Below are 57,671 nucleotides of genomic sequence, written 5' to 3'. Positions count from 1 at the left end.
GCGCTTCAGAGTAAATTGCTGGTGGCGATTCGGGATAACGTGAAGGGCGCAAGCCAGAACGTGGCGGGTAGCCAGCTGTATCTCGATTCGATTACCAAAGAGTAATTTTGACAGTAATGCACGCATCACCCATGTGGCACTCTTTATCAGCGCTGAATTTTTCCCCCGTTGCACTCTGGCAGGGATATTGTTGAGAAAATGTCGATAAAGAGTGCAACAAGCAAAACTGTGATATTGCAGCTTGTAGCCAAAGCACTGAGAAATAACGGGTTTAAGGAACCGCAGTGAGTTGGCATATAAGCTGCATTATTTATTCCACAGGGTTTCACCCCACGGAAGGCTGATCAAAGTTATCAAAAAGGCGTCCGTTAGCGTTCAGGAAAACTGAGCGCTAACTGGACGCTTTTTTTTGTGCCTGCGGGCGGGCCAGAGAACTTCCGCTAAAATCACAGCATATCTATGAAAGGAATATTTCGAATGCGGACACTCTCGGGTTGGCAAAAAGGGGGCGCGCTGTGTTTCACACTGGGCGGATTACAGTATTTGCTGGCGGAGAAAATCAGCGCACTGGCGTGGCATGAGCCTGATTATTCTTATCGTCAGAACTACATCAGCGATTTAGGGATTGCATCCTGCGGGCCAACTGCGGATGGCCGCGCTATCTGTTCGCCGCTGCATATGCTGATGAACAGCGGTTTCGCGATTGAAGGACTTTTGTTCTTTATCGCCTGCGTGTTATTACGCCGGGTTTTTAATGAACAGGGGCAATCGCTGTTTCTGCTGTTTGGCCTGCTGCACGGGATGGGCGGCGTGATGATTGCGTTGTTCCACAGCGGTGGGGGGACTGGCGGGGTAACATTGCATCAGACCGGTGCGGTGATGGCGATAGGCGGCGGGAACCTGTGCCTGCTGTCGATTGCCTGGATGAAGCGTAACAGCGCCGGATGGCGTGGATTTTCGTGGCTTAGCCTGATGCTGGGCGTCGTCGGGCTGGTCAGCATGTTCATGATATCGCTGGACGTTTTGCCGGTGGGCATGATTGAAAGGATGTCGGTGTACACCATTACAGGCTGGCAGGTTGTGACGGGTTTCTGGCTGTTTATGAAAATTCAGGAATAAAAAAGCGCCCGCAGGCGCTTAGTCATAAAAATTGCTGAATCAGCGGCCGAACAAATCGCGGCGTTTTGGTTTCACGAACTGAGCCAGCAGAACCAGCACACCGATCACCATGAAGACGCTGAACACCACGACCAGCCACTGCGGCATGCCGAGGGACAGGAATTCCCACTGCTTCTCTGCGCAATCACCGGTAGCCACAAACATCCCCGGGAACCATTTATCCAGCGGCAGCCAGGTCGGGAAACGTGCGGCGAAATCGCAGGTCGCAAACGGAGAGGGATGAAGCTGGATCATGGTATGTTCCCATGACAGGCGGATCCCTTCGTAAGCGCTGTATAGCCAGATCAAAATACCGGCGTAACGCAACCAGGTCGATGGCGCGATCGCCCCCACCAGCCCTGCACCCAAAATACCCAGCAAGGCACAACGCTCATAAATGCACATTACGCATGGCTTAAGTAACATCACGTGTTGAAAATACAACGCAACCAGCTCAAGGATTAACGCAGTCAGTGCCATCAGAAGCCAGGCACCGCGTCCCTGTGAGCAGCGGTTAAGATATTGCAACATAGAAATTTTTCCCTGCAGTTAGCTACTGAGACGCAGTGTAAACCAATTGGACTGTGCTGCCAGCCTGTACAAATGAAATTTAAGTAAATATTTTCTTAAATCGGATAATTCGACTTTAAATTAGGAAATTTTCTAAAAGGCATCTCCAGCAGAAAATTTCCTCGGGTGTTAATCCTGCTATTCAGGGAAGGGCGATCCATCCCATATCCATATACCACTGAGTCATATCCGGCAGGAGAAACTGTACGCACAGCAGGCCGACCAGCGTCATCACCACGGTGTACGGCAGCGCCATCCACACCATCCGTCCATAGGAAAGACGGATCAGCGGCGCAAGCGCGGAGGTCAACAGGAACAGGAAGGCGGCCTGACCATTAGGGGTCGCGACCGAGGGCAAATTGGTACCGGTGTTGATCGCTACCGCCAGCAATTCAAACTGTTTGAGATCGATAGCGCCACTTTGCAGTGCTGCCTTAGCTTCGTTGATGTACACCGTCCCGACGAAAACGTTATCAGAAACCGCAGACAGCAATCCGTTGAATAAATAGAACAGCGACAGCTGATGCGAAGGCGCTGACTGAAGCACAAAGTGAATAATCGGGCTGAACAGGTGCTGTTCGATAATCACCGCCACGACGGCAAAGAACACGGTCAGCAAGGCAGTAAACGGCAGAGATTCCTGGAAAGCTTTACCAATAGCGTGCTCATCAGTTACACCGCAGAACGCCGTCGCAAAGATGATCACCGAAAGGCCAATCAGACCCACTTCAGCCAGATGTAACGCCAGCGCAACAATCAGCCACACGCCGATAACGGCCTGCACCGCCAGTTTGATGCGCTCCTGCCTTGTGCTGTTTTGACTGTTTTTCTGATCGAACTTTTTCAGTACTTCAAACACCGGCTGCGGCAGCTGTGCACCGTAGCCAAACCAGCGAAAACGCTCAACCAGCACACATACCAGAAAACCACATATAAAGACCGGCACGGTGACTGGCGACATACGGATGAAGAAGTCTGCGAACTGCCATCCGGCGCTTTTAGCGATGATAAGATTCTGCGGTTCTCCCACCATGGTCATCACGCCGCCCAGCGCCGTGCCGACGCCGGCGTGCATCATCAGGCTGCGCAGGAAGGCGCGGAACTGCTCGAGGATCGCCTGATGCTGCTGATTGCCGGTAAATGAGCTGTCATCGTTGATATCAGTGTCATCGTCACGGTTCGATGCCACGTTGTGGTAAATCGAATAGAAACCCACGGAGACGCTGATCACGACGGCAATGACCGTCAGTGCATCGAGGAAAGCCGAGAGAAATGCTGCGGCGAAGCAAAAAGCCAGCGAGAGAGCGATCTTATTACGCAGATTTAACAGAAGCTTGGTGAAAACGTACAGCAGCAACTGCTTCATGAAGTAGATACCGGCCACCATGAAAATCAGCAGCAGGATCACTTCCAGATTGGCGGAAATCTCCTCGCGGATACGCTCCGCGCTGGTCATGCCCATCATCACGGCTTCAATGGCCAGCAAACCACCCGGCTGTAGCGGGTAGCATTTCAGCGCCATGCCCAGCGTGAAAATGAATTCCACCACCAGCATCCAGCCTGCCAGAAAAGGGCTGACCAGAAAGAATACCAGCGGATTTATGACCAGAAACGCCAGAATGGTGATTTTGTACCAGTTGGGCGATTGCCCCAGAAAGTTTTTTACAAATGCGCGCGTGAACGTAGTTTCCATATTTCCCAAAGACTCCTGTTATTATCTTTTATATTTCAATTTGTTAAACGTATGAAGTTAATCTCATTATTGCCGTTACCAGATTATTGACCGCATTAAGTTGTTCATAAATTTGAAATTATGCCAACCCCGGCACAGTTTCAACATTAGCCTGCCTGCGTGCCCTGTAACACGGGATTTTCATCTGGTATGATGAGCGTAACTTTATCCCCAATAAATGCCCCAAACGGAACGACAAACACATGGTTATTAAGGCACAAAGTCCTGCCGGTTTTGCCGAAGAGTATATCATCGAAAGCATCTGGAACAGTCGGTTCCCGCCCGGTTCAATTCTACCGGCTGAAAGAGAACTTTCAGAACTCATTGGGGTAACCCGTACTACCTTACGTGAAGTATTACAGCGCCTTTCCCGCGACGGCTGGTTGACCATTCAGCACGGTAAACCGACGAAAGTGAACAACTTTTGGGAAACCTCCGGTTTAAATATTTTGGAAACGCTGGCTCGCCTTGATCACGACAGCGTACCGCAGCTGATCGACAATCTGCTTTCCGTACGTACTAATATCGCGACGATTTTCATCCGCAAAGCGATGCGTACCAATCCGGATGAAACGCAGAAAGTGCTCGCGACGGCCACTGAGGTGGAAGATAACGCTGAAGCCTTTATGCTGCTCGATTACGATATTTTCCGTGGTCTGGCTTTTGCCTCCGGCAACCCAATTTATGGGTTGATTATCAATGGCCTGCGCGGGTTGTATCAGCGCGTCGGGCGTTATTACTTCTCTAATCCGGAAGCCCGCAAACTGGCGATCGCGTTCTACAAAAAATTGTCAGATATCTGCCACGAAAAAAGTTATGAGCAGATTGTCGATTGTGTCCGCAATTATGGCCGTCAGAGCGGTGAGATTTGGCACAGCATGCAGGGCACCATGCCCGGTGATCTGACCGATCAGAAGAAATAAATCAGAGTGTGGAAATAAGGAAAGGGCGCTGAGCGCCCTTTTTTAATGATTATAATCCAGGGAATTACAAAGGTGCAGGGCGCGGCGGGCAGCGTTCCAGCAGTTCGACACTGCCGTCTTCATTGAGTTGCTCGATAAATACATCGAAGCCCCACAGACGGTGAACGTGCTTCATCACTTCCCGGCGGCTTTTATCCAACGGCGCGCGATCCTGCGGAATGTAGCGCAGCGTCAGTGAACGGTCACCGCGTAAATCTACGTTCCACACCTGAATGTTTGGTTCGTGATTGCTCAGATTGTACTGCGCCGACAGTTCCTGACGGATTGCCCGATAGCCTTCTTCATTGTGGATCGCGGCAATTTCCAGATAGTTATTGTGGTCGTCATCGAGCACGGTAAACAGGCGGAAATCGCGCATCACTTTCGGCGACAGGAACTGGCTGATGAAACTCTCATCTTTGAAATCACGCATCGCAAAATGCAGCGTGGTCAGCCAGTCCGAACCGGCGATGTCCGGGAACCAATAGTGATCTTCCTCGGTAGGTTCCTGACAGATACGCTTGATGTCCTGGAACATCGCAAAGCCCAGTGCATAGGGGTTGATTCCGCTGTAATACGGGCTGTTGTAAGGCGGCTGGAACACCACATTGGTGTGGCTGTGCAGGAATTCCAGAATAAAGCGGTCGGACACTTTCCCTTCGTCATACAGATGATTGAGGATGGTGTAGTGCCAGAACGTGGCCCAGCCTTCATTCATCACCTGGGTCTGTTTTTGCGGATAGAAATACTGGCTGATCTTACGCACGATGCGCAAAATCTCGCGCTGCCAGGGTTCCAGCAGCGGCGCATTTTTTTCCATGAAGTACAGCAGGTTTTCCTGCGGCTCGGAAGGGAAGCGGCGTGCCTGCTCGGGCGCATCGATGGCGTCTTTACGCGGCAAGGTTTTCCACAGCGTGTTCACCTGACTTTGCAGATATTCTTCACGGCTTTTCTGCCGCGCCAGCTCTTCCTGTAAAGAGATTTTCTGCGGACGTTTATAGCGATCGACGCCGTAATTCATCAGCGCATGGCAGGAATCGAGCAGCCGTTCCACTTCGTCAGTGCCGTAACGCTCCTCGCACTCGCTGATATAGCGTTTGGCGAACAACAGGTAATCGACAATCGAACTGGCGTCGGTCCAGCTTTTAAACAGGTAGTTATTTTTAAAGAAAGAGTTATGCCCGTAGCAGGCATGGGCCATCACCAGCGCCTGCATCGTGATGGTATTTTCTTCCATCAGATAGGCGATACACGGATTGGAGTTGATGACGATTTCATACGCCAGGCCTTGCTGGCCGTGTTTGTAGAGTTGTTCGGTTTCGATGAATTTCTTGCCGAACGACCAGTGCGTGTAGTTGATGGGCATACCGATACTGGAGTAGGCATCCATCATCTGTTCGGAGGTGATGATTTCGATTTGATGAGGATAAGTGTCCAGCCGGTAAGACTTCGCCACCCGGTCGATCTCTGTGAGATAGGTTTGCAACAAATCAAACGTCCAGTCCGGTCCATCGCTAAGACGTTTGTCCTCAGTATTTTTCTTTTGGGTCACTGTCGTCATAAGCCGCACCCTCATTCAGTTATGGACGCTACAGAGTGTTTGATTCACAACCTTTTCTTAAGATTTCGCACGTCCAGTAGTAATCGTAGCTCAATCTGATTTTGCTGCCTGATAAAGACCAGAAATCCGTTCCTGTCTCAATCTATATCCTCACGCCTGCGTGCTGTCAATTGCGCAGAGGCCGTAACAAAAAAGCCCTGCAACGCAGGGCCGGAGGCTTTCTGAAAAGAGCAGGGAATTTAGCTACGGATAAAGGCCAGCAGGTCTTGGTTAATTTCATCTTTATGCGTACTGCATAAGCCATGCGATGCGCCCGGATAGACTTTTTCCGTCCCATGAGGCAACAGTTTTAACGCCGCTTTACTGGAAGATACCGGCGGTACAATCTGATCGTCATCTCCATAAATCACCAGCGTCGGGAGGGTCATTTTCTTCAGGTCTTCACGCTGGTCGGTTTCAGAGAAGGCTTTCACGCAGTCATACAATGATTTGATCGACCCCTGCATGCCTTGCAGCCAGAAACTCTCTTTCAGGCCTTCAGACACTTTCGCTCCCGGTCGGTTGAAACCGTAGAACGCTTCCGGCAGATCGCGGAAGAACTGTGAACGGTCGTTCTTCACGCCGTCGCGAATGCCGTCAAATACCGAGAGTGGCAGGCCGTCCGGGTTGAAGTCGGTTTTGATCATAACCGGCGGCACCGCGCCAATCAGCACCGCTTTGGCGACGCGCGAGGTGCCGTGGCGGCCAATATAGCGGGCGACTTCGCCGCCGCCGGTAGAGTGCCCGACGTGAATCGCGTCCTTCAGATCAAGATGGGCAGTCAGTTCAGCCAGATCATCACCGTATTGGTCCATATTATTGCCGTCCCACGGTTGCGAGGAGCGGCCATGCCCGCGGCGGTCAGCAGCGATTACACGATAACCGTTGTTGGCCAGAAACAGCATCTGGTCTTCGAAGGCGTCCGACGTCAGTGGCCAGCCGTGGCTGAACACCACCGGCTGACCACTTCCCCAATCTTTATAAAACAGGTGCGTACCATCTTTAAGCTTCAGAAAGTTTGAATTATTCACACATCGTCCTCTTATGGCGGGATGGAAAGTGGTTAAACGGTAACCGGTAAAAGTGTAGGTGAATTTTTGAGTCATTGAGTGAAGTGTGATGCAGGTGGCATTTTTAAGGGGTTTATAAACGCCCGCAGACAGGATCTGCACAGTTTCTTCGAATGATGAGGGAATGTTACTGCGGCTTACGTTTGCAGTGATATGTTCCGCAAAATGGTTTGTATACAAGAATAAATGCCCATTATGAAACGCAACCTGACGACCATAAAGCCTGGTGACAGCAATGATGTCATTGCTATCAAAAAACCATAAATTTCTCTGTGCACAGGGATAATGTTGCGCGATATCGTTATTTATTTGTCCCTATTGAAAAAAAACCGGCAATGAACGATAAATAATTGTGAAATAACTCACGGTTATTAACGCCTGTGTTGGCGATTTTTGGCAGTCAGGTTAATTTCCTGTCATCAGAATATTATGCTTTGTTTGGGCGTGGAGTGGAGTCGATATGCGCGTAGTGATTTTAGGCAGTGGTGTGGTCGGTGTCGCCAGTGCATGGTATCTGGCCAAAGCGGGTCATCAGGTGACGGTTATCGATCGTCAGTCGGGCCCGGCTGAAGAAACCAGCGCGGGCAATGCGGGTCAGATCTCACCGGGCTACGCAGCACCCTGGGCGGCTCCCGGCGTTCCGGTCAAAGCGATTAAATGGATGTTTCAGAAACACGCACCGCTGGCCATCCGCCTCGACGGCACGCAGTTCCAGCTCAAATGGATGTGGCAGATGCTACGCAACTGCGACATGAACCATTATCAGACAAATAAAGGCCGCATGGTGCGTCTGGCGGAATACAGCCGTGATTGTATGAAAGCCTTGCGTGAAGATACCGGCATTCAGTACGAAGGGCGTCAGGGCGGCACGTTGCAGCTGTTCCGTACCGCGCAGCAGTTTGAGAGCGCCGCGAAGGATATCGCCGTGCTGGAAGACGCCGGTGTGCCGTATCAGCTGCTGGAGTCCAGCCAGCTGGCGACCGCCGAACCGGCGCTGGCGCAGGTCGCGCACAAACTGACCGGCGGCCTGCGTTTGCCGAATGATGAAACCGGCGACTGTCAGATGTTTACCCGCAAGCTGGCCGAAATGGCCCGGCAGGCGGGCGTGGTGTTCGAATTCAACCGCACGGTAGACAAGCTGCTGGTGGAAAACGGTGAGATCACAGGCGTCCGGTGTGGTGATGAAGTGAAGAAAGCGGATGCCTACGTGGTGGCGTTCGGTTCTTATTCCACCGCACTGCTGGCCGAACTGGTATCGATTCCGGTATATCCGCTGAAAGGTTACTCGCTGACTATTCCTATTACCGATCCGGCTTCTGCGCCGGTATCTACCGTACTCGATGAAACTTATAAAATAGCCATTACCCGCTTTGACGATCGCATTCGCGTGGGCGGCATGGCGGAAATCGTCGGCTTTAATCTTAAGCTGGCGCAGGCGCGTCGTGAAACGCTGGAGATGGTGGTGAGAGATCTTTATCCGAACGGCGGTAACGTGGAGCAGGCGACTTTCTGGACCGGCTTGCGCCCGATGACGCCGGACGGCACGCCGATCGTTGGCCGTACCCGTATCAAAAATCTGTTCCTCAATACCGGCCACGGCACGCTGGGCTGGACGATGGCCTGCGGTTCCGGGCAACTGCTGGCCGACATTATGTCCGGCGTGACTCCGGCGATCCCGTCCGACGATCTGTCGGTAGAGCGCTACAGCCCCGGTTTTATCGCTCATCCGTCAGGCCCGCATAAAATGCATCCGGTGGGCTGAAGTCGCTGTTAATTCCCGCCTGTGCCGCACGGTGCAGGCGCCACTTTATATACTGCCGGAGCTGGTATGCCTCGCCCGATTTCTGCCACGTTATCTCTCTCTGCGTTATCGCATAATCTGGACGTTATCCGCCGTTTTGCACCGAACAGCAAGGTCTGGGCGGTGGTGAAAGCCAATGGCTACGGCCACGGTATTTCGCGTATCTGGCAAAGTTTGTCCGGGGCGGACGGTTTTGCCCTGCTTGATTTTAAAGAAGCAATATTGCTACGTGACGCTGGCTGGCAGGGTCCTGTCCTGCTGCTGGAAGGTTTTTTCAGCGCCGAAGACTTAACGGCGGTTGATCGCTATCGGCTGACCACATCCGTACACAGTGACTGGCAAGTTGACGCGCTGGCTGAAGCTCAGCTCAGCCAGCCGGTGAATATCTATCTGAAAGTGAACAGCGGGATGAACCGTCTGGGTTTTGCCCCTGATCGCATCAAAGAAGTCTGGCAACAGCTGCGTGCGTTACAACAGGTGGGTGAAATCACCCTGATGAGCCACTTTGCCACCGCCGACAGCGCGGAAGGCGTGGATGCCCAGATGGCGGTGATTATGCGTGCGGGAGAGGGTATCAGCGGCCCGCGCTCTCTGGCGAACTCTGCCGCGACTTTGTGGCATCCACATACGCACCACGACTGGGTGAGGCCGGGCATTATTCTTTATGGCGCGTCGCCGAGCGGGCAGTGGCAGGACATTGCCAGTACCGACCTGCAACCGGTGATGACGCTCAGCAGTGAGCTTATCGGCATTCAGCATCTGAACCCGGGCGACCGCGTGGGCTATGGCGCGCGCTATACGGCATTGCAGCCTCAGCGCATCGGCGTGGTGGCGTGCGGTTATGCGGACGGGTATCCGCGCCATGCACCGTCCGGTACGCCGGTGTGGGTGGATGGCGTACGGACGGTGACGGTCGGGACGGTATCAATGGACATGCTGGCGGTAGACTTAACGCCGTGCCCGCAGGCGCAGATTGGAACGCCGGTTGAACTGTGGGGAAAAAATTTGCCGGTGGATGATGTGGCGGCGGCGTGCGGTACGCTGGGGTATGAGCTGCTGACTGCGCTCGCGCCCCGCGTACCGGTAACTACGGTGTAGAAATCTTACTTCTCAAGACGGGTCAGACGGCCCGTTGATTTTTTACTGGCGCGACGCGCCAGCATCGCCAGACATCCCCCCGCCAGCATCACCAGTGCCACGCTCAGCTTCGGCTGTAACGGCAGCGCCATCGCGATAAATCCGAGTAAAGCACCCCCTGCCATTTGCACCGAACCAACCAGCGCAGAGGCGACGCCTGCTTCACTGGAGAACGGCTCAAGCGCATAGCTGGTCGCGGGACCCATCAGAAACGCCAGGCCGGCACAGGCACTGGCGACAGGCAGCATGTACAACCAGGTTGCGGTTTGATCCGCCGGGGGGACCAGCGTGATCCCCGCAATTAATCCGGCACAGCCGATGAACATCAAAATGCCGCCCGTTTTTAAACATACCGGACGTCCCACTTTACGGATAATGCGGTTGGCAACAAAACTCACCGCCATGATCCAGAAGCCATTTGCGCCGAAGACGATGGAAAACTCCAGCGGCGTGAGTCCTGCGACATTCATCAGCACCGTCGGTGCCAGAGAGACATAGGTCAGCGCCATACCCATCGCACCGGCATTCACCAGCGCAAAAGTGATGAAGCGAGAGTCCGACAAAATACGGGCGTACTGACGAAACGGCAGACCGGTATTGGTTTGAGTATCCGCCGGGCGGGTTTCAGGCAGTTTGAATATGACCAGCAACAGAATCGCCACGGTATAACCGCTGAGTGCCCAGAACGGCGCACGCCAGCCGTAGTATTGGGCGATAAGGCCGCCGATCAGCGGCGCAAGTGCCGGAATGATATTGAGCGTGCCGTTAAGAAAACCGTAGGCGCGGGCGGCATCATTACCGCTCATGCGATCGCGCACGCCGCTGAAAATCACTACCGACGTACAGCACACCGCCAGCCCCTGAACCACGCGAGAAAGCAGGAACATCCAGGGCGCAACGGACGTGGCGGCAATGATTGCACCCGCCAGGTACACCACCACGCCGATAATGGCGATCGGGCGTCGACCGAATTTATCCACCAGGGGGCCGGCCACCAGCTGTCCCAGCCCCATCACCAGAATGAATAAGGAAATCGAGGACTGGATCACCGCCTCTGAGCTGTTAAGGCCGAGGGCGATCGCCGGGATGGCGGGCAGGTATAAATCAATACCCAGCGGGCCAAGCAATACCATGCTCAGCAACAGAAAAAGGAATTTTTGCATTGAAAACATCACTGTCAGTCATCCGAAAGGACGCTAAGGGTAATGATTTAGTTAATGAATGGGAAGGTACTTGTGACAATCAGGCGAGCAAAGGATGTGAACCAGCGTGGACAAGAACACGGACACTCAGTGAGTGTCCGAAAAGTCATTGTTCCGGAAGCGTTATTTTTTCTTCCAGAAATCGTCAAACACCGTGACCGGCGGCTGGCGTTTATGCTCCGTGCGCAGATACCAACCTTCGATAATTTTCGCGGACGCCTCGTCGATAGTCTTGCCTTCGAGATAATCATCGATCAGTTCGTAGGTCACGCCCAGCGCTACTTCATCTGGCAAGGCAGGGCGGTTTTCTTCTAAATCCGCCGTCGGCGCTTTGGTATATAAATGCTCCGGGCAACCGAGCTCTTTCAGCAAGGCTTTTCCCTGACGTTTGTTCAGACGGAAAATCGGGTTGATGTCCGTGCCGCCGTCGCCGTACTTGGTGAAGAACCCGGTGACCGCTTCCGCTGCATGATCGGTTCCGACCACCACACCTTTTTTCATGCCGGCGATGCTGTACTGCGCTTTCATGCGCTCGCGGGCTTTCTCGTTACCCTTGATGAAATCGCTCAGTTCTATACCAATTTCACGCAGTGTCGCTTCACTCGCCAGTACGGCATTTTTGATATTAACGGTCAGAACCTGATCCGGCTGGATAAAGGTAATCGCGTCCTGGCAATCGGATTCATCGGCCTGCACGCCATAGGGCAGGCGCACCGCGATGAACTGATAGCTTTCGTCAGCAGTTTGCGCACGTAATTCACTAATTGCCGTTTGGCAAAGTTTGCCGGTAAGAGTAGAATCCTGCCCGCCGCTGATGCCGAGTACCAGAGATTTAATAAAGGGATGGGCCAGCAGATAACTTTTGAGAAAATCGACGCTGACACGCACTTCCTGCGCGGCATCGATTTGCGGTTTAACGTGCAGAGCCTGAATAATCTCTTGTTGTAAAGCCATTGACCACTCCTCCTGAAGGCTGCCTTCGAGGAACCCGAGGCAAAAATAAGATGTTATCAGAACAAAACTACCCCGCATCGCTCAAAAGGACAAGATTGCGCAGCGCGTTCGGCGGAAATCTGTTCGCTGCCGGACCGTGGTTTCTCTGGCGAAGCCTGTCGGGGAACGGGTCATCAGGCCAGATGACGTCTCACCACGACGCTTTCATTACGATCCGGCGTTGAAATTAAAAATCAACGTCATAAACCGTAATGATTGCGTTTTTTTATTGCAGGAAGTTTTGCAAAAAATATCAGTGGTTAGGAACTGTCTAAAAAGGTCGCTTTATTAAGATCTCGTGGCCTGAGTGCGTTATATTTGTTGCGGTAAAAATTTGTATGTATGTGCCATCGAAACGGAGTTGCCAGGCTTGATTAACGGATCCTAATTAATGGCATTAATCGTGTAGTTCAATATCGTTATTTGCCTTAAGTCTTATTGGGGAAGCAAAATGTTTTTTCGGGTTGTACGTCATTTACCAGTGTGTGCCGTAGTCTGCGGTGCCTCGCTGTTCAGTATCTCAAGCCTTGCAGACACCACCATTTTCACCGCGTTGGATGACCCTGCTCAGGCCAAAAAGCCTTTCGTGGGCAATGTTCAGGCGGGTTACAGTGCACAAACCGGTAATACCAGCAACTCCACGCTGAATGCCGATACCACGATGACCTGGTTTGATACCAACACGGCTTATAGCCTGTGGGGTTCTGCGCGTAACACGTCCTCTTCCGGTGTACGTTCATCCGAGAAGTATCAGGCCGGTGCCCGTACCCGTTACAACATGGATAATGCAAACTATCTGTTTGGTCAGGCTAGCTGGCTGAGTGACCGTTACAACGGTTACCGCGCGCGCGATGTGGCCACTGTTGGTTACGGTCGTCAGATCTGGAGCGGTCCGGTTCATACACTGAATCTGGAAGCTGGTCCGGGTGTTCGTCACGATGAATTCCAGGCAGGCGGTAACACCACGCGTGCGCTGGCTTATGGCTCAGGTACTTACGGTTATCAGATTAGCGATACCGCGAAATTCACTCAGGGCGTTTCCGTGTTAGCGAATGATGAAACCACGCTGAACTCAGAAACCGCGCTGACCGTTGCGATCAACAGCCACTTCTCTTTGAAAGTCGCTTACGACGTTACGTACAACACCAAACCACCCGCCAGTGCGCCGGATAAAACCGATACCGTCACTTCTGTGAACCTGGTTTACGGCATGTAATTTCTCGTTAAGAGAATGGCAACGCGCTGTAAGAAATAAAAAAGCCGGCAGATGAATTTGCCGGCTTTTTATTTATCTCAATCTCACCCATTTTCAGTTTGCTTGTGAAAAAGCTCCCTGAACACCGGATAAATATCTTCCTGTTCACGAATGTGTTGCATAGCAAAATTACCGAACTTCTGCTGTAACACTTCGTATTCACGCCACAGTGTCTGGTGGGCGCGGCGGGTGATTTCGATATAACTGTAATAGCGTACCATCGGCAAGATCTTCTGCGCCAACAGCTGGTGGCAGAGAGGGGAGTCGTCAGCCCAGTTGTCGCCATCGGAGGCCTGCGCAGCGTAAATATTCCACTGCGCCGGGTCGTAACGTTCCTGAATGACTTCATCCATCAACTTCAGTGCGCTTGAGACGATGGTGCCGCCGGTTTCCTGCGAGTAGAAGAACTCCTGTTCGTCCACTTCTTTGGCTTGTGTATGGTGACGGATGTAGACCACATCAACATTTTTGTACGTCCGGCTCAGGAACAAATAGAGCAGAATATAAAAACGTTTGGCCATGTCCTTGGTTGCCTGATCCATCGAACCTGACACATCCATGAGACAGAACATTACCGCCTGGCTTGAAGGCTCGGCGCGACGTTCATAGTTGCGATAACGTAAATCAAAGGTATCGATGAACGGCGTTTTGGCGATTTTCGCCCGCAGCTCGGCGATCTCTTTGCGCAGCCGTTCTTCTTCCAGTAATTGCGCCGGTTCGCTGATTTCAACTTCAGAAAGCGTTGATTCCAGCTCTCGCAGCTCTCGTTTTTTACCCGCGGTCATCGCCGTCCGGCGTGCCAGCGAATTTTGCAAAGAGCGCACCACACTGATATTGGCCGGTACACCATTAGAAGTGTAGCCGGAGCGGTGAGTTTTGAATTCGGTCAGCTGTTTATGCTGATTTTTTTTCAGGTTAGGCAGCGCCAGATCCTCAAACAGCAGATCGAGATATTCGTCCTTGGAGATCTGGAAGGAGAACTCATCCTCGCCTTCACCGTCCTGACTGGCATCGCCCTGACCACTGCCGCCGCCACCGCCCCCTTGCGGTCGTTCGATGCGGTCATTCTGCACAAAGTGGTCATTGCCGGGGTGAACACGGTGGCGTAAGCCACCGCGACCCTGATGGAACATGGGTTCATTGATATCCGAATTGGGAATCGAGACGGACTCCCCGCTATCGACGTCGGTAACCGAACGCTTGTTGATGGCCTCGGCAATCGACTGTTTGATTTGCGACTTATAGCGGCGCAAAAATCGCTGGCGGTTCACCGCGCTTTTATTTTTGCCATTAAGTCGACGGTCAATAAAATACGTCATATTTCCCCCAAACGGCGTTGCCAACGATCCCCTGTTACGAGGATTTTCTCACGCGCAGATACCATTCACACAGCAGGCGAACCTGTTTGCGTGTATATCCTTTCTCCATCATTCTGTCGACAAAATCATCATGTTTCTTCTGTTCATCGGTCGACGTCTTGGCGTTAAACGAGATAACCGGCAGTAATTCTTCGGTATTGGAGAACATTTTTTTCTCAATAACCGTGCGCAGTTTTTCGTAACTGGTCCAGTTGGGGTTACGGCCGCTGTTGTTGGCGCGGGCTCGCAGCACGAAGTTGACGATTTCGTTTCGGAAATCTTTTGGATTGCTGATCCCGGCAGGTTTTTCGATTTTTTCCAGCTCGGCATTCAGCGATTCACGGTCGAACAGCTGGCCGGTGTCCGGATCACGATACTCCTGATCCTGGATCCAAAAATCAGCGTACGTGACATAACGGTCGAAAATGTTTTGTCCGTATTCTGAATAAGATTCCAGATAAGCGGTCTGGATCTCTTTGCCGATAAATTCAGCGTATTTCGGGATCAGATAGCCTTTCAGGTGCTCGAGATATTTTTCAGCGATGTCCTGTGGGAACTGCTCGCGCTCGATCTGCTGTTCCAGCACATAGAACAGATGAACCGGGTTGGCGGCGACTTCCACATGGTCGAAGTTGAACACGCGGGACAAAATCTTGAATGCAAAACGCGTCGAGAGCCCGTTCATGCCTTCATCCACGCCCGCATAATCGCGGTATTCCTGATAGGACTTGGCTTTAGGGTCGGTATCTTTCAGGCTTTCACCATCGTATACCCGCATTTTGGAATAGCTGCTGGAGTTCTCAGGCGTTTTCAGACGCGAGAGAATCGAGAAGCGGGCCAGTGTTTCCAGCGTTCCCGGTGCGCAAGGGGCATGGGAAAGCTCACTGTTGCTGAGCAGTTTGTCGTAGATTTTCATCTCTTCCGACACGCGCAGGCAGTAAGGCACTTTCACGATGTACACGCGGTCGAGGAAGGCTTCATTGTTTTTGTTGTTACGGAACGTCACCCACTCAGATTCGTTGGAGTGAGCCAGAATAATGCCATTGAACGGCAGGGCGGAGATCCCTTCAGTACCGTTATAGTTACCTTCCTGCGTGGCGGTCAGTAACGGGTGCAGCACTTTGATAGGCGCTTTGAACATCTCAACGAATTCCATCACACCCTGGTTTGCGCGGCAGAGTGCGCCGGAATAACCGTAGGCATCAGGATCGTTTTGCGCGTGGTTTTCCAGTTTACGGATATCCACTTTCCCGACCAGCGCGGAAATATCCTGATTGTTCTCATCACCCGGCTCGGTTTTAGCGATAGCGATTTGTTCGAGAATCGACGGCCAGACTTTCACGACTTTGAATTTCGTGATGTCGCCGCCAAACTCATGCAAGCGTTTCGCGGCCCACGGCGACATAATGGTGCCGAGGTAACGCGGAGGAATGTTGTATTCTTTTTCAAGAATGTGCGCATCTTCCTGCGGATTAAACAGGCAGAGCGGATGGTCGTTTACCGGGCTGCGGTCGCCGTTGGCACTCAGCACATAAATCGGTACACGTTGCATCAGGGATTTAAGCCGTTCGGCCAGTGACGATTTACCTCCACCCACCGGGCCGAGTAAATAAAGGATTTGTTTCTTTTCTTCCAGGCCCTGCGCGGCATGTTTCAGGTAGGAAACAATCTGCTCGATAGCCTCTTCCATACCGTAAAATTCTTCAAATGCAGGGTAGCGTGCAACAACACGGTTCGAGAATAAACGCGACATGCGTGGTTCAAGCGCGGTATCTACCATCACTGGTTCACCGATTGCCATCAACAGACGTTCCGCCGCATTGACATATGCACTGCGATCTTGCCGAGCAATGGTAAGAAATTCCTGCAGTGTGAACTCTTCGTCCTTGGCAGCCTCATAGCGCTGGCGATAGTGATCAAATATGTTCATACGATGCCCGTCCTTCGTTATTTTACCCTTTGTTCAGAGCGTCAGTGACGACGTCAAAACGTGGATAAAGCACAGGTAATTGAGAGCGTAAATCTACTTTTACACAATCGCTCCCGGAAGAAAGATCCCACCTGAATACAGCAACCCTTATGCCAACTTGCAGACCCCCTTTGATACCGACAGTTGCGACTGACTGAAAACTGTCTTAAATCGGTGGAGCGGGCAACCGGTTCAGGCTAAGTCTTTCATCTATTTATAAGCGTAGTTTGGCATTACAAAAATTTCCTCTCTGCTTCTGGCGTTTTTTAAGTCATATCAATGACTCACTTCTCACAAACGGTTGGAAAAGCCTTACAGGACGTACCCTCCGGCCAGAAAGTGTTTTCTTTAGTCATTTTTATTTCATATTTTGCAGATAAATTATGCGATCGCACCGGTTTTACCGACGATGCCTGTGTAAAGGAATCCTAAAAACTGTAAATGCTAAGCGCAACGTTTACTCTTCATTTACACTGACCAAGATTTTTTACTTAATGGAATTAAGACAATGAAAACTCCAGGCCTTAAAACACTGTCCATCGTTGGCGCAGCAGTACTTTTCAGTCAGGCAGCTGTAGCGGGTACTTGGTCCCTCGGGGCTTCTGCATTAGGCATCGTCAACCCGTACCGAGGTTATGACAACAAAATTTATCCAGTCCCGCTTGTCTCTTACGAGGGTGATGATTTTTATTTCAAATCACTGACTGCAGGTTACTACCTGTGGAAAGACGACAAAAATAAGTTCAGTTTGACTGCAACCTACATTCCATTTGTTTTCGATCCTGATGATTCTGATGATCATCAGATGAAAAATCTGAACAAACGTCGTGGCACCCTGATGAGTGGTCTGGCGTACTCACACAACGAAGACTGGGGTACGCTGCGTGCGACTTTTAGTGGCGATGTGCTCAATAACAGCAACGGTCTGGTCGCGGACGCCGCTTACCTTTATCCGATCCATCAGGATAACTGGGCACTGATTCCGGGCTTCGGTGTAATGTGGAACAGCAGCAATCAGAATGACTACTACTACGGTGTGAGCAAAGATGAATCTCGCCGCAGCGGCATGAGCAGCTATTCTGCTGATGACAGCTTCAACCCTTATGCGGAACTTTCTGCGCGCTACAACTTTACTAAAGACTGGCAGGCATTCTTCACTGGTCGCTATATACGTTTAGCGGATGAAGTGAAAGACAGCCCGATGGTGGATAAATCTTATACCGCCGTGGTTTGGACCGGTGTGACTTACACGTTCTAACAGGCAGGCACAGAGTGGGTGCATAAAATGCACAATAATGGGGCGTCTCGCCCCATTTGCACATCTGCAGGGCGGTGAGAAATATGCGGGAAGGGGGAAAGCCGTTTGACGCACCCCGATGGGTCGATCCGATTACATTTACCGCCGCAAAGATAATTAAAGGGGCCAAAAGGCCCCAAAAGGCCCCAAAAGGCCCCTTTGTCATGTCTGCATGATGCAAACTGATTGGTATACGCGTTTACTACTTACGCAGTGAGAACGTCACAGCCAGACACGCAGGTGCAGCATGCGAAGACGTATGTGTATGGGAAACTTGTGCGGTTTCTACACAGACCATAGTCTTATAGCCGTCATCCGGCATATCGGCCATGCTGACAGACAGTTGCGCGCCAGGGTTCCACGCCACCACGTCTGCATTATTCTCATGGGCTATCACCAGCGTACGTTTAAGCACTGGATCGATGATTTCGCTGGTCGCCTGCGGCTGGGTGTAAATGCGGTCAGTCTGACCGGAGAAGGTCAGATCTCCAGTTTCCTGCTTGGCTTTCGCGCCGTCGACTTTATCGATGAAGCTGCCGCCCAGGCCTTTAATGCTGACATCTGCGATATCTCCGATGTTGAAATAAGTGTGCAGGGCGCTGTTCGCCTCGAAGTCACCGGTGGATTTCAGTTCAATATGGCAGGTTTCACCCAACGTAAACCGTGCGGTCAGCGTGAAATCATGTGGCCAGAGTGCCAGTGTTTCTTCTGAACTTTTCAGCGTCAGCGTTAATACCACGCCCTGATCGTTTTCTTTGTGATCGGTCAGTTCCCACGGCATGTTACGTGCGAAACCATGCGAAGGTTTACCGGCAGGGCCAAACCACGGCCAGCAAATTGGGATACCGCCACGGATTGCCACGCCTTCTTTGAAGGCGCTGGCGCTGCTCATCCATAAAACAGGTTCCTCGCCTTCAGGCTGCCATGTCAACAGATGCGCGCCCTGTAAGGCAACGGCTGCACGAACTTTAGGATGAGAAACCACAATCACCGGGAGTTCATCTTTTTGACGCTGGCTGATGGTGGTTGAGATTTGGTTTACAACGGGTAGGGAAAAGAGTTGCTCGATCATTATCTGGTGTCCTGTTGATATTATATCGGGTAGATAAATAATTACGATGATAAGAACCAAGACTACAGATGAACCAAAGCTTTAAGATTGATCGCACTCATGTGCCTGATAAAAAAGTGCATCTGACAGAAAGCAAAAGGGCGACTCGCGTCGCCCTTTAATCAGTTCATCAACATTGCCAATTACTTGGAAACGTGAGAAATCAGATCCAATACTTTGTTAGAGTAGCCAGTTTCGTTGTCGTACCAGGAAACCAGTTTCACAAAGTTGTCGTTCAGAGCGATACCTGCTTTAGCATCAAATACTGAAGTCAGTTTTTCGCCGTTGAAGTCGGTAGATACGATGTCGTCTTCGGTGTAACCCAGAACGCCTTTCAGATCGCCTGCTTCAGAAGCTGCTTTGATTACTGCGCAGATTTCTTTGTAGGTTGCTGGTTTTTCCAGACGTGCAGTCAGGTCAACAACGGAAACGTTAGGGGTAGGAACGCGGAACGCCATACCAGTCAGTTTACCGTTCAGAGCTGGGATTACTTTACCCACTGCTTTAGCAGCACCGGTAGAAGAAGGGATGATGTTCTGGGATGCGCCGCGGCCGCCGCGCCAGTCTTTGTGAGACGGGCCATCGACAGTTTTCTGAGTAGCGGTAGTTGCATGAACAGTGGTCATCAGCGCTTCAACGATACCGAAGTTGTCGTTGATCACTTTTGCCAGTGGTGCCAGGCAGTTAGTGGTGCAAGAAGCGTTAGAAACGATTTCCTGGCCAGCGTATTCTTTATGGTTCACGCCCATAACGAACATAGGGGTGTCATCTTTAGATGGACCAGTCAGAACAACTTTCTTAGCGCCAGCAGTGATGTGCTTACGTGCAGTCGCGTCGTCCAGGAACAGGCCAGTTGCTTCAGCAACAACATCAACGTTAACTTCATTCCATTTCAGGTTAGCTGGATCACGCTCAGCGGTAACACGGATGGTTTTGCCGTTAACAACCAGGTGACCGTCTTTCACTTCTACGGTACCGTTGAAACGACCATGAGTTGAGTCGTACTTCAGCATGTATGCCATGTATTCTGCGTCTAACAGATCGTTGATTGCTACGATCTCGATGTCAGAACGTTCTTGAGCAGCACGGAAAACAATGCGACCGATACGGCCAAAACCGTTGATACCTACTTTGATAGTCATATATTCCACCAGCTATTTTTTTAGTGAATAAAAGGTTGGTTGTAAAATTACAAAAACCTTGCTGAGCGTCAAGCGGAATCGTGTCAATTATTGCTGTAAGTCAAAGGGACGACCTACTTTTGTTCGCTAATTGCACGTTCCGTTTTTTTAATCGGCTCACAACCACATGGGGGCGAAAAACAGAATATAAAGAGTCGGAACATCAGGAGTGTGATCGCCATCACAAGTTGGAGCTGGCTAACGCTGATGCCCTACAGTTTAGGACAAAACAGACAGATTCGTTGTTAATTTTTTGTTATTATAAACTGTTATTTTAGTTGATTTTTCTATTCGTCAGAGAACGAAAATTATGAGCAATGAACCTGAATCGTCTTCCTCACTCGAACAACTTACTGAAATTCAACGTCATGTGACGCAGGGGCACGGTACTGAACCTCCGTACACGGGCAAACTGTTGCATAACAGACGTGAAGGTATTTACCACTGCCTGGTTTGCAACGCGCGCTTGTTCTACTCAGATACCAAATACGATTCCGGATGCGGCTGGCCCAGCTTCTATCAGCCAGTTCATCATGATGCGATCAAATACCTGACGGATAACACCCATGGCATGGCGCGTGTGGAAATTCGTTGTTCTAATTGCGAAGCGCATTTAGGTCACGTTTTTCCGGATGGTCCGCAGCCAACCGGTGAGCGTTATTGCGTGAATTCCGCTTCGATGAGTTTTATCGATGGCGAAAATGGCAATAAAACTGCAGGCTAAATGCAGCAGCTGTAGTGCGTAATTTTACCGACAAAATCGATTCAGCAATTATTCAAAACACCTTGAATAATTGCTGCGAGCAAGGGGTAGCAGATGGAAATTAACCAACTCATTGATGTGATGACGCCGGAAATCTATGCGCGTCTGGCACTGGCAGTAGAACTGGGCAAATGGCCCGACGGCGTTGCACTGACCCCGGAACAAAAAGAACATAGCCTGCAGGCGGTGATGTTGTACCAGTCGCGTCATAACGTTGATGCTCAACATATGAGCATTGGCACCGACGGACAAATCGTCACCAAAAGTAAGCAGGAACTGAAGCAGCAGTTTGTGCAAGAGACACTGATCCGGCTAAGACCGGAGTGATCTTGGGTTTTCGTTACCTATGAAAAAGGCGCTCAATAGCGCCTTTTTTAACATTAAAAATCAGTGATGACTTACCCCAACACTGCTGCTGAGGTACTCACTTTCGCGCCCGCCAGTTGCATCGCCTTAATGGCTTCATCACTGTCCTGCGGTGCCAGATTCACGCCACGACAGCCGTCGGTGAGCAGGGTAACTTTATATCCCTGCGCCAGCGCGTCGAGTACGGTGAATTTCACACAGTAATCCGTGGCGAGACCCATGACGTAGAGATGGGTGATCTTAGCGGCTTTCAGCCAGTCATTGAGCATGGTCGCGGCAAGATGCCCGTTGTCATAAAACGCGCTGTAGCTGTCGATATCCATATTCGTGCCTTTTTGCACCACGAAATCCAGACGTTTTATTTCCAACGCCGGATGAAACTCGGCGCCGGGTTCATTCTGCACGCAGTGCACCGGCCACCAGACCTGCTGCAGTCCGTTCAGCTCGCCGACGGTCCAGGCTTCGGTATGGGAATTTGCCGCAAAGCTGCGATGTTTGGCGGGGTGCCAGTCCTGTGACGCCACGACGGCGACATCCTTTTTCTTACACCACGCCATCATTTGATTGGCGATCGTAATCGTGGCATCACCCTCAGCCACGGCTAGCGCGCCGCCCTGACAAAAATCATTTTGCAGATCGACCAGCAACAATGCAGATTTCATATTGACCCTTATTCGGTGAGCTCGCCGCGCAGGTTTTTCTGCATCAGTTCGCGGATTTCTTCCGGCGTGTGCGACTGGCTAAGCAGATAATGCAGCTTTGTCAGCGCCGCCTCGACGGTCATATCAAAACCGCTGATCACGCCGGAATGCGCCAGCGCGTTGCCGGTGGCATATCCGCCCATGTTCACGCGCCCCGAAATACATTGCGTGAGGTTTACCACCACAATGCCACGCTCAGACGCGTCTTTCAGCACTTTCAGCAAATCCCCTTTTTGCGGCGCATTGCCGACGCCGTAAGAGCGCAGGATCAGCGCTTTCACCGGCTGCATCAGGAAGTTCTGTACTACTTCGGCGGAAATCCCCGGATAAATCGTCACCACGCCAATCGGCTGTGGCGTGATGTTATGCACGATGAGTCTGGCGGCAGGGTCGACAGTCAATGACGGCGTGGAAAGGCGGCGGATGTGGATCCCGGCTTCCAGCAGCGGCGTCAGGTTCGGCGAGGCGAATGCATCGAAACCGTCGGCATGCGCTTTGGTGCTGCGGTTGCCGCGATAAAGACGATTGTTGAAGAACAGGGTGACTTCGTTAACCGGATGGTTGGCCGCGATGTACAGCGAATTAAGCAGGTTAATTTGGCCGTCGGAACGCAAAGCCTCAAGGGGGATTTGTGACCCTGTCACTATTACCGGCTTACTCAGGTTTTCCAGCATGAAAGACAGCGCGGAAGCAGTGAACGCCATAGTGTCGGTGCCGTGCAGGATGACAAAACCGTCGTAATCTTCGTAATGCGCCTGGATATCGTCGGCGATGTGCTGCCAGTCTTCCGGAGTCATGTCGGAGGAATCCATCAGCGGTGCGTATTCCTGAATGGTGAATTCTGGCATTTCCGGGCGATGGAATTCAGGCATCAGCGCAAGCTGGCGCTGCAGGTGGCCGGAAACCGGAATGTAACCTTGTTCGGAACGCTGCATACCGATGGTGCCGCCGGTGTAGGCCACGTAAATAGATTTTTTAGTCATCGAAGATGTTCTTATTCAGAAAGATGAAAGCCACTGCGCTGAGTATAAAGATTTCGCCGCCGGTGTCCCACCATAAAAAAGCCCGGAGGCTCTCTGCGAGGCTCCGGGCTGGCTGTTAGCGGTTTAAATGAACGTTATTTCACATCACCACAGGTCAGGCAAAGCGCATAACGGTTTTGCGGATCGTTCATGTTATTGAACAGGTCTGCCTGAGATTTCAATTCCATCGCCATTTTACTCACCGGCGCAGGCAGATAAGCCTGAACCACGGCGGGCAGCATGGCGTGAACGGAGGCGCTCACCTGCGAGAACACCAAATCGCTCAGGCTCGGTTCGCTGACGTACCAGTTAAGCTGCCATTTTGGCAGTTTCGCCAGTTCAGCGGCTTTTTTCACTGCGTCATCGAAATCACCCAGCTCATCCACCAGTCCGTTGGCTTTGGCGTCAGAACCAATCCACACATGACCCTGTGCGATCTGGTCTATCTGCTCAGGCGTTTTGTGGCGCGAATCTGCCACGAGGCCGAGGAAGGTTTTATACCCGTTCTCGATGTTCAGTTGCATCATCTGCGAGAACTCAGGCGGCAACGCTTTGGTAGACGCAATATCCGCCAGTGGGGAAGTCGCCACGCCATCAGTGTGCACACCGGCGTAATCCAGCGTGTTCTGATAAGTGTTGATTACCCCAAAGATACCGATGGAACCGGTGAGGGTGCTCGGGCTGGCGATGATGTAGTTCGCTGGCGTGGATATCCAGTAACCGCCTGATGCCGCCATGCCACCCATGGAAACCACTACCGGTTTACCGGCGGCTTTCGCGGCGGCAAGTTCAGAGCGGATCACTTCGGAGGCACTCACGCTGCCGCCAGGGCTGTTGACGCGGAACACAATCGCTTTCACTTTCGGATCCAGACGGGCATCGCGAATTTGCTGTGCGGTGGTATCGCCGCCAACCGCGCCCGGCTGTTCTTCACCGTCGTTGATCGCACCGGTCGCGAAGATCACCGCGATTTGCGGATCGTTATTGTCCGGTTTTGGTTTTGGCGAATAATCGTAGATGCTGGTGTAATTAAAGTCTTTGGTGGTTTTATTCCAGCCAAATGCTTTCACCATGTCGTTTTCCGCCTCGGTGCGGGACGCCAGCGAATCCACCAGTTTGGCTTTCAGCGCGTACTGCGCCATATCGCCACCGGTGGCCTGCATACCAGCCAGAACGCCTGCTGCACCAGGGAACAGCTGTTCTGGCGTGATCTGACGGTTGGCGGAAACGGTGTTCAGATAGTTGGTCCACAATCCGCCGACCCAGCGGCTGTCTGCTTCACGGGCGGCCGGGGACATATCGTCACGAATCAACGGTTCTACGGCGGATTTGTACGTCCCGACGCGGAAGATATTGGTGGTGACTTTCAGCTTATCCAGCAACGTTTTGTAGTAAAGATTATTGGTGGCAAAACCGTGCAGATCGACCGCGCCCTGCGGTGACAGATAGATCTTGTTAGCGTAGCTGGCCAGATAGTATTGCGCCTGGTCGTAGCTGTCATCGATAGCGTAAATCGGTTTGCCCGCATCACGGAATTCACGCAGCGCCTTGCCGATGTATTGCATCGAGGCCTGATCGGTGCCGGTGAAGTCCGTCAGCTGCAACACCATACCGGTGATGTTTTTGTCGTCTTTCGCGGCACGGATAGTATCGACCAGATCAAACAGGGCGTTTTCCTGCAGGCGGCTGCTCGAGGTGCCCAGCAGTTCACGTCCCCACTGGCGGACTTTATTATTGACCGAAGGCTTATCGACCACGGAACCGCTAAGGTCAACCAGCAACGCGCCTTTGGTCGCATCAACAGGTTTATCCTGCACTGCATACCAGATGCCAACACCGGCCAAAATAATCACTATAAGAAATACGTTGAGAATAAATTCTCGGACGAAATTAAGAAGACGCCAGGTCCACTTAAAAAAACCGGCGATAATTCGCCACAATGTGCGCATGGTCTCTCCAACAAGACGGGAAAAGTATCGCTATCCTAATGACCCGCCGGAAAAAAGTCAGCTTTAAATCATTTCAGAATTTGGCGGTGCGTCATTCTCTTAAAGCCCAAAGGCAGTTGGAAAATGGCGGGGCGCCTATGTTAACGTAAGGTTAATAGCAATTATTCTCAGTTCTGCTCAGGAGATTTCAATGGATGCTTTAGATTTATTACTTAACCGCCGTTCTGCTTCCCGTCTGGCCGCGCCTGCGCCGACCGGGCAGGCGTTGCAAAATATCATCAATGCCGGGATGCGCGCGCCGGATCACGGCGCCTTACAGCCATGGCGTTTTGTGATCGCAGAAAGCGACGGTCTGGTAAGGTTCAGCGAACTGCTGCGCGCGGCCGCCATTAAAGACGGTGCCGATGAAAAGGCTGTCGAAAAAGCCACGCAGGCACCGCTTCGCGCTCCGCAAATAATCACGGTGATCGCCGCCTGCAAAGAGAGCGCGAAAGTCCCGCAGTGGGAACAGCTGCTGTCCGCCGGTTGTGCGGTGCAGGCAATGCAGATGGCGGCGCTGGCGCAGGGATTCAATGGTATCTGGCGCAGCGGCGCGTGGACCGATCATCCTGACGTGCGCAAAGCGTTTAAATGCGGTGAGAACGACAAAATTGTCGGTTTCCTGTACCTCGGCACGCCGCAGCTGAAAGCCAGCCTGCAAATTATCCCGGTCGACAGCACGCCGTTCGTTTCTCATTTTTAAAAGTAAAAGCTCACGCAATCACCGGTTTTCTTCAGCGCTTTCTGATTAAACCGGTTTTTTGCTGCCTTAATGAGCGACCGCGTTCCCAGATGTCTCTCTCCGTCTTACTAATTCTGCCGGCAGCGGCTAACATAGCCACCATCTTTATGATGAGGACGTAGTGAATGAAGGATGGGACGATGAGAATGGAAGTGGCGATCACACTGAACGGCGCTGCGCCGCTGACGGGTGCAGTGTAATGCGCCTGTTCATTGCCGAAAAACCCAGCCTTGCCCGCGCGATTGCGGACGTACTGCCGAAACCTCATCGTCGCGGCGACGGTTATATTGCCTGTGGCAACGATCAGGTGGTCACCTGGTGCGTCGGCCACTTACTCGAACAGGCTCAGCCGGACGCCTACGACAGTCGCTATGCGCGCTGGTCGCTGGCGGATCTGCCGATTATCCCCGAAAAATGGCAGCTCCAGCCGCGTTCCTCAGTCGCCAAACAGCTTAACGTCATCAAACGCCTATTGCAGGAAGCTTCGCAGGTGGTTCACGCCGGTGACCCGGATCGCGAAGGGCAACTGCTGGTGGATGAGGTGCTGGATTATCTTGAACTCACGCCGGAAAAACGCCACGCAACTCAGCGCTGCCTGATTAACGATCTCAACCCGCAGGCGGTGGAACGGGCGATCGATCGTCTGCGTGATAACCGCGATTTCATTCCCCTGTGCGTCTCCGCCTTAGCCCGCGCCCGCGCCGACTGGCTGTACGGTATCAACATGACCCGCGCTTACACCATTCTTGGCCGCAACGCCGGTTACAACGGCGTGCTGTCCGTTGGTCGCGTGCAGACGCCGGTGCTCGGGCTGGTGGTGCGTCGTGACGAAGACATTGAAAACTTCGTGCCGAAAGATTTCTTTGAAGTGAAAGCGCACATCGTGACGCCTGCCGATGAGCGTTTTGTGGCGCTGTGGCAGCCGAGCGAATACTGCGAACCTTATCAGGACGAAGAAGGGCGTTTGCTGCACCGTCCGCTGGCCGATCACGTGGTGGCGCGCATCGGCGGCCAGCCGGCGATGGTCACCGGTTATAATGACAAGCGCGAAAATGACATTGCGCCGCTGCCGTTTTCACTTTCCACCTTACAGATCGAAGGTTCTAAAGCCTTTGGCCTGAGCGCGCAGCAGATTCTGGATATTTGCCAGAAACTGTACGAAACGCACAAATTGATTACGTATCCGCGCTCTGACAGCCGATACCTTCCTGAAGAGCACTTTGCCGGACGTCATGCCGTACTTAACGCCATCGGCATCCATCAGCCGGATCTGATGCCGCAGCCGGTGATGGACACGGATATTCGTAACCGCTGCTGGGACGATAAAAAGGTCGATGCCCACCACGCGATCATCCCGACTGCACGCAGCAGCAAGGTGAATCTGACCGACAACGAACAAAAGATTTATGGCCTGGTGGCGCGTCAGTATCTGATGCAGTTCTGCCCTGATGCCGTCTATCGTAAATGTGTTATCGATCTGGATATCGCCGGTGGCAAGTTTATCGCCAAGGCGCGTTTTCTGGCCGAAGCGGGCTGGCGCACGCTGCTCGGCAGCAAAGAGCGTGATGAAGAGAACGAAGGAACACCGCTGCCGGTGGTGGCCAAGGGCGATGAATTACTCTGTGAGCGCGGTGAAGTGGTGGAGCGTCAGACGCAGCCCCCGCGGCCTTTCACCGATGCGACACTGCTGTCTGCCATGACCGGGATTGCGCGATTTGTGCAGGATAAAGCGCTGAAGAAAATCCTGCGCGCCACCGACGGGCTGGGTACGGAAGCAACGCGCGCCGGGATTATCGAGCTGCTGTTCCGTCGTGAATTTTTGTATAAGAAAGGGCGCTATATTCATTCCAGTGATACCGGCCGGGCGCTTATTCACTCGCTGCCGGACATCGCCGGGCGGCCGGACATGACCGCCGACTGGGAATCAACCCTGACGCGCATCAGCGAAAAGAACTGCCGTTATCAGGATTTTATGCAACCGCTGGTCGCGACGTTGCAGAATCTCATTATGCAGGCCAAAACCAACCGGGTGTCTTCGGCGTTCCGCAGTCTGCCTTCCAAACCAGCGGGCGCGGCGGCGAAAGGCAAAAGCGCCCCTAAACGCCGCAAAGCGAGCACCAAAGGGAAGGAAGCAAACAGTGATGAATAACCTTAAAAAAATGCTGATGGTTTTACTGGCGGGCTCTGCGTTGCTGGCGACACCGGCGATGGCGAACCGCACCGGTTTCAATAACGGCGCAGATGTCGTGGTGCCGCTGCCGCCCCAAATCTGGGATAACAGCGGCAATAATAACAACAGTGCGCCAACCTGCCACAACTGCTGCGTTTATAATAACCAGACCTACAGCGAAGGCGCGGTCGTCACTGCCGACAGCATAGTATTGCAATGCGTGCGCGATCCCAACGTGGTCGGCACCAACGAACTGAAGTGGCAAGTGCTGAAAAAGTAGGTTCGGCACGCAGATAAAAAAAGGCGCGGTACTGAAATCAGTCCGCGCCTTTTTTATTCGATTTATCCGTCAGCCTGAAAATCGTTTCAGATAGGCGTCGATAAGCGGAATATCTGCCGGTGCCAGTTCAAACGACGTCACGTCGGCAGGCGATACCCAGCGAACCTCAGAGTGACACTGTAACGTAATGACTCCGGTGAAGCCGCTGACGCGCCACCCGTGCAGATGGATCAGACGTTGAGGTTGTTGCAGTTCGCTGGTGGCGACGAAATCTTCCACCGTCGCCGTAATCCCCATCTCTTCCTGTAACTCCCGCACCAGCGCGGCCTGCTGGCTTTCACCGGTTTCCACTTTTCCGCCGGGAAACTCCCACAAACCGGCCTGGTCGCTGGAAGCGTCCCGTCGCGCAAGCAGCAATTTCCCGTCCCGCTCAATCAGTGCCGCCACCACATCGACCGTTTTCACTGGCATTATTTCAGGTCAAACGTCGCCCAGATTGGCGCGTGGTCAGAGGGTTTTTCCATACCACGGATATCGTAATCGATACCGGTTTCGATGCAGCGTGACGCCAGTGATGTGCTCGCCATGATCAGATCGATACGCAGACCACGGTTTTCATCAAATCCGCGGGAACGGTAGTCGAACCATGAATATTTATCCGTGGTGTCCGGATTTGCCGCGCGGAAAGTGTCGATTAATCCCCAGCCTTTCAGGCGTTCCATCCACTCGCGCTCTTCCGGCAGGAAGGAGCATTTTCCGGTGCGCAGCCAGCGTTTGCGGCTATCTTCGCCAATACCGATGTCGAGATCGGTCGGGCTAATATTTACATCACCCATGACCACAACCGGATTATTCACCGACAGGCTGGTGTTCAGATAATCCTGTAAATCGCGGTAGAACTTTTCCTTGGCCGGGAATTTGGTCGGATGGTCACGGCTTTCGCCCTGAGGGAAGTAACCGTTGATGACGGTCAGAATGCCCTGTGGCGTGTCAATATCGGTCATGATGATGCGGCGCTGAGACTCTTCGTCATCGCCTGGGAAACCACGGCGTACAGCGACCGGTTCCTGCTTCGTCAGCATGGCAACGCCGTAATGGCCTTTCTGTCCGTGGTAGAAAACGTGGTAACCGTACTGGCTCACATCTTCCAGAGGGAACATATCGTCATGAACTTTGGTTTCCTGTAAACCAATGACGTCAGGCTGGTGCTGTTCGATGATTGCCGCGAGCTGATGCGGGCGGGCGCGCAATCCGTTGATATTAAAGGAGACAAACTTCATAGTCGGGAACCATTTGGCGATGAAATCAGAAGGGCGATAGTAGCAGATAAAGGCACGGATGGCGAAACCGGCACATTGCTGAAAAACACAGCAGGTGCAATTTAAACGGCAAAAGGCGTACCCAAACTTTGTGACAATCCGGATTGAGTTGTACAATTATTTTGTCAACTTTTCGTGACAGTCTCTTCTTACGCTGTACACGAAAGAGTATTATGCCACTCAGCGATTTCCGCACCGGCAAATAAAGGTTAACACTGATGCGTCTGGAAGTTTTTTGCGAAGACCGCCTGGGTCTCACCCGTGAACTCCTCGATTTACTGGTTTTACGCAGTATTGATTTGCGCGGTATCGAGATTGCCTCGATTGGCCGCATTTATCTGAACTTTTCCCAACTGGATTTTGATACTTTTCGCGCCCTGATGGCGGAGATCCGCCGCATCGACGGCGTGACTGACGTCCGCACCGTGCCGTTTATGCCTTCTGAGCGTGAGCATCGCGCGCTGCGAGCTTTGCTGGTTTCCATGCCGGAACCGGTATTTTCCATTGATATGAAAGGCAAAATCGAGCAGGCCAATCCGGCGGCGATGGCGCTGTTCGAACTCGATGAAGAAAAAATCCATACCTACAACGCTGCAAACCTGATCCCCGGTTACAACGTCACGCGCTGGCTGGAAAATGAAAGTACGCAGCCGCACAGCGAACGCGTAGTGATCCGCAGTCAGGATTTCCTGATGGACCTGACGCCGATCCACATGGATGACGAAGAACAAACCGGTGTGATGGCCGGTGCCGTGATCATGCTCAAGTCCGCTGCGCGCATGGGGCGTCAGTTGCAGGATCTTACCGTCAATGACGACAGCGAATTCAACCATATAGTCGCGGTAAGCGGCAAAATGCGTCAGGTCCTGGATCAGGCGCGCAAGCTGGCGATGCTGGATGCTCCGCTGCTGATTGTCGGCGATACCGGCACCGGTAAAGATTTGCTGGCGCATGCCTGCCATCTGCGCAGCGCGCGCGGCAAAAAACCGTTCCTCGGTCTGAACTGTGCGTCACTCCCGGATGACGTGGTAGAAAGCGAGCTGTTCGGCTATGCCGCCGGTGCTTATCCGAACGCGATTGAGGGCAAAAAAGGCTTTTTCGAACAGGCCAATGGCGGCTCGGTGCTGCTCGATGAAATCGGTGAAATGTCACCGAGAATGCAGATCAAGCTGCTGCGCTTTCTTAACGACGGAACATTCCGCCGCGTAGGTGAAGAGCATGAGGTGAAGGTCGACGTGCGCGTGATGTGCGCCACGCAAAAGAATCTGGTGGAGCTGGTGCAGCGCGGTGAATTCCGTGAAGATCTTTACTACCGTCTGAACGTACTCAGTTTGACGCTGCCGCCGCTGCGCGACAGGCCGGCTGACGTCATGCCGCTCACCGAGTTGTTTGTGGCGCGTTTCTCTGACGAGCAGGGGATGCCGCGCCCGAAACTCTCTGCGCAACTGGCCAATTATCTGACGCATTACGGCTGGCCGGGCAACGTCCGTCAGTTGAAAAACGCCATTTATCGTGCGCTTACGCAGCTCGAAGGCGGTGAACTGCGCCCGCAGGATATCGTCTTACCGGACTTTGATGCCGAAGTGACGATTGGCGAAGAAGCACTGAACGGTTCGCTCGACGACATCAGCAAGCGCTTCGAACGCTCGGTGCTGACCCGTCTTTATCGTACTTATCCAAGTACGCGAAAACTGGCAAAACGTCTGGGCGTCTCGCACACAGCGATTGCCAATAAACTGCGCGAATACGGTTTAAGCAGTCGTCGTGGTGAAACGGCAGAAGGTGAAGAGTAATTCTTTACCTTCCGGTCGCAGCCAATAAAAAAGCAACGGACTGAGCCGTTGCTTTTTTTATCTGAAAATCTTTTACATCAAGAGATTACTTCAGAACAGCCAGCGCAGACTCATAGTCCGGTTCGGTGGTGATTTCATTCACCAGCTCGCTGTACAGCACGTTGTCCTGACCATCCAGAACAACCACTGCGCGCGCAGTCAGACCAGACAGCGGGCCTTCAGCGATGGCAACGCCGTACTCGGATTTGAAGTCGCCGCCGCGCAGGGTGGAAAGCGTGACCACGTGGGTCAGGCCTTCCGCGCCGCAGAAGCGGGACTGGGCAAACGGCAAGTCAGCGGAAATACACAGCACCACGGTGTTGTCGATTTCGCCAGCCAGCTGGTTGAATTTACGCACGGATGCGGCGCAAACACCGGTATCGATGCTTGGGAAAATGTTTAGGACTTTACGCTTGCCCACGAAGCTGCTCAGGCTGACATCAGAAAGGTCTTTGGCGACCAGTGTGAAAGGCTTGGCGACGTCGCCTTTTTGTGGGATTTTGCCAGCAACGGTTACCGGGTTGCTCTGAAAGTGTACGGTCTGGGTCATGATGTTTTCCTATTTCCATTGGAGTCAAACGGCTTTCAGTTTAGGGTAACAATTGTAGGTTGGATATAGATTATTTGCTAAATAGTTGTATACATTGAATGTATGCCGTCGGGCATTGATCAATTTAGGGAGCCGCTATGAGAAGTGTTCGCTTTTATCCGGAAGCCTGGCCGCTGCACACGGCCTTTGTTATCTCTCGCGGCAGCCGCACCGAAGCAAGGGTGGTGGCGGTAGAAATAGAGGAAAATGGCGTCCGCGGGGTAGGTGAATGTACGCCGTATCCGCGTTATGACGAAAGTGAAGCCTCGGTGATGGCGCAAATCGCCAGCGTGGTCACTGCTATCGAACGAGGCGCGAGTCGCGAACAATTGCAACATTTGCTGCCCGCCGGTGCTGCCCGCAATGCGCTGGATTCCGCACTGTGGAATCTCGAAACCCAAACCAGCGGCCTGAATTTGTGGCAGCTCACCGGCATCGAACCTCTGGCATCGATCAGCATGGCGCAAACTATCAGCATCGGTACGCCTGAAGAGATGGCCGAAGCGGCGCTTGGGTTACAGCAAAAAGGCGCGACGCTGCTGAAGATCAAACTCGATGACCGGCTGATCGCCGAACGGCTGGTAGCAATTCGTGCCGCCGTGCCGAATGCGTCATTGATTGTTGATGCCAACGAAGCCTGGCAAAGCGACGGTCTGGCAGAGCGCTGTCAGCTGCTGGCGGATCTCGACATCCTGATGCTTGAACAGCCGCTGCCCGCCGGGCAAGATTCGGCGCTGGAGAACTTTATCCACCCGCTGCCGATCTGCGCCGATGAAAGCTGCCATACGGTGGAGGGTTTGCCTGCGCTTCAGGGGCGTTATGAGATGGTGAACATCAAACTGGATAAAACCGGCGGACTGACTGGCGCACTGCGACTGGCGCAGGAGGCACGTGAGCTGGGTTTCGGCATTATGCTGGGTTGCATGTTATGCACCTCGCGGGCGGTTCGCGCTGCCTTGCCGCTGACCGCCGGAGCAAAGTTTATCGATCTCGACGGTCCTACGTGGCTGGCACAGGACGTCGAACCGCCGATGAAGTTCCACTGCGGTGGGATCGACGTGGCCGGTTCGGTCTGATTTTACGGCGAATGTCGCAGTTTTGTGCGCGGAGGCAACACTGAAGCGAATTCTTATAGGGTATGAATTGAAGAAATGATACAACTCCTTCATTGCTCATAGTTTTTATGAATGTCTGGAGAAATTTATGCCGCAGGGAAAATCGTTTCCGCTTCTCTCATACTCCGTCTGTGCTGCACTGGTTGCACTGAGCCTCGGTCAGACCAACGCCGCACAAGTGCCTGCCGGTACTGTGCTTGCCGCCAAACAGGAAATCGTCCGCCATATCAAGGACGAGCCTGCCTCACTGGACCCGATAAAAGTCATCGGCCTGCCTGAAGCGCAGGTCGCGCGTGATTTGTTCGAAGGGCTGGTCAATCAGGACGCACAGGGTAAAAGCATTCCGGGTGTCGCTGAAAGCTGGCAGAACCAGAACAATCAGGTATTTCTCTTCACACTGCGCAAAGATGCCAAATGGTCGAATGGCGATCCGGTGACTGCGCAGGATTTTGTCTACAGCTGGCAGCGTCTGGTGGATCCTAAAGGGTTATCAAGCGGTGCGTGGTTCGCCGGACTTGCCGGGATCCAGAACGCTGATGCGATCATTGCCGGGAAAATGCCGGTGGATAAACTGGGCGTCACCGCCGTCAGCCCGACGCAGCTGCGTGTCACGCTCGACAAACCGGTGCCGTTTTTTGTCAGCCTGCTGGCCAACTTCAGTCTTTTCCCGGTGCATAAAGCCACGGTGGAAAAATACGGTGAAGACTGGACCAAGCCCGGCAATCTGGTCGGCAACGGGGCGTACGTGCTTAAAGAGCGCGTGGTGAATGAAAAACTGGTGCTGGAGCCGAATCCGCATTATTGGGACCATGCCCACACGGTGCTGACCAAAGTGACGTTCGTGCCGATTAACAAAGAGTCCAACGCCACTAAACGCTATCTGGCGGATGACATCGATATCACCGAGTCTTTCCCGAAAGATCAGTATAAAAAGCTCATGCACGATATTCCGGGGCAGGTCTACACGCCGTATCAACTCGGCACCTATTACTACGCGTTTAACACCCGCCGTGCGCCGACAGACGATGCCCGCGTGCGTCTGGCACTGTCGATGAGTATCGACCGGGCAGTAATTGCCGATAAAGTGCTGGGCACCGGTGAAAAACCAGCATGGCATTTTACGCCTGACGTGACCAACGGCTGGAAGCCGGCTAAAAGTGAAATGCAGCAATATTCTCAGGATGAACTGAATGCACAGGCGAAAGGCCTCTTGGCGGCAGCCGGTTATGGCCCGTCTAAACCGCTGCATCTGACGTTGTTGTACAACACGTCCGAAAGCCACCAAAAGATTGCCATCGCGGTGGCTTCGATGTGGAAAAAGAACCTGGGCGCGGACGTTAAGCTGGTCAATCAGGAGTGGAAAACCTATATCGACAGCCGTAACACTGGCAATTTCGACGTGATCCGCGCCTCGTGGGTGGGTGATTACAATGAAGCTTCGACATTCCTGTCGCTGCTGACGTCCACGCATAACAGTAATATCAGTAAATTCAGCAATGCCGATTATGATAAAGCCATCGCCGACGCCAGCCGTGAAACTAACGACGCACGCCGCAACGATGACTACAACAAAGCCGAGCAAATCATCGCCGAACAGGCACCGATCGCGCCAATTTATCAGTACACCAACGGACGACTGATCAAACCGTGGGTGAAAGGCTATCCGATTGAAAATCCTGAAGACGTGGCTTATAGCCAGGAAATGTACATTATTAAGCACTAATTTCTGACTTTCCAAAAAGATAAAAAAGCGCCGCTGATTCAAGGGCGCTTTTTATTTTTGCGAAGCCGTATAACATGATCACACCCTTGTACAATTTACTGCTGACTTTGGTTTTTGAACTTCAAAGGCTTAACGCTAAACTGAGAAGAATGAACGAATTAAAAAGCGAGGAACGTTGTGGACGTCATTAAGGGAAAAGAACTACAGGTAGCCGACGCCGTTTATGCCTTCCAGCTGGACGGTCAGGGCGGCGTCACTGACATCAGCACGCAGTGCGTCGCGACGGACGAAAAACCTTGCTGGCTGCATCTGGATTACACTCGAGCGGAAAGCGAAAACTGGATAACCAACACGCCTGTCTTACCGGACACCGTGCGCGAGGCACTGGCCGGTGACAGCGTGCGACCGAAAGTCATCCGCATGGGCGAAGGCACGCTGATCACGTTGCGCAGCATCAATCTCAACGCCGATTCACGCCCGGATCAGCTGGTCACCATCCGCGTTTATCTCACCGATAAAATGATCGTCTCCACACGCCATCGCAAAGTGTTCTCAATGGAAGAGATGATTAACGACATGCAGCAGGGCAGCGGGCCGAAGAATACCGGCAGCTGGCTGGTGGAAATGTGCGATGCGCTGACCGACCACACCAGCGATTTCATCGAAGATTTGCACGATAAAATCATTGATATCGAAGACGACCTGATGGAACAACAGGTGCCGGAACGCGGTCAGATGGCACTGCTGCGTAAACAGCTGATCGTCCTGCGCCGGTATATGGCGCCGCAGCGCGACGTGTTCTCGCGTCTTTCCAGTGAGCGTTTGTCATGGATGAACGATGATGAGCGTCGTCTGATGCAGGAAATCTCGGACCGCTTAGGGCGCGGACTGGACGATTTGGACGGCAGCATTGCCCGCACAGCGGTGCTCTCGGATGAGATCAGCTCACTGATGGCCGATTCCCTCAACCGCCGCACCTACACCATGTCGATGCTGGCCATGGTCTTCCTGCCGACAACGTTTCTGACTGGCCTGTTCGGTGTCAATCTCGGCGGTATTCCGGGTAATTCATCACATTTGGGGTTTGGGATTTTCTGTGTGTCGCTGGTGGTGCTGGTGGGCGGCGTCGCATGGTGGCTGAAGAAAAGCCGCTGGCTGTAGGGCGGAAAGCTGCCGAAAAAAACAAAAAAAAGCCGGTCAGAAGACCGGCGTCGTTCGAATCAAAAAGTGCTATGCATTAATTCTAAAAATTTGGAAATAAGACAATATGGAGCACAACGCCCATCGCTTGACGTTGCATTCACCTGCGGAATGGATAGTGCACCGATTCAGCGCTGCTAATGTTGATTTGGCTCAATCTTTTTGAGGTTTCTGTGCTGTCAGCCCGGTCTGTGTGGATTTGTGCCACGCGGATCTCAAAACTTACGATCAGGAGTCTGTTTTGCACACCGGAGAAATGATTCATCAGGCGTATGAAAATACGACCGAAAGGACGCTGAATTTATGGAAAGCTCAGGGAGAAACCGGTGCAGTCAGAACCGAACCCTTCTATCATCCGACCAGACTGGCCATCACCAGCGGTAATCGCGCAGGGGCCGTAATGACCGGCCTGTTGTCTGATTTAACCACCGCTGCACAGGGCGATAAACGGGCGGATGTCGCCCCGCCAGACGGCATGCATTTTACGTTTTTTGCGATCACTCAGGCGCTCTATGAACGGTCGGAAGACGCCGAAGGTCTCGCCGGGCTGGTGAGTATTTTCGAACAGCACTGTGCCGAACATGTGATGAAAATCAGCGATTTAAAACTTGTCGCGCTGCCCAATCAACTGCTACTGGCCGGTATTCCCGACAGTGAAAGTTTGCGCGTCAGGCAGTCTCTGGTGGAGCATCTGCTGGCAACAAAATGGGCGGGAAAAATTAAAGATCGCTACCCCAACGCTGCCATTCCGCAAATTTTCTGGCACAGCACGCTGCTGCGTTACAGCGCTGAGTTTATGCCTGAACCGCTGCGGGCATTCTTTCGCGAAAATCAGCATAAGAATTTTGGCTCAATCAGCCTGCCGGTAAAACTGGTGATGACCAACTACAACTGGACCGACACAATTTTTCTTTCCTGAAAAGCAAAAGCCCGCATGAGCGGGCTTTCAAATCTTCACGGCTGTTTCGCGAGATGTTATTTAATTTCCAGCACGTTCAGGCGCTCCACCGGGGCGACGGCTTCATCGTCTTCCGGCTGCCAGCCGACCGGTTGCATAGGAATATCTTCACGATCGAACGCCAGATCCCCGCCGTCAACGACTTCGCCACCGTGCTGGATCCCTTTAAAATCGAAGAGATTCATATCATTGAGGTGTGAAGGCACCACATTTTGCATCGCACTGAACATGGTTTCGATACGGCCCGGATATTTTTTGTCCCAGTCTTTCAGCATGTCGCCGATCACCTGACGTTGCAGGTTTGGCTGTGAACCGCACAGGTTACAAGGGATGATCGGGTATTCGCGTGCAATCGCAAAACGCTCGATATCTTTTTCACGGCAGTACGCCAGTGGCCGGATGACGATGTGTTTACCGTCGTCACTCATCAGTTTAGGTGGCATACCTTTCAGCTTGCCGCCGTAGAACATGTTGAGGAAGAGGGTTTGCAGGATGTCATCGCGGTGATGGCCGAGTGCAATCTTAGTACAGCCCAGTTCCGTCGCGGTGCGGTACAAAATCCCACGGCGCAGACGAGAGCACAGGGAGCAGGTGGTTTTGCCTTCCGGAATCTTATCTTTCACGATAGCGTAAGTATCTTCGGTCACTATCTGGTATTCCACACCGAGTTCTTCCAGATACGCGGGCAGAATATGCGCCGGGAAACCGGGTTGCTTCTGGTCAAGATTAACGGCAATCAGTGAGAAGTTCACCGGTGCACTTTTTTGCAAATTGCGCAAAATTTCCAGCATGGTGTAACTGTCTTTGCCGCCTGACAGGCACACCATAATGCGGTCACCTTCTTCGATCATGCCGAAGTCAGCAATGGCTTTACCGACGTCACGACGCAGGCGTTTCTGGAGCTTGTCGATGTTATATTTTTCTTTTTGAATTGGACTTGTCACAAATTTCTCTTTCGCAAAATCGCGGCGCACAGGCCGCCAGTGTCTATGCGCAGTAGGGTACGGATTTTGCCGCCTGCTGTCAGGTAGATTTTGTGAAAATCAGGGGTTTTTTGTGCGCATAAAACCGCCAAAAAACTTCCATTTGTCTGAATCTCTCCTGAATGTGAAATTTCTGACTATAGTTAATAGACTCATTGTTAAGTAAAAACCCCAATTCAGGAGGGAAGATATGAAAAGGAAAAACCTTATTGCCGCGTCGCTGGCTGCCGTCTCCATACTTTTTGTTGCAGGCTGCGCATCGAATCAGGCAATAAAAACGACGGACGGAAAAACCATCGTAACGGACGGTAAACCTCAGGTCGATGACGATACCGGTCTGGTGTCGTACAAAAATGCTGAGACTGGTAAAACAGAGCAGATTAACCGCGATCAGGTTAAAAACATGAGCGAGTTGGATAACTAATTTATCCAATCAACGTGACAAAGGAGAGAACGATGAACAGGAAATTGATTCTGCCACTAGCCGCATTAATCAGTGTCGCAGCGTTGTCAGGCTGCACCCGTACCAGCTATGCCATTCAGACTAATGATGCGCGAACCATCATCAGCGACGGTAAACCAAAAGAAGCCGAAACTGGCCTGTTGGAATATACCGATGCTAACGGTGTGAAACAGCAAATCAGTAAAACTGAAGTTAAGCAGGTGACGGAGCTTCCAAACTAATATCGCTTTTTGTCTGTTTTTTCCGACATCTCAACCCGCTGACAAGCGGGTTTTTTTATGGACTTGCACCGCAGATCTGACCCGCGTCCCGCTGAAACAGCCTGGCCAGTGGTAAATAAAAATGCAGAACTTCGCACCGCAAAGCTCTGCATCGTTTTCTCACCCCCGCAATTACCTCTGCGACGTCACGATTTTCGCTTTATCCGCCGTCGCGGCTTTTTTTGCATTGGCAGCGGACATGCCTTTCTCCGCACTGTGATGTAAGAACCAGCCAAAGATCAGAATCGCCAGCGCGCACAGCAGGAACAGGAATCGTCCCCACAACGGGTTCGGTACCAGCACCATCAGCAGTAAACCGGCACCCATGTACATCGAAATACGTCCGATTTTATCGCGTTGCAGCCGGTCGAACTCATCCTGCTCGTTATCGGCATATACCGGTGTTTCCATATCGATGAAGAACTGTTTGCGCTGCGCTTCGCGTGCGGTATTGGCTTCGCGGTAAAACAGGCGGGTCAGACAGAAGAATCCGCCGGTGAATACCATGTGCGCGAAAATGTTCCACATGATCGCCACGTCCAGCAATTCACGCGCAGTCAGCGTGATACCGAGAAGACGGGCGACGTCCGGCGCGGTAAACACGTTGGCAACCACATACGACACGCACAGCCCGAACAGCACGGTGGCCCAGCCCGCCCAGTCCGGCGTTTTCCGGATAAATACGCCAAGGAACAGGGGCACGACAATCGGCGCCTGCATCAGCGTGCCGACTTTCATCATCAGATCAAAAAGGCTGACGGTCTGCATCGTGTGCATGTACTGCGCGACCAGGATCACCAGCACACCGTTCACCACGCAGGCTATCTGCCCGACGCGCAGCTGATACTTGTCGCTGCGCGCGCCGTTACGGTTGACGATCGGCGTCCAGAAGCTGCGCACAAAAATCCCAGAGTTACGGTTCAGGGCGCAATCCATGGAGGACATCGTTGCGGCAAACAGTCCGGCCATCAGCAGGCCAACGGTGCCGAGTGGCATGGCGCGTTCTGCAAAAATCAGATACACCGCATCGGTCGCGTTTTTCCCCAACTCAGGGTGTGCGGTGGCGGCGTCCGGATACAGAACGGCGACCGCCCAAGGCGGGATGAACCAAATCAGAGTACCGACAAACATCAGCACCAGCGCGAACAACGCCGCTTTTTTGGCATTGAAACTGTCTTTGGCATTCAGAAAACGATAGGAATCCTGAAGATTATTGATGCTTTGCACGTTCTTGATGAAGAAGAACAGGAAGCAGGCCACCAGCAGTGAGATGTAATGCGGCCCGACGTCCGGCCCGGTAAAGAAGCCTGACGGGAACTCGGTCACCAGTTTGACCGGTCCGCCGACCTTAAACAGCGCCACCACCGCGCAGGCAATCGAAATAATCGCCACCACCAGCGTTTGCACAAAATCACTCGCTACCACGCCCCATGCGCCGCTCAGTAAAGAAATCACCAGCACCACCACGCCGGTTACCCACAGCGTGAGCGTGATGTCGTGCTTGAACACCGCGCTGGCAAATACCGCCAGACTGTTCAGCCACACACCGGCGCTCAGAATACTGAGCGGAATAATCATCCAGGTGAAAAACTGTTCGTTACCTTTGCCAAAGCGGTGGTTGATGGCCTCGGTGGCCGTATCGACCCGCAGCTGGCGAAAACGCGTGGCGAACCACCACCAGGCAATGAGATAGCCGAACACGTTACCCGCGAACACGCTGACCACGTTGAAACCGTAGCGGTAGGCCTGCCCGGCGGCGCCGGTGAAAGTCCAGGCGCTGAACTGGATCATGAACGCGGTTGCGCCAACCATCCACCAGAGCATTCGCCCGCCGCCGCGAAAATAGTGGCTCGAGGAGCCGGACGCCATCTTTTTGAAGGCATAACTGATAGCAATCATTAAGACGAAGTAACCGATCATGACCAGAACATTGATATCCATTGTCGTTACTCTCTCATTTGTAGGTGAGGTATTTTTGGTTATGTATTGAGCAAGAGTAGAAGAGACTAATGGAATTAAAAGTCCGACAAATAAGAAATGCTTAGTTTGTTATCGATTTGTGAAGTCGGTCACTTGCTGGGCTATTTGTGGCTTTTTCAGCCAATTCTGACTGGCGCTTATGAGCGTTCGTTGCTTTATTAGTAGTACTAAAGCGAACGAAACCGTTGTAACCGGAGAACGCATGACGTTATTTAAGTGCCGTACCGTTGAGGTGAAACAGCTAGCTGCAGCGTTAATTATGATGTTTGGCAGCGCGGGAGCATTCGCCGCTGAACCGGCATTTCTCAATACCGCCCAAATGGAAGTGGTGCGCCAGCAACTGCACAACAATACGGCTGCACCGCAGACCTCAGACGCATACCGTCATCTGCTGGCGGCCGCGGATTCAGCGCTAAACAAGCCCAATCTCAGCGTGACCGACAAAGGTATGACGCCACCCAGCGGTTCGAAACACGACTATCTCAGCCTGAGCGCGTACTGGTGGCCGGACGACAGCAAACCCGATGGTCTGCCGTGGATCCGCAAGGACGGGCGCGTCAATCCGGCCAGTAAAAACGATCAAAACGACGGCGTAAGGCTGGCGGATTTTACCGCGCGGGTGCAGAACCTGACGCTGGCCTGGTATTTCTCCGGTGAACAGAAATACGCCGATAAAGCCGCCAGCCTGCTGCGTGCCTGGTTCACCACCCCGGAAACGCGCATGAATCCGAATCTGAATTTTGCGCAGGGTGTGCCGGGAATTTCGCCCGGTCGCAACGCCGGTGTGCTGGATGGCCGCTATTTCTCCACGCGCATTGTGGATTCACTGGTGTTACTGCGCGGAAATCCTGCGTGGAGCGACAACGACGAACAGCAACTCCACGCGTGGATGACCGACTATCTGCACTGGCTTCAGGGCAGCAAAATCGCGAAGAAAGAAGGGCGCACCGAGAACAATCACGGCAACTGGTACGTGACGCAGGTGTCAGGCATCGCGTGGTATCTCGGCGATAAAGCCGTGATCCGCGATATGGCCACGCTGATGAAAAGTAAGCTCGACGTGCAGCTTAAGCCCGATGGCACGCAGCCTGCCGAACTGGCGCGCACCCGTTCTTTCCATTACAGCTATTTCAATTTGCAGGCGGTCAGCATGATGGCGGTGCTGGCGCAGAAAAACGGTATCGATCTTTGGCACTACAAAACGCCGCAGGGCGGCAGTCTGCTGACCTCGCTGGATTTCATGGCGCGGTTCACCGATCCGACCGTGGCGTGGCCGTATAAAACCATCGACCAGATCCGCGTTCGTCCGCTGCCACTGCTGTCCTGGGCAGATAATTCTACCGGCCAGCCGCGCTATCAGCAGAAGATCCGTAGTGCGACCTTCACAGTGCCGCCTGCGGATAAAAGTAAAAAAATGGCCGGTGGCTATCACGAAGACGTAACACGCGGCGCGGTGATGGAAGCCGAACGGGAAACCTGGCTGCTTTCGCTACCGTCATTTGCCACGGGTTACGTTGCACCGCAGGAGAGTGGAAAATGAGTCACTGGCAGCCGTTACTGATATCCGTTGCCGACGCTGAAAAACTGCGCGGGCAGATGGATGCTGATTCCCTGCTGGGTGCGGCGCTGCGCGAGCAAATTCTCTCGCTGGAACGTTATATGGCGCAACCGCAGAGCATTCCCGGTCACGGTGAAGCGGGGGGCCCCGAGCATACACGGCACAAGCAAAACTACCTTTATATCAATCTGGCAGGGCGGTTGTTCCTCATTACTGGCGAGGCGCGCTACCGCGATTTCGCGCTGGCGTTGCTGACCGGTTATGCCGACATTTTTCCTTCGCTCGGCAGCGCTGTCAGCAAAGACAGCAATGCGCCGGGACGGCTTTTCCATCAGACGCTGAATGAAAATATGTTTTGGCTGTACGCCGTCGAAGGCTACCACTGCCTGATCCCATCGCTCAGTCAGGAAACCTGCACGCACATTGAAAACAATCTGTTTCGCGTGATGGCGGATGATGCGCTTAACCGCCACAGCAAGGATTTCGATATTGTGCACAACCACGGCATCTGGTCGGTGGCGGCGGCAGCTATCAGCGGTTATGTGCTCGGCGATTTATCACTGGTCGAAAAAGCGCTCTATGGCATGAAGGGCGACAGCGAAAGCGGCGGATTTTATGCCCAACTCAGCCAGCTGTTTTCACCGGACGGTTACTACATCGAAGGGCCGTATTATCACCGCTTTGCGCTGCGGCCTTTACTGTTGCTGAGTGAGGCGATTGAACGCCGTCAGCCGGAATTACAGATTTATCAGTTCCGTGATCAGATCATCCGTAAAACCTGCGAAGCGCTGATGCAGACCGCTTTCCCCGACGGAACCTGGCCTGCGCTCAACGACTCCTCCAAAACCATTAATATCCGCGATGACGGCGCAGTTATCGCCGCCAGCGTTTGCTATCACCGCTATCTGCATAACCCGCAGTGGGTCGCCGTCGCCCGGCAACAACGGACCGTTTGGGTCAGCCCGGCGGCGCTGGCATTATCCGCAGCATTGCAAAGCACGCCGCCGCAACTCTGCAGTTGGGGAAGCGTCGAATTGCGCGACGGGCCGGAGGGCGCGCAGGGCGGTCTCGGAATATTGCGCAGCACAGATCAGGACATGGCGCTGATGTGGTACGGCCAGCACGGTAGCATTCCGCGCCTGCACTCGGCGCTCAATCACGGGCATTTCGACGGCCTGCACCTCAGCTTGTTCAACCGTGGCCGTGAGTTTTTACGCGATTACGGGTTTGGCCGCTGGGTGAATGTCGAACCCAAGTTCGGCGGGCGCTACATTCCCGAAAACAACAGCTACTGCAAACAGACCGTCGCGCACAACACCGTGGTGGTGGATAAACAAAGTCAGCACGGCGGGCAAAGTCTTGAAGCCGAAAAACGCTGGGGCGAACGCCATTTCTTCGTCACAGACAGTCCGGTCGGACAGGGAATGAGCGCACGACTGAATGACTATTATCCCGGCGTGGCGCAGCAGCGCAGCGTGCTGATGCTGGATTTACCGGAGCTTGGCTCGCCGCTTATCGTCGATGTGTTCCGCCTGACCAGCCAGCAGCCGCATTGTTACGATTATTGCCTGCATCACCTCGGTCAGTTAGTGCGCAGCGACGTGGTGCTTGATGTCGCGAAAGTACTGAAACCGCTGGGCGACAATCACGGGTATCAGCATCTTTGGGGCTGCGCACGCGGCACGGTGGCGGCGGGAGACTCGGCGTTATTCAGCTGGCTAGACGGTGAGGGTTACCGGACACTGATCAGCGCCTTTCCTGATGGCGGCGAACTGATCGTGGCCCGCACCGGCGCCAGCGATCCGCATTTCAACCTTCGCAATGAACCGGCGCTGATACTGCGTACTCACGGTTCTAATGCCATTTTTGCCAGCGTGTTTGAAACACACGGTTATTTCGATGAAGCCACCGAAACTTCACTCGATGCGCGTGGCGACGTCACAAGCGTCAGCGTGGTCAGCCACGATGATCAGCAAACTGAAATTAACATTCTCTTCACGGAAAACCGGACGCTGAACGTCCGCATCAATAACCGCGCCGCGCCGACAGCGGAAAACGCTTTCAGCGTGGCGTGGCAATCCGTTTCACCTCTGAACATCCCTGAAAAATGAAGGAGCACGCATGTTTAACGATCTGAAAGGCCAGCGAGTTTTGATTACCGGTTCAACGAAAGGCATCGGTCTGGCGGCAGCAAAAGCTTTCGCGGCGGCAGGCGCGAAAGTAGGCATTAATGGTCACCGTCACGATGCCAGCCTCGAACAACTGGCGGCGGAAATCGCCAAAAACGGCGGTGAAGTCGCGTACTTTGGCGCGGACGTCACGAAATCTGCCGAATGCGAGGCGTTGGTAGCGAACTTCGTTGAACGCTTTGGCGGTATCGACGTGCTGATCAACAACGCGGGTGGTCTCGGCGGACGTCAGGGGCTGGAAAACATTGACGACGAATTTTACGATCATGTGATGGATCTCAACGCCCGTTCGGCGCTGATGGTCACCAAATTCGCCATCCCGCATCTGCGTCATTCTGCCAGACAGAGCGGCAAAACGACGTCGGTTATCAGCACCGGCTCCATCGCCGGACGTGAAGGCGGCGGGCCGGGCGCGAGTTTGTACGCGGCCTCGAAGGCGTGGCTGCACAACGTACACCGCAACTGGGTGAAGGAATTCACCAAAGACAATATCCGCTTCAACGTAGTTTCACCGGGCACCATCGACACCGTTTTCCACGCCGATAAAAGCCCGGAAGTGCGCGAGAAAATCGCCGGCAGCATCGCCATGGGCCGCTTCGGTACCAGCGAAGAGCTGGCACCGAGCTTCTTGTTTTTCGCCTCCCATGCGTGCAGCGGCTATATCACCGGTCAGATATTGGACGTTAACGGCGGCCAGATGGCGCCATAGCGCACAGTTCGTGAGTTTCCTCGCGGCGGACGCATGCAGCGTTTCGCCGCCTGAACTATGCTGTCGGCAATCTGCACATAAAAAGGGAATAGCATGACGATGCAGTTTGAAACCGCCGCTGGTATGACGCGCGGCCTTAATACTCATATTGCCCGTGATATCGCCCGTAAAATTCTCTCCGGCGAACTGGCCTGCGGTGCCATTTTGCCGAGTGAAATCGAGCTCGGCGAGCAGTTTGGCGTCAGCCGCACGGCCTTACGCGAAGCGCTGAAACTGCTCACGTCGAAAGGTCTGCTGGAATCCCGCCCGAAAATCGGCACGCGCGTAAAAGAGCGTCCGCAATGGAATATGCTCGATCCGCAACTGCTGGAGTGGATGCAGGGCATGGAAGCGACCGAAGAGATTTATCATCAGTTTCTTGAATTTCGCAAAGCCATCGAACCGCACGCCACTGCGCTTGCTGCCGTCAACGCCAGCAAAGAACAGCGGATCGAGCTCTCGCGGATCTATCGCCAGATGTGTCACGTCGCGGAAAATTTCGACGCGCAGGCGTGGGTAGACATCGACACCCAGTTTCACAGGATGATTTTCATCTCCTCCGGCAATTGCTTTTACGTCCCGTTCGGCAATGTGCTGACCACCATTTTCAAATGGTTTTTCGAATTTTCCTCAAAGGAAGGTGGAATGTGTCTGAACGAACATAAAAGGATTTACGAAGCGATCATGGCGGGGGACGAGGGGGAAGCTTATTCAGCATCATTGAGTTTGATGAAGGGGCATAAGCATCGGCTTGGATCAGGGGGGTAATTCAACTTCAAGTTGAATTCAAATTCAAGGTCAAGGTCAAGGTCAACACCGTGGGTTGCCACCCACACCGGCCCAAAGGACGCGTAAACGCGCGCCCTCTGGACTCCCGGGTTTTTTAAAACATGTGCCATGCATCCTGGCTCTGTTTCAGATATTACCGCTATTGCCGCAAAATCCCGCCGCTGCGCGATGCCCTTCGCTCGGGTTACAACCCGCGCAAAAAGACGCGCGGTTTTCCACCTCTCGCTACGGCGCGATTTTTGAACGCGGCCAGACACTTTTTAGGTCACAACCTCACCGACTCAGGACGAAAAAAGAAAATAAAAAAATAGAAAAATAGAAAATAGAAAATGACTTGGTCTTGTCTTTGAAAATGGTGAGATGGCGCGATCAAAAAATCCTGCTGAACGGAGCGGGCTGGAGACCCTAGGCTCCAGCACCGAGAGAAGGTACCGCGCAGCGGCAGGGTTTTGCGCCACCCTCATTAGCCGCAGAACAGGTCCATCATTCCCGCGATAGCGCTTTTTAAAATAAACGCAGGATTGTTAAGGGGCGCGTTTACGCCCCTTAACCCGGTGTGGGCCGGCGCCCACGACTTTGACCTTGACGTTGATTTAAAAGCTGACCTTAGTCAGCACTTTTCCCCGCCAGCATGGCCAAAAACTCATACTTCTGCTTCAGCTCTTTCTCTGCCGCCGCATACAACGCGGTGGCGACTTCCGGCTGCTGGGCGTTGAGCCTGCGGAAACGCTGTTCGTTGTTGAGCGTATCCGTCAGCCCTGCGCCCGGCGGACGGGAGTCCAGCGCCAGTGCCGGTTTACCTTCCTCCACGCGACGCGGATCAAACCGGTACAGCGGCCAGAATCCGGTAGTGGTCAGCTGTTTCATCTGATCATGGCTGAGCGCAAGGTCATAGCCGTGCTCCTCGCACGGGCTGTACGCGATAATCAGCGACGGCCCCGGATAGGCTTCGGCTTCCTGTATGGCTTTCACCGTCTGGTTCAGCTGCGCGCCAAGCGAAATCTGTGCAACGTACACATGCCCATACATCATCATGCTGACGCCCAGATCTTTGCGCGATTTGCGCTTGCCCTGTTCGGCGAATTTCGTGACCGCGCCGAGCGGGGTGGCTTTCGACTGCTGACCACCGGTGTTGGAATAACACTGGGTATCAAGCACCAGCACGTTGACGTTTTCAGTCAGGCTGAGGACGTGATCCAGACCGCCGAAGCCGATGTCGTAAGCCCAGCCGTCACCGCCAATCAGCCAGATGGATTTATCCACTAAGTGATCGGCGTCGGTCGCCAGCTGACGGGCGTCAGGGGTATCGATATCCGCCAGAATTTTACGCAGCGCGGTGACATGTTCACGTTTTACTTCCGGCGCGACGGTGTCGTCACGCAGGCCACCCAGCAATTCAGCCGGAATATGTTCTTCCAGTGATGCCACCAGACGCAGTACGCGGCGACGGTGCTGATCGACCGTCAGGCGAAAGCCCAGACCGAACTCGGCGTTGTCTTCAAACAGCGAGTTTGCCCATGCAGGGCCCCGGCCTTCGGCGTTGGTGGTGTACGGCGTCGACGGCAAATTACCACCGTAAATCGAGGAGCAACCGGTAGCGTTAGCAATCAGCAAACGATCGCCGTACAGCTGGGTGATGAGCTTAATATAAGGCGTTTCGCCACAACCGGAGCAGGCACCGGAATACTCGAACAGCGGAGTGATCAGCTGCGAGGTGCGGATATCGATGCGCTCCAGCGTGATTTTATCAATTTCAGGCAGCTTGAGGAAGAAATCGTAGTTGGCGCGTTCGACTTCCAGATGCTCAATGCGGTCGGCCATGTTGATGGCTTTAATCGACGGATCCTGACGATCTTTCGCCGGGCAGACTTCGACACACAAATTACAGCCAGTGCAGTCTTCCGGTGCGACCTGAAGCACGTATTTCTGACCACGCATATCGCGGGATTTCACGTCCAGCGACTGCAATGCCGACGGCGCGCTTTCCATTTCCTGCGGCTGGACCACTTTGGCGCGGATCGCGGAATGCGGGCAGGCGGCGACGCAGTGGTTGCACTGAGTACACAAATCCGGCTTCCAGATCGGCACTTCTTCGGCAATATTGCGTTTCTCCCACTGCGTGGTGCCGGTCGGCCAGGTACCGTCCGGCGGGAATGCTGAAACCGGCAGCGCATCGCCAAGCCCTGCCAGCATCGCGGCAGTCACCGTTTTAACGAAATCCGGTGCGGCATCGGAGACAATCGGCGGACGTTTATGCGGATTTTGTGGGATCGGCTCCAACGGTACGGCAACCAGTTGTTCCAGCGTCGCGCCGAGCGCCATCCAGTTGCGGGTGACCACGTCTTCGCCTTTGCTGCTGTAGCTGCGGGCAATTGCGCCCTGCAATTCTTTTAGCGCTTCATCACCTGGCAGAATTTTGGTCAGGTGGAAAAAGGCCATCTGCATGACGGTATTAATACGCGCGCCGAGGCGGCATTCGCGAGCAATTTTCGCGGCGTTGATGACGTAGAAACGCGCTTCGCGCTGATGCAGCGTAGCCTGAACTTCCAGCGGTAGTCTCGCCCAGACTTCTTCGGCGCTGAAGGGCGTATTCAGCAGGAAGATCCCACCGTGGCGCAGGCGTTCGGCCATCTGATACAGGTCGATAAACTGCCACTGATGACAGGCAACGAAATGAGCCTGTGTCACCAGATAGGCGGATTTGATCGGGTTTTCGCTGACACGCAGGTGCGATACCGTGAGGCCACCGGCCTTTTTGGAGTCGTAAACGAAATAGCCCTGCGCGTACATCGGTGTGCTGTTGCCGATAATCTTGATATTGTTCTTGGTCGCTGAGACGGAACCGTCGCTCCCCAGCCCGTAGAACAAGGCTTCCAGCGAGGCGCGTTCAGGCAACTCTTCTTCAATTACCGGCAATGAAAGGCCGGTCACGTCGTCATAAATCCCTACGGTAAAGCGCGGACGCGGCTGGCTGAGCGACAGTTCGCGAAACACGGAAAGCACGCAGTCGGGGCCGAATTCTTTCGAGGACAATCCGTAGCGTCCGCCGATCACTTTTGGCAGCGAATCGCGTTCGCCGCGTGAATAGGCTTCCGCCAGCGCGGTCATTACGTCGAGATAAAGCGGCTCCGCCAGTGCGCCTGGTTCTTTAGTGCGATCGAGCACCGCGATGCTTTTGACACTTTGTGGCAGTACGGCCAGCAGATGTTCTGCACTGAACGGACGATACAGACGCACCTTCAATACACCGACTTTTTCGCCGCGTGCGTTCAGGGTTTCAATGACTTCTTCGGCGGTGCCGATACCCGATCCCATCAGCACAATCACGCGTTCAGCCTGCGGATCGCCGACGTATTCGAACGGCTTATATTGACGGCCGGTGAGGGCGGCAAAAGCATTCATGGCGTCAATGACGTGCTGGCAGGTGGCGTTGTAATACGGGTTGGTGGCTTCGCGCGACTGGAAGAAGGTGTCCGGATTGGCGGACGTGCCGCGAATGACCGGATGATCGGGCGAAAGTGCGCGTGCGCGGTGGGCGTCGATTTGCGCCTGAGGCAGCATCTGCTGGAGCGTATCGTCACTCAGCGGCGCGATTTTATTGATTTCGTGCGAGGTGCGGAAACCGTCGAAGAAATGGATAAACGGCACGCGGCTGTTGAGGCTGGCGACCTGTGAAATCAGCGCGAAATCCTGGGCTTCCTGCACGCTGGCGGCAGAGAGCAGGGCGCAACCGGTCTGGCGAACGGCCATGACATCTGAATGATCGCCAAAAATCGACAGCGCATGCGTTGCGACGGTGCGGGCAGCAACATGCAGCACAAACGGCGTCAGTTGACCGGCCAGTTTGTACAGTACCGGGATCATCAGCAGCAGACCCTGCGACGAAGTAAAAGAGGTGGACAGCGCGCCGGTTTGCAACGCGCCGTGGACAGTGGAAATCGCCCCGGCCTCCGACTGCATTTCCATTACCGTCGGGACATCGCCCCACACGTTTTTCTTCCCTTCGCCAGACCATGCGCCTGCAATTTCGGCCATGGTAGAACTCGGCGTGATCGGGTAGATAGCAATCACTTCGTTAGTACGATAAGCCACGGAAGCGACTGCGTTATTACCGTCAGTGGTGATCATGGAATACCCTTTGCTTGCTCACAAAAACAGGCCAGCAAACTTTTGGTTATGCTGGCAAGAATGATAAAAGCTTAGCAGAGGGCGGAATAATCAATTTATCCTGATTGTGTGCATGGGTTTTTATTAGTCAGGTGAATGATTTGGCTTGCGCAGGAAAGAAAAGTGTTTCGGTTTATGAACAAAAGCCCGTTTTTTAGGAAAAAGTTGATGTTCTTTCGCAGGAGGACTCGACGCAGATGAAAAACGTCGGATATGATGACCGTTCTAAAAAAATCCCCGCTACAACCTACTTTTCAGGAGCAGGACAGATGATCACTGCGTTTCGCGTGTTACTGGCCACCGGCGTGCTGGTGTTAGCCGCCTGCAGCAGCCATGAAGATTCGGCTGATGTTCCACAAAAAGGCAACAGCGTGAATGTCGGCGCGCGTACCGTGAATATGGACAGCCCGGCTTATGCAGCCTGTTCGATGGCGGGCGGGCAATTGCGACTGGCACCGCAGCTTGATGGCAGCCGCGTCGGGATGTGCTCCATGTCAAATGGTCGCCAGTGTTCAGAAACGGCATTAATGCAAGGCCGCTGTACTGCGGGATAAACGCCAAACTCAGGTTTGGCGTTTTTGCAGGTAAGTTGGGTGATTACATGCGGTCTTTCAGGCGGTATACCAGCGTATGTTTACCCTGGGTCAGGGTCAGTTTATGATCCTGTAAGTTTAATGCCGCGCCATTGTTGAGCACTTCACCGATCACCTGATCCCATTTATTGAGATTTTCGTCGCTGCACAGAATGCGGGTTGAGGCCAGACCTTTGACGGTCAGCACGCTGTTTTGCAGTTCACCCTGTCCGAAGAAGTTATTACACATCTTGCCGGAAACGTGCATTTTCTCACCGAACTCAATCTCCGGAATGCGCCCCTGCGCGACGGGAACGGTCTGGCCGTCAACGCTCAGCAGCTCAAAACGATGATGCTGTAAGTCGGTTTGTTTAACCGCCGTGTTCTGATTCATGCTGCATGCGCTCAGAGCCATGGCCGTAGCCAGAATAAACAGTGCCTTTTTCATCTTCTCTCCTGAGATATATTCCATCCGCATCCATCTTGTCGATAGATTCACCTGACAAATGCGTCATTTTCTCGGCTATTATAGCGTGAATAGGTTAAGGCGTTAACCCTTTACCTTTGTGCAATTTATCGCCTCCCGCGACCGCGTTATTCACCCCTGAACCCAATACGATTGTCGAAAGTGAAACTAACATCACTGTCGTTTACGCCACAGTGCCACCGCGCTATATGGACTTGTCATCGTTATTACGGTCTAATCATTACATCGAAAATTATCGTTTATAATATGCGTGAGGATATAAAGGAATACGCCATTTTCACAATTAACCGGTGAAGAGATGAAGATATTACGCGTCGATGATTTCTTTCTTTCAGACGAACATGCGTTCAGCTTATTTGATATGCACCATCAGATGATGGAGGATGTCCACGCGCACGAATTTGATGAACTGGTCATTGTCCGCCACGGCAGCGGATTTCATATTATTAATGATCAGGTGCAGTTTATTTGTCAGGGCGATTTCTTTCTGGTGTCTGCCAGTGATATTCACTGCTATGAATCGGCAAATGAATTGTCCGTGATTAATATTTTGTTGCACCGGACCCGGCCTTTTCATTTTATTAAAAATATTGATGTATTAAAAGAAGGGGTAAGGGAGCGAACATCGCCGCTAAAAAATAAACGGGTGGCGTTGAGTGAGATTGAACTGGAAGCCGTTATCCGGCTGGCGGGCGTGATGAATAATAAAAGCGATCTCGATTCCGATGCGGATTATTTTTCTTCTACCGAGTCAGCGCTGCTTTCCATCATCAGCTTACTTTATTGCTGCGCGACGAAAAAAGAAGAAAAATCAGGCCGGACAGAAAGCGGCAAGCGTTACCTGCTCAACCATCTTCTTGAAAACTACCACTGCGCTATCAGCTGGCAGGGGTTGTGCGAAACCAGCGGTATTACTAAGCGAACCATGTTTCGTTTTATAAAACAGACCACCGGATATACACCAGAGAAATTCCAGTTACGCTACCGGTTGCTTAAAACCCAGGAATTATTACGCACCACGGATTACGCCATTGGTGAAATTGCGCTGATGTGCGGATTTACCCATCACGCCAGGCTGACGGAAGCCTATAAAAAGCAATTCTCGCGAACGCCTTCTCAGGAGCGCGCACGTGTGAGTAATAGTGTGATCTGATGACAACAAATAACATATTTAGATAAATCACAGGGAATAAAGAGATGAAGTGCTAATCATCACAATAACCTCTAAAGGAATCATTATGTTTATAATCAAACAACCCAATCCCTGGTACGTGGGTGTGGTATCAGGGATGGCATCTTATATTGATTCAGCCGCCATTGTTTCAAACGGTACCGCACTGGTGATATATCAAAAAGCGATCGGTACTTCGTCCTTTGAAATAGGAATTCTTTCCGGAATATTAACCTTATGCATTGCACTTGGCGCATTATTCGGTGGCAGGCTGGGGGATTGTTACGGGCGGCGAAGGGTATTTATAGCCACCATGATCATGATTATTGTTGGCACGCTGTTATTAGCGTTCGGCAATCATTTTTCGATGCTGTTAACCGGTACGGTTTTCGTCGGTCTGGCCACGGGCGCGGATTTACCGGTTTCGCTGGCGACCATTTCCGAAGCCGCCACGGATAAAAATCGCGGCAAAATTATTGGTCTGTCTAACCTGCTGTGGTTTCTGGGTATCGTCACCACGATGGCGATCTCCGCCGTGGTCGGCGGCTGGGGGCATGTCGGCGGACAGCTGATGTATCTGCACGTGTGCGCCGTGGCGGTGATTTTATTGGCACTGCGCTGCACGATCCCGGAATCCCCGATGTGGCTCACCGCCCGTAGTGAGTTCAAAAAAGGTCTGACCACGGTTCGCGCGCAGAAAGTGGCGTACCGGGATCTGGTCAAAGGCAAGTATCTGCTGCCCTTTGTCTCGTTGTGCATCTTCTATATGTTCACCAACCTGGCCGCCAATACCGGCGGGCAGTTCGGCACCTACGTCGCCGTCAATGTGGTCGGTATCAGCGTCGAGAAAAACTCTTTGTGGAATCTGCTGACCTTGCCGGTCGGCGTGATCGCCGGGCTATTGTTCATGCGCTTCGTCGATACGCCTAAACGTATCCCGACCTTTATCGTCGGCGCATTCTGCTTTGCCGGGGGCTTTTTCCTGCCGGTCATTTTTAACTTCTCGCCACTTTCCTGGTTCTGCTGCCTGTTCTTTACCGCGCTCGGCAGCGGCCTGGCTTTCGAAGGGATCATGAAAGTCTGGTCGCAGGAATCTTTCCCGACCATGCTGAGATCAACGGCGCAGGGCGTCATCGTGGCGATTTCCAGACTCTCCTGCGGGCTGCTGGCGTTTGTCACGCCATTATTACTCGATGCAGGACCTGTCGCGCTGTATTCAATTTTATCTACCATTGTCGCTTTGGGGTTATTTGTCGGTTGGTTATGTTTCCACGGCAAACAGCGAAATGAATTTAAGAGCGAGTCCGAAAATTATATTGAAGAAAACCGTTACCTTTCTCCGGGCTTGTCCGCAGAAAAAATCTGAACACTCTCCCTCTCACCCTTCAATAATATGCCGTCATTAAGGAGTGCTGAATTATGTTGTCCATTGCAAAACTAACCCTGGATCTGGAGCCGGTATTACAAGGCGTGGATCGGATGCCGGTCATTGGCTGGGAAATTGAAAGTCACAACCGCAACGTAAAGCAAGTCTCTTACTGGTTGCAAATTTCGCCGGATGAGAATTTTAGCACCGTTATTTTTGATAGCGGGAAAGTGAACAGTGAAACGTCGAATAACCTGGATGTTGGTGAAATATCATTGCAACCCTCAACGCGTTATTTTGTCCGCGTGCAGGTTCAGGATAATCATGGTCAAACCAGCGACTGGTGCTCTGCTGCATATTTCATCACTGGCTTACTCAACAGCGGCTGGCAGGCGGAATTTATCTCCGCAGAAACCCCCGCAGATAAAAACAGTTCGGCCACCACGTCACTGAGAAAATCTTTCGCAATAAATAATGCCGGGGATATTGCTTTTGCTGTTTTACACGTCAGCGCGTTGGGGCTGTATGAGTTTCATTTAAACGGCCAGAAAGTCGGCAACGATGAACTGACGCCGGGATGGACCAGTTATCATCACCATTTACTTTATCAGACCTATGATCTGACCGGTCTGCTGCAAAGCGGCGAGAATGTGATGGGTGCTATTTTAGGCGCAGGCTGGTTCAAAGGCGATATGGGCTTTACCCGCGACCGTAATTATTATGGCGAACAGACGGCGCTGATATGCCAGTTAGTGATCCACTACAAGGACGGCAGAAAAGATATTATTTATTCCGACAGTGGCTGGAAAGGAAATAATTCGCCGATTCTTTTCTCTGAAATTTACGACGGTGAAATTTACGATGCCAGAAAAGAGTTGAGCGGCTGGGATAATAAAGATTATCCGGCAACGTCATGGCGACCGGTAAATATTGTCCGGTACGATAAAACAACGCTGACCGCGCAGGGAAGTTGTAAAGTCCGCCAGATAGAATTACTGAATCCACAAGAAATGATCATTACCCCCGAAGGCGATCGGGTGATTGATTTCGGTCAGAACTTAAGCGGCTGGGTGGAATTTAAAGCCACAGGCCGCGCGGGCGACCAAGTGATATTGCGTCACTTCGAAGTACTGGATGCGAATGGCAATGTCTATCTGGATAATTTACGTTCGGCCAAACAGCGGGTCGAATACACCCTGAAAGGCGACGGTGAAGAGATTTATCATCCGCATTTCACCTGGCAGGGTTTCCGCTATGTGAAAGTCGAAGAATATCCGGGTGAGGTAAATCTGGATAATTTCACCGCCATCGTGCTGCATTCCGCGATGGAACCAACCGGGCATTTCGCCTGTTCGAATCCGGACCTCAACCAGTTGCATCACAATATTCTCTGGGGGCTGAAAGGTAACTTTGTGGATGTGCCGACGGATTGCCCGCAGCGCGATGAACGTCTCGGCTGGACGGGCGATGCGCAGATCTTCTGCCGCACCGCCAGTTACCTGATGCAGACGCGCAATTTCTTCGCCAAATGGCTGACCGATTTGCGCTTTGACCAAACGCCAGAGGGCGGCGTTCCTCATGTGATCCCGGATATCCTCGACGGACGTTGCGGTGAGGATCGTCTGCTGTCCGGCGGCGGTACGCATTCTGCATCGGCTTGGGCGGATGCGGCGGTCATCAACCCGTGGACGATGTACCTGATGTACGGCGACACGCGGGTGCTGGAAAATCAATACGGCAGCATGAAAGGCTGGATCGATTTCATGCAGGCTCATGCGGAAAATAACATCTGGCGTTACCGGTTACAGTTCGGCGACTGGGTGGCGCTGGATGCCAAAGAGGGCAGCTACTTCGGCGCGACGCCGAATGATCTGACCTGCACGGCCTATTACGCCTGGTCCACGCTGCTGTTCGCTAAAGCCGCCAAAGCGTTAAACCGTCAGGCCGATCACGAAAGCTATCTGGCGCTGCATCACGCCATTGTCCGCAGTTTTCAGGAGGAGTTTTTCACGCCGACCGGACGTCTGGCGGCGAGAACACAAACCGCCCATATTCTGGCGCTCTATTTCAATCTGGTGCCTGACGCTTTTCGTCAGAGAACGACGGACACGCTGGTTGAGCTGTTAGAAGAACAGGGCGGTCATCTGGTCACTGGCTTTGTCGGCACGCCGTATTTCTGCCATGCGCTGAGTCAGAATGGGCGGGCGAAGGAAGCCTGGGCACTGTTGTTAAAAGACGATTTTCCTTCCTGGCTCTATCAGGTGAAAGCGGGTGCCACCACCATCTGGGAACACTGGGACGGCATCAAACCGGACGGCTCGATGTGGAGCGCGGACATGAATTCCTTCAACCATTATGCCTATGGCGCAGTAGGCGAATGGTTGTACCGTGTGGTGGCAGGGATTGAGGCGGACGAGCAGCAACCGGGCTTTAAACATGCCCTGATCAGCCCGCTGACGGGCGGCGGGCTTGATTGGGTGAGAGCCGGTTATCACTCGGTTTACGGTGAAATCAGTGTGCAATGGAAAGTCATTGGGGAAGATGCGCAAGGCAAAACCCTGAGGCTGGACGTCGGCATCCCGGCCAATTCGACGGCGACAATTTCGCTGCTTGCGGCCGATTCTGTGCCTGAAACCGACGGAGTAGATTTCGTCCGCAATGCGACGGGTTTAACGGCAGAAGTCGGCTCCGGGCGCTATCAGATCACCTATGTCATCAAAGAATAGTTAATCGTTAGTTGTTCATTCTTCACTGCTGGCCGGAAGGCGTTTCATTGCGCGTCTTCTGGCTTCCCTGTCTGCCTGTCTTCCTGCCGTCATCTCTTCATCATAAAACCGTCATTTTGCCCCGTTAGGTTATGCCCATCACCGGTCAGAGAGAATTATTACGGGCATGAGCTATTTATCACTGCGTCACATCCAGAAATCCTGGGGAAATAAGGTCGCCCTCGACGACATCAGTTTTGATGTGGAAGAGGGGGCGTTTATTGCATTGCTGGGACCTTCTGGGTGCGGTAAATCCACCCTGTTGCGCACCATTGCCGGGCTGGAATCCGCCGACAGCGGCGCTATTTTATTTCGTCAGGAAGATGTCACCGCGCTTTCGCCATCTGAACGCAAACTGTCGATGGTCTTTCAGTCTTATGCACTCTTTCCGCACATGAGCGTGCGCGAAAATCTGCTATTCGGGCTGCGTGCGCGGGGCGAGGATAAACGTCAGTTCGCCTCGCGGTTAGCCGAAGTCAGTAAGCTGATGGAGCTGGAACAGTTGCTTGACCGGTTGCCTGCGCAACTTTCCGGCGGGCAACAACAGCGCGTGGCGCTGGGGCGTGCGGTGATCGCCAATAACAAGCTGTGTCTGATGGATGAGCCGTTGTCCAACCTCGACGCCAAACTGCGCCAGAGCATGCGCCGCGAAATACGCGCGATTCAAAAGAAGCTCGGCCTGACGATGGTGTACGTCACCCACGATCAGACCGAAGCCATGAGCATGGCCGATAAGATCATTCTGCTTAACGACGGCCACATCGAACAGCACGACACGCCGGACAACCTCTATAACAACCCGACCAGTATTTTCGCCGCGCAGTTTATTGGCGCGCCGCCGATGAATATTTTGCCGCTGGTGCGTCGCGGTTCGCATCATTATCTCGCCAACATGCCGGTGCCGGTGGTGGAAAATCTCGACGAAGAGGCCATCAGCCTCGGGCTGCGTGCGGAAGACATTCAGCTGACTGACGCCGCGAATGCCGGCCTGACCGCACAGGTCGTCAGC

48 protein-coding genes (2 of these 48 cut by a window edge) are annotated in these 57,671 nt (G+C 53.0%); 28 read left to right on the top strand and 20 right to left on the bottom strand.

Annotated elements, in window-relative coordinates; all coding sequences use genetic code 11:
- Together ACMHLI_RS07915 and ACMHLI_RS07910 are read left to right on the top strand one after the other, a co-directional pair.
- Positions 1-105, top strand: the 3' end of a protein-coding gene (locus tag ACMHLI_RS07915) for an ABC transporter substrate-binding protein (RefSeq protein ID WP_413528982.1). It extends 1,473 nt beyond the left edge of the window; the window shows 105 of its 1,578 coding nt (coding positions 1,474-1,578); its start codon lies beyond the left edge, outside the window; the stop codon is at positions 103-105.
- Positions 106-477: 372 nt separating this feature from the next.
- Positions 478-1,119, top strand: coding sequence for a DUF998 domain-containing protein (locus tag ACMHLI_RS07910; RefSeq protein WP_413528981.1), 642 nt, complete (start codon positions 478-480; stop codon positions 1,117-1,119).
- Between the two features lie 39 nt (positions 1,120-1,158).
- Here ACMHLI_RS07910 and dsbB read toward each other — a convergent pair whose 3' ends face one another.
- Positions 1,159-1,689 (bottom strand): disulfide bond formation protein DsbB, encoded by a 531-nt coding sequence (gene dsbB / locus ACMHLI_RS07905; RefSeq protein WP_413528980.1) that lies wholly within the window; start codon positions 1,687-1,689, stop codon positions 1,159-1,161.
- Between the two features lie 181 nt (positions 1,690-1,870).
- Complete coding sequence (gene nhaB / locus ACMHLI_RS07900) at positions 1,871-3,421, bottom strand: sodium/proton antiporter NhaB (protein ID WP_413528979.1); 1,551 nt, start codon at positions 3,419-3,421, stop codon at positions 1,871-1,873.
- Between the two features lie 242 nt (positions 3,422-3,663).
- Here nhaB and fadR point away from each other — a divergent pair, with 242 nt between their 5' ends.
- On the top strand, positions 3,664-4,383 hold the full coding sequence (gene fadR / locus ACMHLI_RS07895; protein ID WP_413528978.1) for a fatty acid metabolism transcriptional regulator FadR: 720 nt from the start codon (positions 3,664-3,666) through the stop codon (positions 4,381-4,383).
- A 64-nt stretch (positions 4,384-4,447) separates the two neighbouring features.
- Here the strand turns inward: fadR and ACMHLI_RS07890 are convergent, their stop codons facing one another.
- Both ACMHLI_RS07890 and ACMHLI_RS07885 read right to left on the bottom strand, forming a co-directional pair.
- Entirely contained in the window at positions 4,448-5,983 is a 1,536-nt protein-coding gene (locus ACMHLI_RS07890) for a SpoVR family protein (RefSeq protein ID WP_413528977.1), read from the bottom strand.
- Between the two features lie 239 nt (positions 5,984-6,222).
- On the bottom strand, positions 6,223-7,053 hold the full coding sequence (locus ACMHLI_RS07885; RefSeq protein ID WP_413528976.1) for an alpha/beta fold hydrolase: 831 nt from the start codon (positions 7,051-7,053) through the stop codon (positions 6,223-6,225).
- Positions 7,054-7,552: 499 nt separating this feature from the next.
- Here ACMHLI_RS07885 and ACMHLI_RS07880 point away from each other — a divergent pair, with 499 nt between their 5' ends.
- Complete coding sequence (locus ACMHLI_RS07880) at positions 7,553-8,854, top strand: D-amino acid dehydrogenase (RefSeq protein ID WP_413528975.1); 1,302 nt, start codon at positions 7,553-7,555, stop codon at positions 8,852-8,854.
- Between the two features lie 66 nt (positions 8,855-8,920).
- Positions 8,921-9,991 (top strand): catabolic alanine racemase DadX, encoded by a 1,071-nt coding sequence (dadX, locus tag ACMHLI_RS07875; protein WP_413528974.1) that lies wholly within the window; start codon positions 8,921-8,923, stop codon positions 9,989-9,991.
- 5 nt (positions 9,992-9,996) lie between these two features.
- On the opposite strand, the gene ACMHLI_RS07870 is transcribed toward dadX, so the two are convergent.
- Both ACMHLI_RS07870 and nadE read right to left on the bottom strand, forming a co-directional pair.
- The gene (locus tag ACMHLI_RS07870) at positions 9,997-11,193 is read right to left on the bottom strand and encodes a multidrug effflux MFS transporter (protein WP_413528973.1); all 1,197 of its coding nucleotides are present in this window, start codon (positions 11,191-11,193) and stop codon (positions 9,997-9,999) included.
- Between the two features lie 162 nt (positions 11,194-11,355).
- The gene (nadE, locus tag ACMHLI_RS07865) at positions 11,356-12,186 is read right to left on the bottom strand and encodes an ammonia-dependent NAD(+) synthetase (protein WP_413528972.1); all 831 of its coding nucleotides are present in this window, start codon (positions 12,184-12,186) and stop codon (positions 11,356-11,358) included.
- Positions 12,187-12,676: 490 nt separating this feature from the next.
- Here nadE and ACMHLI_RS07860 point away from each other — a divergent pair, with 490 nt between their 5' ends.
- Positions 12,677-13,441: a YdiY family protein gene (locus tag ACMHLI_RS07860; protein WP_413528971.1), complete on the top strand. Its 765-nt coding sequence runs from the start codon at positions 12,677-12,679 to the stop codon at positions 13,439-13,441.
- Between the two features lie 83 nt (positions 13,442-13,524).
- Here ACMHLI_RS07860 and ACMHLI_RS07855 read toward each other — a convergent pair whose 3' ends face one another.
- Together ACMHLI_RS07855 and yeaG are read right to left on the bottom strand one after the other, a co-directional pair.
- Positions 13,525-14,799, bottom strand: a complete 1,275-nt coding sequence (locus ACMHLI_RS07855) for a YeaH/YhbH family protein (RefSeq protein WP_413528970.1) — start codon at positions 14,797-14,799, stop codon at positions 13,525-13,527.
- Positions 14,800-14,833: 34 nt separating this feature from the next.
- Positions 14,834-16,768 carry a protein kinase YeaG gene (gene yeaG, locus ACMHLI_RS07850; RefSeq protein WP_413528969.1) on the bottom strand — a complete coding sequence of 645 codons (1,935 nt, stop codon included), beginning with the start codon at positions 16,766-16,768 and terminating at the stop codon, positions 14,834-14,836.
- Positions 16,769-17,315: 547 nt separating this feature from the next.
- On the opposite strand from yeaG, the gene ACMHLI_RS07845 reads away from it, so the two are divergent.
- The gene (locus tag ACMHLI_RS07845; protein ID WP_413528968.1) at positions 17,316-18,065 is read left to right on the top strand and encodes a MipA/OmpV family protein; all 750 of its coding nucleotides are present in this window, start codon (positions 17,316-17,318) and stop codon (positions 18,063-18,065) included.
- A gap of 241 nt (positions 18,066-18,306) precedes the next feature.
- Here the strand turns inward: ACMHLI_RS07845 and ACMHLI_RS07840 are convergent, their stop codons facing one another.
- Together ACMHLI_RS07840 and gapA are read right to left on the bottom strand one after the other, a co-directional pair.
- Entirely contained in the window at positions 18,307-19,176 is an 870-nt protein-coding gene (locus tag ACMHLI_RS07840; RefSeq protein WP_413528967.1) for a D-hexose-6-phosphate mutarotase, read from the bottom strand.
- A 182-nt stretch (positions 19,177-19,358) separates the two neighbouring features.
- Entirely contained in the window at positions 19,359-20,357 is a 999-nt protein-coding gene (gapA, locus tag ACMHLI_RS07835) for a glyceraldehyde-3-phosphate dehydrogenase (protein WP_413528966.1), read from the bottom strand.
- Between the two features lie 349 nt (positions 20,358-20,706).
- On the opposite strand from gapA, the gene msrB reads away from it, so the two are divergent.
- Together msrB and ACMHLI_RS07825 are read left to right on the top strand one after the other, a co-directional pair.
- A complete protein-coding gene (gene msrB / locus ACMHLI_RS07830) occupies positions 20,707-21,120 on the top strand; it encodes a peptide-methionine (R)-S-oxide reductase MsrB (protein ID WP_413528965.1) in 414 nt (137 codons plus the stop codon).
- Positions 21,121-21,213: 93 nt separating this feature from the next.
- Positions 21,214-21,486 carry a YeaC family protein gene (locus tag ACMHLI_RS07825; RefSeq protein ID WP_413528964.1) on the top strand — a complete coding sequence of 91 codons (273 nt, stop codon included), beginning with the start codon at positions 21,214-21,216 and terminating at the stop codon, positions 21,484-21,486.
- A 71-nt stretch (positions 21,487-21,557) separates the two neighbouring features.
- Here the strand turns inward: ACMHLI_RS07825 and pncA are convergent, their stop codons facing one another.
- The 3 genes from pncA to sppA all read right to left on the bottom strand — a co-directional run bounded on the left by pncA (position 21,558) and on the right by sppA (position 25,197).
- Positions 21,558-22,187, bottom strand: coding sequence for a bifunctional nicotinamidase/pyrazinamidase (gene pncA, locus ACMHLI_RS07820; RefSeq protein WP_413528963.1), 630 nt, complete (start codon positions 22,185-22,187; stop codon positions 21,558-21,560).
- A gap of 8 nt (positions 22,188-22,195) precedes the next feature.
- On the bottom strand, positions 22,196-23,209 hold the full coding sequence (gene ansA, locus ACMHLI_RS07815) for an asparaginase (protein WP_413528962.1): 1,014 nt from the start codon (positions 23,207-23,209) through the stop codon (positions 22,196-22,198).
- Positions 23,210-23,343: 134 nt separating this feature from the next.
- Positions 23,344-25,197 carry a signal peptide peptidase SppA gene (gene sppA, locus ACMHLI_RS07810; RefSeq protein WP_413528961.1) on the bottom strand — a complete coding sequence of 618 codons (1,854 nt, stop codon included), beginning with the start codon at positions 25,195-25,197 and terminating at the stop codon, positions 23,344-23,346.
- 190 nt (positions 25,198-25,387) lie between these two features.
- On the opposite strand from sppA, the gene ACMHLI_RS07805 reads away from it, so the two are divergent.
- The 3 genes from ACMHLI_RS07805 to ACMHLI_RS07795 all read left to right on the top strand — a co-directional run bounded on the left by ACMHLI_RS07805 (position 25,388) and on the right by ACMHLI_RS07795 (position 28,428).
- Positions 25,388-25,939, top strand: coding sequence for an NAD(P)H nitroreductase (locus ACMHLI_RS07805; protein WP_413528960.1), 552 nt, complete (start codon positions 25,388-25,390; stop codon positions 25,937-25,939).
- A 238-nt stretch (positions 25,940-26,177) separates the two neighbouring features.
- Positions 26,178-28,127 (top strand): DNA topoisomerase III, encoded by a 1,950-nt coding sequence (locus ACMHLI_RS07800; RefSeq protein WP_413529024.1) that lies wholly within the window; start codon positions 26,178-26,180, stop codon positions 28,125-28,127.
- Complete coding sequence (locus tag ACMHLI_RS07795; RefSeq protein ID WP_413528959.1) at positions 28,120-28,428, top strand: DUF1496 domain-containing protein; 309 nt, start codon at positions 28,120-28,122, stop codon at positions 28,426-28,428. The genes ACMHLI_RS07800 and ACMHLI_RS07795 overlap by 8 nt, the downstream gene beginning before the upstream one ends.
- 69 nt (positions 28,429-28,497) lie before the next feature.
- Here the strand turns inward: ACMHLI_RS07795 and ACMHLI_RS07790 are convergent, their stop codons facing one another.
- Positions 28,498-28,899 (bottom strand): pyrimidine (deoxy)nucleoside triphosphate diphosphatase, encoded by a 402-nt coding sequence (locus ACMHLI_RS07790; protein WP_413528958.1) that lies wholly within the window; start codon positions 28,897-28,899, stop codon positions 28,498-28,500.
- On the bottom strand, positions 28,899-29,708 hold the full coding sequence (gene xthA / locus ACMHLI_RS07785; protein ID WP_413528957.1) for an exodeoxyribonuclease III: 810 nt from the start codon (positions 29,706-29,708) through the stop codon (positions 28,899-28,901). The genes ACMHLI_RS07790 and xthA overlap by 1 nt, the downstream gene beginning before the upstream one ends.
- 257 nt (positions 29,709-29,965) lie before the next feature.
- Between xthA and tyrR the strand changes: the two genes are divergently transcribed.
- Positions 29,966-31,540: a transcriptional regulator TyrR gene (gene tyrR, locus ACMHLI_RS07780; protein ID WP_413528956.1), complete on the top strand. Its 1,575-nt coding sequence runs from the start codon at positions 29,966-29,968 to the stop codon at positions 31,538-31,540.
- Positions 31,541-31,625: 85 nt separating this feature from the next.
- Here tyrR and tpx read toward each other — a convergent pair whose 3' ends face one another.
- Positions 31,626-32,129: a thiol peroxidase gene (gene tpx / locus ACMHLI_RS07775; RefSeq protein ID WP_122095227.1), complete on the bottom strand. Its 504-nt coding sequence runs from the start codon at positions 32,127-32,129 to the stop codon at positions 31,626-31,628.
- Positions 32,130-32,266: 137 nt separating this feature from the next.
- Between tpx and ycjG the strand changes: the two genes are divergently transcribed.
- From ycjG to ACMHLI_RS07755, 4 genes are all read left to right on the top strand, one after another.
- Positions 32,267-33,244, top strand: a complete 978-nt coding sequence (ycjG, locus tag ACMHLI_RS07770; protein ID WP_413528955.1) for an L-Ala-D/L-Glu epimerase — start codon at positions 32,267-32,269, stop codon at positions 33,242-33,244.
- Positions 33,245-33,371: 127 nt separating this feature from the next.
- Entirely contained in the window at positions 33,372-35,006 is a 1,635-nt protein-coding gene (locus tag ACMHLI_RS07765; protein ID WP_413528954.1) for an ABC transporter substrate-binding protein, read from the top strand.
- 177 nt (positions 35,007-35,183) lie between these two features.
- Entirely contained in the window at positions 35,184-36,167 is a 984-nt protein-coding gene (gene zntB, locus ACMHLI_RS07760) for a zinc transporter ZntB (protein WP_413528953.1), read from the top strand.
- 280 nt (positions 36,168-36,447) lie between these two features.
- A complete protein-coding gene (locus ACMHLI_RS07755; RefSeq protein WP_413528952.1) occupies positions 36,448-37,125 on the top strand; it encodes a hypothetical protein in 678 nt (225 codons plus the stop codon).
- Between the two features lie 56 nt (positions 37,126-37,181).
- Here the strand turns inward: ACMHLI_RS07755 and ttcA are convergent, their stop codons facing one another.
- Positions 37,182-38,108: a tRNA 2-thiocytidine(32) synthetase TtcA gene (gene ttcA / locus ACMHLI_RS07750; RefSeq protein ID WP_413528951.1), complete on the bottom strand. Its 927-nt coding sequence runs from the start codon at positions 38,106-38,108 to the stop codon at positions 37,182-37,184.
- A 229-nt stretch (positions 38,109-38,337) separates the two neighbouring features.
- Here ttcA and ACMHLI_RS07745 point away from each other — a divergent pair, with 229 nt between their 5' ends.
- On the top strand, positions 38,338-38,571 hold the full coding sequence (locus ACMHLI_RS07745; protein ID WP_056770372.1) for a YgdI/YgdR family lipoprotein: 234 nt from the start codon (positions 38,338-38,340) through the stop codon (positions 38,569-38,571).
- Between the two features lie 32 nt (positions 38,572-38,603).
- Positions 38,604-38,831, top strand: a complete 228-nt coding sequence (locus ACMHLI_RS07740; RefSeq protein WP_413528950.1) for a YgdI/YgdR family lipoprotein — start codon at positions 38,604-38,606, stop codon at positions 38,829-38,831.
- A 171-nt stretch (positions 38,832-39,002) separates the two neighbouring features.
- Here the strand turns inward: ACMHLI_RS07740 and ACMHLI_RS07735 are convergent, their stop codons facing one another.
- On the bottom strand, positions 39,003-40,811 hold the full coding sequence (locus ACMHLI_RS07735; protein WP_413528949.1) for a sodium:solute symporter family transporter: 1,809 nt from the start codon (positions 40,809-40,811) through the stop codon (positions 39,003-39,005).
- A gap of 241 nt (positions 40,812-41,052) precedes the next feature.
- On the opposite strand from ACMHLI_RS07735, the gene ACMHLI_RS07730 reads away from it, so the two are divergent.
- From ACMHLI_RS07730 to ACMHLI_RS07715, 4 genes are all read left to right on the top strand, one after another.
- Positions 41,053-42,390: an alginate lyase family protein gene (locus ACMHLI_RS07730; protein WP_413528948.1), complete on the top strand. Its 1,338-nt coding sequence runs from the start codon at positions 41,053-41,055 to the stop codon at positions 42,388-42,390.
- Positions 42,387-44,519, top strand: a complete 2,133-nt coding sequence (locus ACMHLI_RS07725; protein ID WP_413528947.1) for a heparinase II/III family protein — start codon at positions 42,387-42,389, stop codon at positions 44,517-44,519. The genes ACMHLI_RS07730 and ACMHLI_RS07725 overlap by 4 nt, the downstream gene beginning before the upstream one ends.
- 10 nt (positions 44,520-44,529) lie before the next feature.
- Positions 44,530-45,306, top strand: a complete 777-nt coding sequence (locus tag ACMHLI_RS07720; protein ID WP_413528946.1) for an SDR family NAD(P)-dependent oxidoreductase — start codon at positions 44,530-44,532, stop codon at positions 45,304-45,306.
- 93 nt (positions 45,307-45,399) lie between these two features.
- Positions 45,400-46,113: a FadR/GntR family transcriptional regulator gene (locus ACMHLI_RS07715; protein WP_112167994.1), complete on the top strand. Its 714-nt coding sequence runs from the start codon at positions 45,400-45,402 to the stop codon at positions 46,111-46,113.
- 627 nt (positions 46,114-46,740) lie between these two features.
- On the opposite strand, the gene nifJ is transcribed toward ACMHLI_RS07715, so the two are convergent.
- Complete coding sequence (nifJ, locus tag ACMHLI_RS07710; RefSeq protein ID WP_413528945.1) at positions 46,741-50,262, bottom strand: pyruvate:ferredoxin (flavodoxin) oxidoreductase; 3,522 nt, start codon at positions 50,260-50,262, stop codon at positions 46,741-46,743.
- Positions 50,263-50,570: 308 nt separating this feature from the next.
- Between nifJ and ACMHLI_RS07705 the strand changes: the two genes are divergently transcribed.
- On the top strand, positions 50,571-50,855 hold the full coding sequence (locus tag ACMHLI_RS07705; RefSeq protein WP_413528944.1) for a DUF333 domain-containing protein: 285 nt from the start codon (positions 50,571-50,573) through the stop codon (positions 50,853-50,855).
- 43 nt (positions 50,856-50,898) lie between these two features.
- Here ACMHLI_RS07705 and hslJ read toward each other — a convergent pair whose 3' ends face one another.
- Entirely contained in the window at positions 50,899-51,321 is a 423-nt protein-coding gene (gene hslJ / locus ACMHLI_RS07700; protein ID WP_413528943.1) for a heat shock protein HslJ, read from the bottom strand.
- 337 nt (positions 51,322-51,658) lie between these two features.
- Between hslJ and ACMHLI_RS07695 the strand changes: the two genes are divergently transcribed.
- From ACMHLI_RS07695 to ACMHLI_RS07680, 4 genes are all read left to right on the top strand, one after another.
- A complete protein-coding gene (locus ACMHLI_RS07695; RefSeq protein ID WP_413528942.1) occupies positions 51,659-52,513 on the top strand; it encodes a helix-turn-helix domain-containing protein in 855 nt (284 codons plus the stop codon).
- Positions 52,514-52,598: 85 nt separating this feature from the next.
- Positions 52,599-53,897 (top strand): MFS transporter, encoded by a 1,299-nt coding sequence (locus ACMHLI_RS07690; protein ID WP_413528941.1) that lies wholly within the window; start codon positions 52,599-52,601, stop codon positions 53,895-53,897.
- A gap of 53 nt (positions 53,898-53,950) precedes the next feature.
- Positions 53,951-56,623, top strand: a complete 2,673-nt coding sequence (locus ACMHLI_RS07685) for a family 78 glycoside hydrolase catalytic domain (RefSeq protein ID WP_413528940.1) — start codon at positions 53,951-53,953, stop codon at positions 56,621-56,623.
- Between the two features lie 166 nt (positions 56,624-56,789).
- Positions 56,790-57,671: the 5' portion of an ABC transporter ATP-binding protein gene (locus ACMHLI_RS07680; protein ID WP_413528939.1), read on the top strand. The gene runs 222 nt beyond the window's last position; the window shows 882 of its 1,104 coding nt (coding positions 1-882); the start codon lies at positions 56,790-56,792; the stop codon falls past the right edge of the window.

The organism is Rahnella inusitata (assembly GCF_965118895.1).
In the GTDB taxonomy this organism is placed as follows: domain Bacteria; phylum Pseudomonadota; class Gammaproteobacteria; order Enterobacterales; family Enterobacteriaceae; genus Rahnella; species Rahnella inusitata_A.
Note: the sequence above shows the minus strand (reverse complement) of the source record. Positions and strands in the feature narration are given on the sequence as shown.

Coding starts and splice junctions, on each gene's coding strand:
- ACMHLI_RS07910 (WP_413528981.1), top strand. CDS start 478: ATGCGGACACTCTCGGGTTGGCAAAAAGGGGGCGCGCTGTGTTTCACA.
- dsbB (WP_413528980.1), bottom strand. CDS start 1,689: ATGTTGCAATATCTTAACCGCTGCTCACAGGGACGCGGTGCCTGGCTT.
- nhaB (WP_413528979.1), bottom strand. CDS start 3,421: ATGGAAACTACGTTCACGCGCGCATTTGTAAAAAACTTTCTGGGGCAA.
- fadR (WP_413528978.1), top strand. CDS start 3,664: ATGGTTATTAAGGCACAAAGTCCTGCCGGTTTTGCCGAAGAGTATATC.
- ACMHLI_RS07890 (WP_413528977.1), bottom strand. CDS start 5,983: ATGACGACAGTGACCCAAAAGAAAAATACTGAGGACAAACGTCTTAGC.
- ACMHLI_RS07880 (WP_413528975.1), top strand. CDS start 7,553: ATGCGCGTAGTGATTTTAGGCAGTGGTGTGGTCGGTGTCGCCAGTGCA.
- dadX (WP_413528974.1), top strand. CDS start 8,921: ATGCCTCGCCCGATTTCTGCCACGTTATCTCTCTCTGCGTTATCGCAT.
- ACMHLI_RS07870 (WP_413528973.1), bottom strand. CDS start 11,193: ATGCAAAAATTCCTTTTTCTGTTGCTGAGCATGGTATTGCTTGGCCCG.
- nadE (WP_413528972.1), bottom strand. CDS start 12,186: ATGGCTTTACAACAAGAGATTATTCAGGCTCTGCACGTTAAACCGCAA.
- ACMHLI_RS07860 (WP_413528971.1), top strand. CDS start 12,677: ATGTTTTTTCGGGTTGTACGTCATTTACCAGTGTGTGCCGTAGTCTGC.
- ACMHLI_RS07855 (WP_413528970.1), bottom strand. CDS start 14,799: ATGACGTATTTTATTGACCGTCGACTTAATGGCAAAAATAAAAGCGCG.
- yeaG (WP_413528969.1), bottom strand. CDS start 16,768: ATGAACATATTTGATCACTATCGCCAGCGCTATGAGGCTGCCAAGGAC.
- ACMHLI_RS07845 (WP_413528968.1), top strand. CDS start 17,316: ATGAAAACTCCAGGCCTTAAAACACTGTCCATCGTTGGCGCAGCAGTA.
- ACMHLI_RS07840 (WP_413528967.1), bottom strand. CDS start 19,176: ATGATCGAGCAACTCTTTTCCCTACCCGTTGTAAACCAAATCTCAACC.
- gapA (WP_413528966.1), bottom strand. CDS start 20,357: ATGACTATCAAAGTAGGTATCAACGGTTTTGGCCGTATCGGTCGCATT.
- msrB (WP_413528965.1), top strand. CDS start 20,707: ATGAGCAATGAACCTGAATCGTCTTCCTCACTCGAACAACTTACTGAA.
- ACMHLI_RS07825 (WP_413528964.1), top strand. CDS start 21,214: ATGGAAATTAACCAACTCATTGATGTGATGACGCCGGAAATCTATGCG.
- pncA (WP_413528963.1), bottom strand. CDS start 22,187: ATGAAATCTGCATTGTTGCTGGTCGATCTGCAAAATGATTTTTGTCAG.
- ansA (WP_413528962.1), bottom strand. CDS start 23,209: ATGACTAAAAAATCTATTTACGTGGCCTACACCGGCGGCACCATCGGT.
- sppA (WP_413528961.1), bottom strand. CDS start 25,197: ATGCGCACATTGTGGCGAATTATCGCCGGTTTTTTTAAGTGGACCTGG.
- ACMHLI_RS07805 (WP_413528960.1), top strand. CDS start 25,388: ATGGATGCTTTAGATTTATTACTTAACCGCCGTTCTGCTTCCCGTCTG.
- ACMHLI_RS07800 (WP_413529024.1), top strand. CDS start 26,178: ATGCGCCTGTTCATTGCCGAAAAACCCAGCCTTGCCCGCGCGATTGCG.
- ACMHLI_RS07795 (WP_413528959.1), top strand. CDS start 28,120: ATGAATAACCTTAAAAAAATGCTGATGGTTTTACTGGCGGGCTCTGCG.
- ACMHLI_RS07790 (WP_413528958.1), bottom strand. CDS start 28,899: ATGCCAGTGAAAACGGTCGATGTGGTGGCGGCACTGATTGAGCGGGAC.
- xthA (WP_413528957.1), bottom strand. CDS start 29,708: ATGAAGTTTGTCTCCTTTAATATCAACGGATTGCGCGCCCGCCCGCAT.
- tyrR (WP_413528956.1), top strand. CDS start 29,966: ATGCGTCTGGAAGTTTTTTGCGAAGACCGCCTGGGTCTCACCCGTGAA.
- tpx (WP_122095227.1), bottom strand. CDS start 32,129: ATGACCCAGACCGTACACTTTCAGAGCAACCCGGTAACCGTTGCTGGC.
- ycjG (WP_413528955.1), top strand. CDS start 32,267: ATGAGAAGTGTTCGCTTTTATCCGGAAGCCTGGCCGCTGCACACGGCC.
- ACMHLI_RS07765 (WP_413528954.1), top strand. CDS start 33,372: ATGCCGCAGGGAAAATCGTTTCCGCTTCTCTCATACTCCGTCTGTGCT.
- ACMHLI_RS07745 (WP_056770372.1), top strand. CDS start 38,338: ATGAAAAGGAAAAACCTTATTGCCGCGTCGCTGGCTGCCGTCTCCATA.
- ACMHLI_RS07740 (WP_413528950.1), top strand. CDS start 38,604: ATGAACAGGAAATTGATTCTGCCACTAGCCGCATTAATCAGTGTCGCA.
- ACMHLI_RS07735 (WP_413528949.1), bottom strand. CDS start 40,811: ATGGATATCAATGTTCTGGTCATGATCGGTTACTTCGTCTTAATGATT.
- ACMHLI_RS07730 (WP_413528948.1), top strand. CDS start 41,053: ATGACGTTATTTAAGTGCCGTACCGTTGAGGTGAAACAGCTAGCTGCA.
- ACMHLI_RS07725 (WP_413528947.1), top strand. CDS start 42,387: ATGAGTCACTGGCAGCCGTTACTGATATCCGTTGCCGACGCTGAAAAA.
- ACMHLI_RS07720 (WP_413528946.1), top strand. CDS start 44,530: ATGTTTAACGATCTGAAAGGCCAGCGAGTTTTGATTACCGGTTCAACG.
- ACMHLI_RS07715 (WP_112167994.1), top strand. CDS start 45,400: ATGACGATGCAGTTTGAAACCGCCGCTGGTATGACGCGCGGCCTTAAT.
- nifJ (WP_413528945.1), bottom strand. CDS start 50,262: ATGATCACCACTGACGGTAATAACGCAGTCGCTTCCGTGGCTTATCGT.
- ACMHLI_RS07705 (WP_413528944.1), top strand. CDS start 50,571: ATGATCACTGCGTTTCGCGTGTTACTGGCCACCGGCGTGCTGGTGTTA.
- hslJ (WP_413528943.1), bottom strand. CDS start 51,321: ATGAAAAAGGCACTGTTTATTCTGGCTACGGCCATGGCTCTGAGCGCA.
- ACMHLI_RS07695 (WP_413528942.1), top strand. CDS start 51,659: ATGAAGATATTACGCGTCGATGATTTCTTTCTTTCAGACGAACATGCG.
- ACMHLI_RS07690 (WP_413528941.1), top strand. CDS start 52,599: ATGTTTATAATCAAACAACCCAATCCCTGGTACGTGGGTGTGGTATCA.
- ACMHLI_RS07685 (WP_413528940.1), top strand. CDS start 53,951: ATGTTGTCCATTGCAAAACTAACCCTGGATCTGGAGCCGGTATTACAA.